Origin of the sequence: Nitrosomonas sp. (genome assembly GCF_021731985.1) — a bacterium.
Classification (GTDB): Bacteria; Pseudomonadota; Gammaproteobacteria; order Burkholderiales; family Nitrosomonadaceae; genus Nitrosomonas.
This window is the reverse complement of sequence record NZ_JAKFWH010000062.1, coordinates 57,672-114,572: the sequence shown is the minus strand read 5'-3', so window position 1 is coordinate 114,572 and position 56,901 is coordinate 57,672. Positions and strand designations below refer to the sequence as shown.

Genomic DNA, 56,901 nt, shown 5'->3' with positions numbered 1-56,901 from the left:
TTCTGCTTTAGCACATAACCTGACTATAGTACGACAACATGCTCCATACGCGCGGATCATGGCAGTTCTTAAGGCAAATGCCTATGGTCATGGGTTACTCCACACTGCCAGTGCTCTAAAAGATGTTGATGGATTTGCACTCCTGGAATTGGATGCCGCGATATGTTTACGTGACGCCGGTTATCGACAGCCTATCCTACTTCTGGAGGGCTTCTTCTCTACAGAAGAATTAGCACTATTTGAACAGTACCAACTCAGTGCCGTTATTCACCATACTGAGCAAATTGCTATGTTGTCAGATTCCAAACATCACAAGCTGGATCTATTCATAAAAATCAATACTGGCATGAATCGTTTGGGATTAGCGCTTGAACAATTTCCACAGACAATCAAGAAGCTGACCGGGAATCAACATGCGAATCGAATCACATTGATGACACATTTTGCCTGCGCTGATGATCCTGCGGAGGAAGAAAATGTGATGCAGCAGTTGGAATGCTTCGAGACAGTTACTAAAGGGTGCAGTTATCCGCGTTCGCTCGCAAACTCAGCAGCGATCATTCGCTACCCTGAAATCCATTCCGACTGGGTGCGCCCCGGTATCATGCTGTACGGTGCTTCGCCATTTCCGGACAAAACGGCATTAGAGCTTAATCTGCAACCAGCTATGACACTGTCAAGTAGAATTATTGCGGTACATGAATTAAAAACCGGGGATAGAGTCGGTTATCACGGTCTTTTCCAGGCTGATTATCCGATGCGCATCGGTATCGTTGCATGCGGCTATGCAGATGGGTATCCACGTCACGCGCCGACAAATACACCCGTGTTGGTAAATAATCAACGTAGCCGATTATTGGGTCGAGTATCGATGGACATGCTCGCCGTAGACTTGACGGGTATTGAAAATGCAGGGCTAAATAGCCCGGTTATTCTCTGGGGCGAGGAAATATCTGTTGATGAAGTAGCTCAAAACGCTGAAACAACCAGCTATGAGCTACTGTGTGCATTAGCACCACGAGTAGAAAGGATTGTTTCATTATAAAACAAAACTCTACAATCCGATCTAATCGAGTAGTAACGCAAAATGATAGAGTAGTTTTATTCTACTTTTGCTTTACTGCGTAAATCTTGCACAACCGTCGCGAATTCACGTTGTAATACCCGTTGCTGTATATTCTGTTTTACTTCCTCAAACGCGGGGACTTCCATTGCCCGTATATCCATTAATTGGATTACATGCCAGCCGAAAGAAGTCTGCACAGGTTGTTCTGTCAATCCACCTTTCGACAATTTCACCAGTGCTTCAGAAAAAGGTCTAACATAAGCTGCTGGTGGGCTCCAGTTAAGTTCACCGCCATTTTCCTTACTACCATCATCTATAGATTTTTCCTCAGCGATTTTAGCAAAATTAGCACCTTTCTTGAGACTAGCAATAATATCCCGGGCTACACTTTCGCTTTCCACTAGAATATGTCGCGCTTTATATTCTTTATCACCCATCTGCACTTTCAGAACTTCATATTCTTTACGTAAAGTATCATCATTAACTGCATTACTCTTTATGTAGTCCGCTTGGAATGCTCTGACTAAGACTGCTTGGCGAGATAATTCAAGTTGCGCGATCACTTCTGGATCCTTATCCAGTTTCTTTTTGGTCGCCTCTTGCGCGAGAATCTCTTCTGCAATTAGATTTTCACGCAAAGCCTTTCTCATTTCCGGACCATCTGGCTGGCCCTGCGCAACATTCGCTTTCACCATCAATTCCAGGCGCGATTGCGGGATCGCCACACCATTCACTTTAGCCACAACGCCTGTCGACTGAGCTTGAGCTGATAGGGCAGCCAAGCTCAGAATACTAACTACCATTACTTGTGAAAATTTCGTCAAACGCATGGAATTTCCTTTTTTGAGATTTGAATAAAATTTATATTCGCCAGAATATATTGCCGAAAGAAAGTATACGCCTTAACTGAATAGACGTGAATCTTTACATACCACCATTTACATTGAAACAACTTGAAACTATTGAGAGAAGTACAATTACAATCGTCCTATGCAGGCAATACCTTTTTAAAAGGTTTAACGGTCACTTTCCGATAAACGCCTGAGCTAACATAAGGATCTGCATCCGCCCAAGCCTGTGCTGCCTCCAGGGATTCAAACTCTGCCACAATCAGACTGCCTGAGAAACCTGCCGATCCCGGGTCTTGGCTATCGATAGACGGATAGGGACCTGCTAGAATTAAACGACCCACCTCTTGTAATACTTGAATTCTCTTTAAGTGCTCTGGACGGGCTGCCATTCTTTTTTCCAGGCTATTCGGTATATCCTCACCATTTATAACGTACAGCATCATCTCTCTTTACTCGCTTTATTTTCTATTTTTTCCAGGTTATCTTGCTCATTGACAGTTACATTTTCCACTACTGCTGGCGGCATATCCTTCAGATATTTCCCGAGCATCATCATTTGCACTATTATAAAAGCAAGCATTAATCCTGTAGCACCAAATAATTTGAATGTAACCCATGTATCTACCGAATAACTGAATGCGACATAAAGATTGATACAGCCCATTGTTAGAAAGAAACCGCTCCAACTCAGATTGAGTCTATTCCAAACAAACGATGGCACAACAATCTGTTTTTCTAGCATTGTCTGAATTAAGTTTTTTCTGAAAATTAGATTCGATAACAGCAAAACAGTTGCAATGAGCCAATACAGTACTGTCGGTTTCCATTTAATAAATGTTTCATCTTGGGATATTAATGTAGCGCCACCAAAAACTACGATAATAGCCAGATTTATCCACATCATTTTATCCACTTGACGACGGCGGAACCAAAGCCAGCCAATCTGCACAATAGCCGCTACTATAGCAACAGCGGTTGCAACAAAAATATCATACAGCTTAAAAGCCAAGAAAAATAAAATAACCGGGAAAAGATCAAATAAAAATTTCATCATTACAAATGCTCAGTATTTATACTAATAGCCAACTAAGAAATTGATTTTTTACATTAATACTGGAGGTAACTGGGCTATAAGGTTATTTTTTTCCTTAGTCGCTGCGCCCAATAAAGCATAGCCTAATAAGTTGCCGTCATCATCCTGATAAAGAGCTTTTACACCATCTATATCAGCATCAACATGCCACTCACCCTTGATACTAAAATCTGGTAGCGAAACCACTGTTGGACATGCCGGTGTTTTTACGATTACTGGCATCGCCGGGTAGAGAACCGGGGTTGGATTACCTGAGAGTGTTGCCGCTAAAGCCCGAGCTGCGTGCGTAATCGGCATCACAAAAGGTAATACTTTTCCTTCAACTTCCGCACAATCACCCAAAGCATAAATATTATTAAACTGAGTTTGTAGCAAGCGATTAACCAGAATACCCCGATTAACCGGAATACCCGCTGCGGTAGCAAGTTGAGTACGCGGACGCAATCCTACAGCTGACAACACAATATCGGTTTCGATCGAGGCACCGTTAGCAAACGTTACGCATAAATAATCTTGCACTTGATCAACCGACTGCGTGGTTGTATTTAAATGAAAAACCACACCCGATGCTTCCAGCCTCTGCTGTATAAAAGCACCGCCCGCAGACGGCAAAAGACGGCCCAGCGGCTGAGCGCTAATATCTATCACATCAACATGGTAACCAGTAGCTGCCAGATCATTGGCAAATTCACAACCTATCAAACCTGCACCAATAATGCTGACTCTTTTTTTCCCAGCCAGTGCATCACGAAACTTTTTATAATCATCGAGATCGTTGACAGTTAGTATTTTTGCCACACCATATCCCGATAATGGCAAACTCACTTGATCAGCACCTAATGCCAGAACCAGTTGATCATAGAATATCTTCTCACCACCAGCTAATATCACTGCACGCTCATGTTGATCAATAGCAGTCACACGGCAATGCGGGCGGATGGTAATTTTTAGTTGTGATGCCATCTGAACAGCATCGCTATTCAGAATAGATTCAGGGGTCTTACCGGATGATAAAGCATTTGACAACATGGGCTTGGAATAAAATCCGCCATGATCGGCAGATACCATAACAATAGGAATCTCGGTATTCAGTTTGCGTAGCTCACGCGCCACCGCATAACCGGCCAATCCACTTCCTACAATAACCACCGGATTTACCATTAGATCTCCACCATTTCAAAATCAGTTTTACTCACTCCGCACTCAGGACAGATCCAATCTTCCAGAATATCTCCCCATCATGTACCTTGCTTTAATACCGTGCTCTGGATCACCAGTTAATCCAGCCTAGACAAATCCGCATATATTACACTGGAATCTTTTCATCTATTCTCACTTTCTTTATCTGAATTGATAAAAAAATATGCACACTGATTTAGGAAAAATTTTCCATCAATCAATGTGCTTTATTTAATCGGCTAATAACAATTCCTACAATAAGGAAATGCTATGTCAGTTACTTCAAAAGTTAACAATAGTTGAAGACCAAAATAAACTTCCGTATTTTTTATTTAGCCTCACTACTGTTGTTCACTAAGCTAGTACGTCTTTGTAAATAGGCGTCACGCGTGAATTCGTACTTATCCAATGCAGCCTCTTCAAGAGTTTTATCGTCATCAAGAAACTGGGCCCGCGCATTGATCGTCCTTACAGTAGCAACCGGCAAACGTAGAGCCACCGCATTAATATAATCAACATCTTTCATAAAAACCCCTGTTACCCCTTGTGTAACCGGATCCATAAAGAAACTATCAACTGCGAGTCCAAACGTATCACGCGCGGAACTTGGTCCCAACAAAGGCAATACGATGTAGGGTCCACTGCCGATACCATAGTGTCCCAGTGTCTGACCAAAATCTTCATTTCGCTTATTCAGATTAATATCGCTTGCTGCACTGATATCACTGGCAATATCGATCAAGCCAAATATACCAAAAGTGGTATTAATCAATAATCGTGTACTGCTGGCAAGTGCGCTCTTGTAATTCAATTGAAGAACAGAGTTAGTTATCACCACCACATCGTTTAGATTAGAGAAAAAATTTCCAACCACCAATTCGATAGGATCGGGAGTAACCTTCTTATAACCTCTGGCAACCGGATCAAAAACATTGTCATACACCATTTCATTAAAATTAAAAACGGCGCGATTCATGGGTTCCAGAGGATCATAAGGGCCACTCTGGTTATTCGTTTTCGTTGAAGCACAACCGGTTAATAATAAACCTAATACCAGACAAGCAATAGCTTTGAAACGGATAATATTAATCATGTTCTTATTTATTCTAGTAAAAATTCAATGGATCTTGCCACATTTATAAAAATGGTTCAATACGCGCCATCACAAAGTGTCATTTGTTTAGAGCAGCTATAAATGATACTACACGCAAAAATTAAAAAGCCTTTAACAAATCAAATATCAAGTCTTGAATATACGACAAATACTCTTACTACTTTATAAGATTATTCAGCCAGCAACATCGCCATGAAGTTCTTTCCGTTCAGATTGCTTCCATCCCATTATGGCGCAGCAACGCATCTAACTCTGGCTCACGCCCCCGAAATGCGATAAACGACTCCAGTGCCGAACGACTCCCTCCGACTGCAAGAATTTCTTCAAGAAAATGCGAACCGGTCGCTGCATTGACAACACCATCGAAAGCGGTTTCTTCAAACATACTATAAGCATCTGCTGACAATACTTCTGCCCACTTATAACTGTAATAGCCTGCCGCATAGCCTCCCGCAAAAATATGCGCAAAACTATTTGGGAAACGATTAAAGTCGGGTGGAATAATTACAGCAACATCTCTGCGAATATCATTCAGTAACTGTAACACAGTCTTGCCACCATTTGGCTTAAAATCAAAATGCACATGCATATCAAAAAGCGCGAACTCAATCTGCCGTAGCATCTGCAACCCACTCTGAAAATTCTTGGCTCTCAGCATTTTATCAAATAAGGTTCTGGGTAGCGACTCGCCTGTATCAATATGTTGCGTCATTCCAATCAGCACATCCCATTCCCAGCAAAAATTCTCCATAAACTGGCTGGGCAGCTCTACTGCATCCCACTCAACACCATTAATGCCTGACACACCTAAGTCTTCAACTTGTGTCAGCAAATGATGCAAGCCATGACCAAATTCATGAAATAACACAATCACTTCATTATGCGTAAATAAAGCTGGGCGGTTCTGTTGATTAATAGTTACAGGTGCTGAGAAATTACAAGTGAGGTATGCAACAGGTATCTGTATGACATGATTTCCTGTTTGCTGATTTTCAATTCGCCGACGTGTAACGGCATCGTCCATCCAAGCACCACCCCGTTTAGTAGGGCGCGCATAGAGATCCAAATAAAATTGGCCAATTAATTGTCCATTGGCATCATGTATATCAAAAAACTTTACATCTGGGTCCCAGCACTGAATATTGCATGAAGCCGCCGCGGAAACGATACGAATGCCATATAGCTTTTCCACCAGCTTAAACATCCCGGCCAGCACTTTATCCTCTGGGAAATATTGTTTGATTTCTTGATCAGAAAAAGCATAGCGTTCTTCACGCAATTTTTCACTGACATAAGCTAAATCCCAAGCTTCAAGTTCTGCCTGATCGAGTTTCTCAGCTGCAAATTGCCGGAGCGCTTGTAGATCCCGCTCAGCGTATGGTTTTGCCTTAGCCGCTAACTTTCTTAGAAAATCCAAAACCTGCTGCGAGGAAGTCGCCATTTTTGTTGCCAATGAAACTTCAGCATAATTCTGATAGCCCAGCATCTGTGCCGCTTCTTGGCGCAGCGCCAATATCTTGTTAATGAGTGGCATATTATCCTTATTCGTCCCAGTCTGATCGTCAAACTCACTGGCACGCGTGGCATACGCACGGTACATCTTTTCGCGGAAATCGCGATTGTCGGCATATTGCAGCACCGGAAGATACGATGGCATATGCAGGGTAAATTTCCAGCCGACTTTGGAATCTGCTGCAGCCAATTCCTTGGCTGTCTGTAAGACATCAGCTGGAATACCCGCTACGGTTTCTGCATCCTCAATGAATAATGAATAAGCATTCGTGGCATCCAACAAATTATCATTGAATTTTGAAGATAAGCTCGAGAGTTCTTCTTGGATTTGCAAGAATCGCTGTTTTTTATCAGATGGCAATTCCGCACCACCTAAACGAAAATCTCTCAATTCATTTTCTATAATTTTTTTTCGCGTTGGAGTCAGTTGATCGAATTCCACGCTTCCACGTAACTGCTTAAATTTCTCAAATAACAGCAAATCTTGAGATAATTCGGCATAAAACTGAGTAATCAACGGAAGATTCTCATTATAGATTTCCCGTAGCTGCGGACTGTTCATCACCGCATTTAAATGCGACACCTGCCCCCAAGCACGTGACAATCGTTCATTCGCATCTACCATGGGTTGTACAAAATTTTGCCAAGTAGGTGGCTGATTATCTCCACGCACTTTTTCAACTACCACACGATTCTCTTTCAGCAACACATCGATGGCTGGCGTAATATGCTCATCCTTTATTTCTGCAAAACGCGGCAGTCCAGAAAAATCAAGTAATGGGTTTGACATGTTGCTCCAATTAATCAGTTAAAAACAAATTTCGTTGTGTTATTTCTATAGATAAACAAGATATTGCCGCGTTCAACGTTCATAAACAATATGACCATTTACCAAGGTATATTTAACGCCACCCGGTAACTCCATGCCCATAAAAGGCGTGTTTTTCCCTTGACTTAAAATGGCTGATGCTGTTACTTTCCAATAATAGTCCGGATCAAAAATACAGATATCCGCAGCACTCCCGACAGATAGATGCCCCGCATCAATTCCCAGTATTTCTGCCGGATCGGATGTAATTTTTGCCAAAACTTTAAGTAAAGGCAAGCGCATTTCATTACCCCATTTTAAAGTTAATGGCAGCAATAATTCCACGCCTGTTGCACCAATCTCAGACTGACCAAACGGCAGCAATTTGGCATCCTCATCTACTGGCGCATGATCCGAACAAATCGCATCAATCGTACCGTCCAATAAACCATTGCGCAGCGCATTCCGATCACTCAAACCACGCAGTGGCGGCATCAGATGACAATTCGAATCAAAAAAACCAATATCCATATCAGATAAATGCAGATGATTAATCGTCACATCACAAGTCATTGGCAAACCCTGCTGCTTAGCGGCGCGAACCATTGTTAACCCTTCCGCACTGGAAATCCGGCACAAATGCACTCTGACCCCTGTTTCTTTGGCCAACAAAATAATATTAGATATGGCTATTGTCTCCGCACACACAGGCACTGTGGGCAGACCCAGCCGTGTTGCCACCTCGCCATCATGTGCAACACCGTCATTGGTCAAGCTAATTTCTTGTGGACGTAGCCACACGCTAAAGCTGAAGGTAGAGGCATACCGCATCGCCTGCATGAGCACCCGCAAATTAGGTAACAAGCCATCCGGCTGGCCAAAAACAACACATCCCGCGTCGTTTAATTCGGCCATTTCGGTCAAACGTTCACCGCGTAATCCTTGGGTGAGCGCACCGATGGGGTAAACATGCGCCTGATTAAGATTCTTGGCACGATGTTTCAGCATTTCTACCAGACCCGGTTCATCTAACGGAGGGTCCGTATCCGGCGGGCAGGCAAAACTTGTTACCCCTCCAGCAACCGCCGCCTCCATTTCGGATTCAAGCGTCGCTTTATACTCCAGTCCAGGCTCACGCAAGCGTACGGATAAATCAACCAAACCCGGGCACACGATTAACGAGTTAGCATCAATAACACGACTGGGCTGAAATTCATTAGGAGCCGCACCTATTGCAATGATTTTACCTTTCGCAATAAAAATATCCTGAACAGAATCAATGCCCTGCTTTGAGTCAATCAGCCGTCCATTTTTAATATGAATTTTCATAATGACAGCCTTTAGACCTGATTGCCTGCCAGAATTGACATCACAGCCATCCGCACCGCTATACCGAATGTAACTTGAGGCAATATGACCGACTGTTTACCATCCGCGACCGCAGAGTCAATCTCTACACCACGATTCATCGGACCAGGATGCATAACGATCGCGTCACGCCGGGCGAGAGATAATTTCTCTGGAGTAAGGCCATAGTATTTAAAAAATTCCTCCGGGCTGGGTAAGTTCGCGCCTTTCATACGTTCATTTTGCAAACGCAGCATCATCACCACATCAACATCTTTCAGTCCCTTCGCCATATCGTGATAAACGTGCACACCCAGGCGTTCCACCATTCTTGGCAACAAAGTTTTAGGCGCAATCACGCGTACTTCCGGCACACCCAGTGTAGTCAATGCATGAATCTGGGAGCGTGCTACTCTGGAGTGCAGGATGTCGCCGACAATAGCCACACGCAAGTTATGAAAATCACGCTTATAGCGCCGGATTGTAAACATATCCAGCAAAGCTTGTGTCGGGTGTGCATGGCTCCCATCACCGGCATTAATCACATGAATATCAGACCGGACATGCTTAGCAATCAAATGAGCAGCGCCACTCTGGGCATGCCGCACAATAAACATATCCGCATTCATCGCGGAAAGATTGTTGACGGTATCCAGCAATGTTTCACCCTTGGATTGCGCAGAAACTGCAATATTGAGATTGATGACATCTGCCGACAAACGTTTGGCCGCAATTTCAAATGTCGTTCGTGTACGTGTACTGGGTTCAAAAAAAAGATTGAATATCGATTTTCCACGCAATAATGGGATTTTTTTGACATCACGTTCGGTGACACCCACAAATGATTCGGCGGTATCCAATATATGCAGCAAAATAGAAGCCGGCAATCCTTCCGTTGTCAGCAAATGCTGCAGCACACCATTTTCATCCAGTTGCGGATTCCTATTGATCATTCTGGAAGGCTCTTATCATACAAATTTAAACTTAACTTTCCGCTTTCTTCCCGTTTCAATTCCAGCATTTTATCAACTGGCAATTCAAGCGCTATGCCGGTATATTGCGCAGCAATCGGTAATTCCCTGCCACCCCGGTCAACCAAAGTGGCCAAACTAATTGAAGCAGGGCGGCCATAGTCAAATAACTCATTGATTGCCGCACGAATTGTTCTCCCGGTATACAGCACATCATCAACCAATATAATATGCGTTCCCGCCACTTCAAAAGGTATTTCTGATGGTTTAACCTGTGAATGTAAGCCGATTTTATCGAAATCATCGCGGTAAAAAGACACATCCAGTGTCCCTAGCGGCTGCGTAATCCCTAGTTCCTGATGCAGGCGTTCAGCCAGCCATACTCCACCTGTGTGAATACCCACAAGCGCAAAATCCTTACCGCCATCGGATCGTATTTTTTTTGCGAGACTTTTGAATAAAATCTCAGCGTCTGGTAATTGCATGCTGTTCGTCAAAAAATGATTGGAGTATTTGTTGTGCGGCAACTTGGTCCAGCACTGATTTTTGTTTTCTTCCGGCAATACCCGCTTCGCGTAACGCGGCACTAGCCGTTTGGCTAGTATAACGTTCATCTTGCAAGATGACTTTGATGCTAAAACGCCCCGCCAAACGTCGTGCAAAGCGTTGGCTTAGTTGTGTCAGCTCATGCGTCGTCCCATCACTACTCATGGGCAAGCCAACCACCAATAAAACCGGCTGCCAGGTTTCGATCAACTGAGCAATCATAGCAAATCGCCGTTCTGTCACTTCGCTATCAATCGTTATGAGGGGATTCGCAATACCCAGCGTATTATTGCCAATAGCCACGCCAATACGGCTCTTCCCAAAATCAAAAGCTAATACAACCCCCTGTGGAAGCTGCTCTAGTGACTGATACTCCGGCTGCACATCCAAGAAATTTTCTGTCATCCGCAATGATATCTATGCATGCCCAATTTCATTGGATAGATTCGCACAATTAGTAATGCCCAGTAATTGCATTGCAGCAGGTAGTCTTTCTTCGGACGGCATATCAAATAACACATTCGCCGATGCTGGCACTGTTAACCATGCATTCTGCCCTAATTCATGTTCAATTTGACCCGCAGCCCAGCCAGCATAACCCATCGCAATCAGCACTTGATCGGGTCCCTCGGCATTTGCTATGGCTTTTAAGATATCCAGTGACGTAGTTAGACCTACTTCTTGATTGACAATCAGTGTAGATTGCCATTTGCCGACCGGATGATGTAATACAAATCCGCAGTCTAGTTGTACAGGTCCACCAAAAAGCACAGGCGTTGATTCTGCGAGAGAGTCCGTTTGCGAGATACCAAGTTGTCTAAAAAGATTGAATAGCGTCAGATCAGTGGGTCGATTAATGACGATACCGAGCGCGCCTTGTTCATTGTGCTCACAAATATACGTCAAAGTCTTGGAAAATACAGAGTCCACCATTGTTGGCATAGCGATTAAAAAATGGTGTGTCAGATTAATATTTTTCATTGCAGAAGTTTTCTTCACTTATTGCTTGATCGCTTTGATTTCTTTTTATTGCCCAATAGATTATAAATATTATGTCTGTTACGCTCAAACCCAATATGCTGTTTGAGTCATTACTTTTGATCCAAGTTTCATCGTGAACTTTACCGGTAGCGGCAGTTCTGCGCCGCCATGTGACAATGCCATGGTCGCATGACTGGCTTCATCAATTTTCATTTGCGTCACAATGGCACGGCTTTTCTCGTCATTATGCGGCAAAAGCTGCAAATGACCGGCCAGATGCGTCCCTACTTGGTGTTCCGTCTCGGCCAGGAATCCTAAATTCCACTTATCTCCCAGCATTCCGGCCACAACACCAATGGCAAACGATCCGCCATACCAGAGTGGGTTGAGTAAGCTTTTACGTCCGCCCAGTTCAGCGATACGGCGCTCAGTCCACGCCAAATGCTCTGTTTCTTCACGTGCAGCCTGCATCAGTGTTTGCTGTACTGTCTCATTACGTGCCGTTAATCCCTGTCCTTGATACAACGCTTGCGCACAGACTTCACCCACGTGATTCACGCGCATTAATGCACACGATAGCCGTTTCTCTATATCCGTCAATTCAGCTTCTGGCAAATCACTACCCGGAACAGATCGCAAAGTTTGCGCTGGCGTCAGCAAGGTGCGTAAAGCACCGTCAAAGCTAATGATAAGCTTATCAATATTAATCATAGTCTTCACTTCGTAAACCGATAGAATTGAGTATCCATTATAGGCCGATATGCACATATTCAGGTACACTTAAATTTCATCCTGCCTACACCCAACAAAAACTGGTTTTTTCATTATAGTTCCAAACCCATTTGCCTTGCCAGTAATGTAACTGGGTGCAATACTTCTACATCTATTCCTCTCTCGTATAATCCATTGGCTATATGCATTGCGCAACCGATGTTTGAAGTCACTAGATATCGAGCACCACTTTCCATCACGGCAGATAGCTTGGATTCCAGCAGCCTGCTCGCAATTTCCGGCTGATCTATGAAATAAGTCCCCGCAGCACCGCAGCATTGATCATTCCCTGATAAAGACACTACTTGCGCACCAGGGATACGCGCAATCAATTTGCGCGGATATGCTTGATCTCTTAATACATTACGCAAGCTGCATGGATCATGCACCAAAATTTTTTGTGGTAATGACATTATTTCTACACTTTCCCATCCTTCAGCTGCAGTCAGAAACCGGCTGATATCTACGATCTGAGTATGTTCATCCGCCACTCCGCACTCAAGCAACTGCACACCACATCCTGATGCGGCACTAATAATTGTTTTTACCTTGAGTCCAGAAAAAACTGATGTATTTTGCTGCGCCAAAGATGCTGCTTGCTTCAACGCGCCACTATGCTGATGCAGGGCACCACAGCAAGTTTGATCCGGCGGAACATGAACGGTATAGCCCAAGCGATTCAACACATAAATACTCGAATTTAATGTTGCGACATCCGTTATCCGTGCCACACATCCCAAAAACAAACCGACCTCACCCCGCCTTTCGCCTTCCGCCGGATAAATCTCCTGCCAACGATTACCCGAAGCGCGCATCCCAGCCACAGACGCTGCAAGGGGAAACTTAACCAGTGGAAGCCGCACAATAAATTTAAATAATTTATTTTTCTCCAACTGACTCAGTTTTTGTAGCCATCGCAACCAACCGCTTCTCTGTATGAAATAGAACAATCGACGCAGGCGATCTAAGCGCACAGACCGGGTAAGCAATAGCCTTTCCAGCACACTACGTACAACTGACTTCTGAGTAACTACCAAAGATTCTGATTGATCCGCAATCAGCGCACGCGTTTCATCAATTAAATGACCATAGGGAACATCATTCGGACAAACAGCTTCGCAAACCCGGCACGTTAAACAGCGATCCATATGTAGAATAAATCGCGCATTCAAAGGGATACGTCCATTAACAACCCCACTCATCAAAGCGATACGCCCACGCGGAGAATCTGCTTCTGATTTCAGCAATCGATAAGTTGGACAATGCGGCAAGCATAAGCCGCATGAGACACACTGGTTTGATTCATGAATAATAAAATCTTTGGAAAACTTTGGGAGCAATTTATCAATTCCACTGTAGAAGCGTATATTTAACGCATTTGTTAATTTCCGCTAGTTAAAAGCTTGTAGCCGCAATGACCATGGTTATTTTATCACTTGTCAGAATTACAGAAACTACTGTAAAATTAAAAGTTATTTCAATTCAAGCTTCATAATTATAGACAGGCTTATAGGCAAAATATGGTTATTATCAGATTGGCAAGAGGTGGTGCAAAAAACCGTCCATTTTTTAATATGGTTGTCGCAAATTCCCGCTACGCACGCGATGGCCGGTTTATAGAGCGCGTTGGTTTCTATAACCCAAGAGCTACCGGTGGAGAAGAAGCATTGCGAGTTCAACTGGACCGGATCGCTTATTGGCAATCCCAAGGTGCGCAGCTATCAAGCACAGCAACCCGGCTGGTCAAACAGTTTTCTACCAGCAAAGCAGCGTCAGCAAATAGCTAAGACAGATAAATCAGTTATCCCGATGGCGATAATGGGTCATATTATCGGCCCTTTTGGAATTCATGGTTGGGTAAAAATCAATCCTTACACTGAGTACATTGACGGATTGCTGGAATATCCATCATGGTGGCTAAGAAAAGAAAATGATGAGTGGCAAGAAGTGCAAGTTGATACTGGACATATTAACGGTAACATATTAAACGCAAAATTCAAGGAATGCACTGACCGTACACAAGCTTTGAAACTCAAAGGAATGCAAATAGCAGTTCCGCGCAAACAATTGCCAGATTTACCAGAAGACGGAGACAGTGGCTACTATTGGTCAGATTTAGTCGGTACTGAAGTGGTCAATTTAAAAGGTGAGGAACTTGGTAAGGTGGTAGGTTTGTTTGAAACGGGTGCGAATGATGTATTACGCGTACAGCATATGGATCAAGAAGGAAAAGAGACGCTCATCCCTTTTATCGATAAAATTATCATAAAAGTTGATTTGAAGCTTGCTCGGATCATAGTTGACTGGGGTATAGACTATTAAGGTGACAAGCAATGGCGTTTGAATGCGATGTCATCACATTATTCCCAGAAATGTTCAATGCCATTACGCAATATGGCGTAACAGGAAAAGCGAATAGAAACGCTATCTTTCGACTGAACACTTGGAATCCGCGTGACTTTACCCACGACAATCATCGTACAGTAGATGACAGTCCTTATGGCGGAGGGCCTGGAATGGTTATGATGGCACAGCCATTAGAAGATGCCATCACTCAGGCTAAGGCAAGACAAAATGCATTGGGTATCGAAAAAACTCAGACAGCCTATCTGACACCTCAGGGAAAGCGGCTTGACCACGAAACGGTCAAACAGCTCAGCACGCTCCCGGGGTTAATACTGCTCTGCGGACGGTATGAAGGCATAGATGAACGCCTAATCATGCGTCAAGTAGATATGGAAATTTCTATTGGTGATTATGTTGTTTCAGGTGGTGAGTTGGCTGCAATGGTATTAATTGATTGTATCGTTAGACAAATTCCAGGTACATTGGGTGATCCGGAATCCGCAAATCAGGACTCGTTTGCTGATGGACTATTGGATTGTCCGCACTATACTCGCCCTGAGATATATAAAGGCAGCCATGTACCAGAAGTACTAATGTCAGGAAACCATGCATATATTCGTCGTTGGCGCTTACAACAAGCACTCGGCAAAACATGGTTAAAGCGGCCTGATTTATTTGAGTTAAAATTTGCACATGGCATGACAGTTGAAGAAGAAGAACTTTTGGAAGAATTCAAACAATCCTGTAAATCTAGGTAAGATCGGCAAATAGGGGAAGAAAATATGAACTTAATTGAACAATTGGAAGCAGAAGAAATAAAACGCCTTAACAAAGAAATACCTGATTTTTCTCCAGGAGATACAGTAATTGTTAATGTCAATGTTGTTGAAGGCGATCGTAAACGTGTACAGGCTTACGAAGGTGTTGTGATAGCCAAACGTAATCGTGGCCTTAATTCAGCATTTACAGTTCGTAAAATTTCAAGTGGAGAAGGCGTAGAACGTACTTTTCAAACATATTCGCCATTGATAGCGAGTATAGAAATCAAACGGAGAGGTGCAGTTTGCCGCGCAAAACTTTATTATCTTAGAGATCGCGCTGGAAAATCAGCACGTATCCGTGAAAAGCTACCTGCTCGCAGTAGCAACAATAAAAATCTAACTCTGCCAGAGCAGAATTCCACTTCATCGGATACACCGAAAGAGACTGCTGTATAGTCCACACAGTTCAGAGCAGGATTCCGTACATTTGTGGCTATTGCTATCACTGTACGGAATCTAATGTTTAAAGACACGGTTTTCTACACCTTCTTTTACTTGAGCAATTCCATGACATTCTCAGGTGGCCGACATAATCTGGCTTCACTACCGCGCACAACGATGGGACGTTGAATCAAATCTGGATTCTCCACCATCGCTTTGATAATTTCATCGTCCGTCGCCGCACTTAAGTTTCCCGCCGATGGCTCGTCTTTACGCAAGAGATCACGTACCGGCATATCGAGCTTCTGAATCAGTTCTCGCAATTTTTCAATTGTTAAAGGAGTCTCATAATAATTGATTGATTCAAATTCTTCACCACTCTCTTTAAGCAGAGATAATGTCGCTCTACATTTACTGCAGGTAGGCTTCTGATAAATAACTATCCTATCACTCATAGACTTTCCAGTTATTATTGACTCAAGGCAAATTCGAGATTCCGTACAAGCCCAATAAATAAATAAATTTATTTCACGCCACACTCAGATGAAATTGCTTTATGCGCTGCTGATGAGCCACTCAACCCGAAAGTATCGGTTGTCCCGGTACCGCGCGCTGATGCACCCTTGATTACCAATGAACTTCCACGCTTTATACCATCCGTTATTTTATTATCAGTTGCTTCATCAGAAGCCCAAGCTGAGTCATCCTGAGTAAAAAGACGAAAACTTTGATTATTTACTATGACTGTCGCTTCACTGCCAGGTTTGTATGCATAACCGGCAATATAACTAAAAACATTTTTACTTTTCTCAGCAGGACGGTGCGTAACTAAAGCAAACACATCGCCACGCTTTGAGTAATTCCCTTCTGATTTTTTGGGTTTACTCACCATATAGCAAACTTTGTTATTGTTTTCCATAAACATATAAGCCGTCCAGTCACCGTGCTCGCCAATCAATTTGGGCTCCGCGGCTTGAACCGAGTTACACAACGTAAAAACAGCACCGGCTATTATTAATTTTCTAAATTTATGCTTCATTTCGGAAACCTTGAGTATGGTGATCGATACAATTTCAGTGATTGGTCAGAGTCAAGATGCTGCATCTTCAATCTAAATTTCTTACAATCAACAAACAATAATTAACAACCTTCCATCTTGTAAATGTAGAAACCATTCTTGTTGATCTCATCAGTCACATTTGCAGGTGCGCTCTGGCTATGACAGAAGCTACATTCCTTACTGGTGACCGTTGCGCCCCCTTCGCCAATTGTAGAAAGCCATTGCTTTGCATATTCAACAGCTTTCTGATCATCCTTCACGGCTGTGAATACATCAAAATGCATCGTATGCCCATCTTTAGCTTTAACATAAGTATCATAAACATGAATTTGCATATTATTATTTCCTTGAAAAAATATGGATTACAACAACAAGCGCACTGTAGCAGCCCGCTCTATTACAAATGGGAGATATTAACTATACCAATTAATCCATTAAACTGCCATGAGAATTATACTGGCAGAAGATCCGAACAGCTCGTTCCCATTTCTTGAGTATGGCTCGTATTATTTCTTTCTCGCAACGATGACACCATCGCGCGTCGGATTAATAAATGTATCAAAATCCGGGTCAGAAAAAATCAGCCGATTATGTTCTACAATCGCTTCTGTTGAATCATACTCAACATTCTGGCAATTCTTCATGGCTACACGGCCATGCCACAAAACATTGTCAGCTATATAAAGCCCGCCGGGACGTATCCGATGCTTGGCCATTTGCCAGATCTCCGGATAATAGCCTTTATCCACATCGTTATAACAAATATCAAATAGACCGTCAGTCCGTGCAAAAACATCCTGCGCCCTATCCACACAAAATTCTATACGTTGCCATAAAGCAGCAGCGGAAAGATACTTTTCTGCACGTTCACGATTCGTTGCATCAGCATCACTGCAAATAACACACCCATCAGCACCAACAGCTCTTGCAAACCAATAAGCCGAATAACCGTAACCGCTGCCAAATTCAAATACCCGCTTTGCGTTAATCATTCTCGCTTGCGTTTCAAGAAAAACGCCAACTAAGCGATTAACAATTGGAAAGTTCCTCAGCCGTGCAAATTCTTCCATTTCTACGAGAATAGGATGGTCAGTTTGCGTTAATAAACTGCGCATATAGTCTTCAATCTCCGGATTAACAGGAATCAACTCAATTGAATCACCACTAACCGGAGTTTGAAAATCGTCCACACTTCTTAGCTATAACGAATCAAAACAAGACTGTTCACTTTGTTGCCATCAGCACGCATTCCTCACCAGAATTTTTATCGGCTCGAAAAACGAAGTACGCAGTCAATTGAAACCAGAACCCTCTTAATACATCACGAGTTGTAATAAACTGATATCCCTCTTTTTCTGCTTCCACTGAGGGTGGGCTGCCCTGACCAATTCCATACGCACCGATCGGCGTTGTCCAAGAATGCTGATGACTAAAACCAGACTTTTGAGCAAGCCGAATCAGTGTCTTACAGGTAAATAGATGAATATGCCGAGGCGATTCAAGACCACGCCAAGCCGAACCAAACTTACGATGGCCATAACTTGTCGCGTTCGGTGTCAACAATACTAATAAGCCATTCTCTTTGAGTTGGCGGTGACACATCATTAACAAAGCAACCGGATCATGCACATGTTCAATAACATGGCTCAGAATCACGACATCAAATCCTCCGGCGGTCTCCATGGTTTCAAGTGGCCCTAAATGTACAGGGATACCCTTCTTACGTACATACTCTGAGGCCACCGGATCAATCTCCTGCCCCGTGACATCCCAGCCCAGAGCCCGCATTCGCGCCAATCGTTTTCCGTTGCCACAGCCCACCTCCAATAAACGGCCTGGTACGGTTTGACTCAGATACATACATTTATAACGCCGGCGCTCGCTACGTAATCCCAGTAAACTAATGCTCAGGGTATGCAGAATGCTGCGAACAATACGAGCCAATCGTGTTTGTTGTGCATGATTAGTTTGATCATGTGTGTAATAATTTTGGTAAGCTTTGCCAACTTCATCAATCGTCGGCCTGGGATCTAACCAGACAACACCGCAATCGGCATCTGTGCATTTTTTGAATGTCCATTCCCCTGGCGCGCCAAAAATCCGGTCTACTAAATTACGATACACCATCTTTCCCTGTTTGCCGCACAGATAACAAGCAGAGTTTGTTTCAGTGCCAATCCGGTCTGGTTGCATAATATGCTTAAATCCTCTCTGGTTCTTGTCTGTGCCAGCTCATGGTAATCCCCGTGATCAACAGCAAAAGAACCGGCGTCCTGCTGAAAATAATAAAAGCATCGGTAAACCCTGCCAGAATAATATAACTGACCAGTCCCGCACCCAATATCGCCAAACGGCTTCTCTTAAATGCCTGGTACCAGCCCCAGTACAGAAACAATAAAGCCAGCATACCGGGAACACCGATATGCATGCCAATCTCAATCCAATCATTATGATAATGGGAGGTTTTCTGAAATTCCGGTAAATCCTTATAAATGCCATTTTTGTACGTCAAAATTGCATGGTCGAAATAGCGCTCAGGCGAACCTGTTCCATAACCCGACAGGGGGCGCTCAGCGATAGCGTGCAGTCCGACATCCCACATGGCAAGCCGGTATCCTAAACTAGAACTGTAATTACCTTGCTGTAGCAATTCGATGTCACTTTTAGCCTGAATCAGCCTATCCTGAAAAACAGGACTGCTATAAGCAAAAATCGCGGTGACTATCAACACAGAGATTAAAATACTTATAAATTTTCTGATTTCTATTTTGTAGCGTAAGAAAGCCATAAGCAATACAGCGATTAGCGTGGCGAGCAGAAGAATTCTTCCATTCTGATGAAATTGAATAAATATTAACGCAATCGCCACAATCCACAACAATATCCCTAGTTTCTTGGACTGATTCATGTCAGCAAAACCAACTGCTACAATTGCACCAACCCCAAGCATGGCTGAAAAACTTAGATAGGACATGCCTACGAGCGGAATACCCTGAACCCCCATGGCAAGCCACTGATAGATCCCCACAGACAGAACACCCAAATAGCCTATCGCCAGCCCACCTATCGCCCAGGGTAAGCGCTCTCTATTTAACAGCGAGTAGAATGGAATAAAAATCAATAAGATAAAGTACTTTAGCCATTTCATTCTTCCGTTTCCCAGCAGCTCGCTCCATAACAACCCTAAGAGCAAAAGCGTGCATAACAAAAGAATCGCTTGCACAAAAGGTTCTTTGATCACCTGATTCAATCGATACAAACCGCCGTCTAGTACCCAAACGATTCCAAGCAAAGGGAAAGAAACATAATTCACCTCGTTACGCCAGAATCCCAGGCAGAGGAGAACTAGCGCAAACCTGATCAACAATTCTTGACGCGTAATATTAGCTGGCATAAAACCAATAGAGGGCTGTTTTCAATAAACCGTTTTAAATCTGAATAGTTTGGACATTGCAATTATTCTGGATTCTGTTTAGAAAGCTCTGATTAAGTCCTTCGACAGGACGAACGGTAATATATTGATTACGTTCGTGGTGAGCTTGTCGAACCGTGAATGTAATCAACTTAATCAGAACTTCCTTTAGTAATCTCCTGCTTCAGAATGGGCTTCGCTGAAAAATTCTGCTGCGAGTCTATCAAACGTTCGGCAGATTCAAACTGCCCCGTTTCCCATTTCCGCATTTCCAATTTGCGCACACGCACAAAAAGTGCCAATAGAATCCGCAACAATACGGGTGTACCTGGCAAAATCCACACCGCAGATATGCGCCTATCCGCGCGAGACCGGCCACGCAGCATCAGTTTGATTGCCATTTTGATACTTGCTGGATTGTTACGCATCTGCAAACAAGATAACTGAGGCAATGGCGAGGGTGTCAGCCAATGAATGCCGCCACCTTGTCGCAATACCTGCTCAATCGAATCTGTTAGCTGCACAGATAAATCAGCCAATGTATAGGGGCCCGAAACCAACAGAATATTGCGGCGTGCTTCAGGATAACGCGAAAGATATAATGCACGGTTGCGCTTTGCCAATAACCGATACGATCGGCCACGTCCAAATGATGCGCCGCCAGCATGATGGATGCATGCATCCGGATGCACACCCATACGCCATCCGTGCCGAATCAATCGGCGTCCCAAGTCTGTATCCTCAAAATAACCTCGGCCAAATTGCGCATCAAATCCACCTATTGTGGTAAATAGAGTGCGCCGGATTAAAAAAGCATATCCCTGGAATCGATACGTAGCAACATAACCACCCGACTGCCGTTGATAGCGATCCAGTTTAGACGTGGAGAAATTGTCATGCGCTGGACTGATAACCGCCAGTTCCGGATCAGCTTCAAAAGCTTGGCACAATAGCGACAAGAAATTTTCGTGAATTTCGGTATCCGAATTAAGCACGAGCACCAGATCGGCATCCGAACGTGCCACCGCGTCATTGACAGATTTGCCAAACCCCTGATTTTCTGGCGCGTGATAAACATGAAGTTGCTGGTAGCACAAGTGATCGAGCATCGCACAAGTTTCTGTGTCTGATGCATCATCCTGAACATAAATAGTCCTAATTGACCGACTCAGATTAGTGACAACAGAATCAATACACCGCTTTGTCAACTCTGGCGCATTATAGACAGGTATGATGACATCAACGGATGGCGCAACGGGTGTATTCATAAATTGTAGGTAAACGTTCTTGCAACCATCCGATTACGTCAAAAACATGAAGAGATGCAAATAAGCACTGGCAGGTTAGATCCGTTCAAAGATCAGATACGCTTCCCCCCAGTTCCGGGTTGATCGCTGTTTCACTTCAAAACCGGCCTGTTTCATTAAAGCAATTGCTTTCGTCTGTTCCTCATCCGTACCTAACTCGATAATGACAGACCGCAACGCCGAGTGTGCCAATACAGACTCTGCGCCTTTAAGAATGGAAATCTCGATGCCATCGACATCGATCTTGATATAATTCGGATAGGGGAATCCCCACTTACTGCATAAATCATCTAACGTCACACCAAACATTCCTTGAATGTGCGTGGCAGACATTTTCAAGTTCTCAATGTCTTCTTCTTTTCCAAATTGCGATCGATTCCCACCCGGGATAAATTTAGGAATATACAATTTGGAAAATTCACTTTTCCCGGAAACCGCAACACAATACGATAAAATATTTTCTTTGAGGTTATTAAAAAAAATATTTTTGTTCAGTGCGTAGTAATTATTACTTTGTGGTTCAAACGCATAAACTTGAATTTTGTCGCCATATTTTTTGGCCGGATATAAAGAATATTGGCCGATATTGGCGCCAATATCAAAATAGCAGGAATTGGGTTCAAAGCTATCCAGCCAATCCAGCGTATCCGGCTCTTTGATCGAATATGTTTTTGCACGATTCAGTGTGCGCAAATGATCGACTGAAATTAGAATACGTTGATCTCTAACCTGTACATCTGCATACCCGCCTTTAAGTTTATATGCCGCCACAATCAACTCGTTTAATATATCTTTGGCCAGCATCATGATCACTTTTCGAAGTTAGTGGGGTAAGCCTTGATTCTTATAAGGCAGAGAAGAGAGCAGCTCAACTTGCTGATTGTTCAAGTAACGCGACATAACGGGGCAGTACGTCGGCATCCGGAAAATCCAGCATTTCCTTTAGAAAGCGCTGCCGGTGTTCTTCAATATAGAAAGAGTCACAACCATTAGTTAAAAAATAATTGATTTTCTCATACACATCATCGCGGCATCTCATCTCTGTCTCCGGCATGAAATAAGCCACAGCCGAGCGGGCTGCAATTAAATAATCCGCTGCCAATACCGGCTTTTTTGCCCTGACAGCTTCAAATACCACCGAAGTAGCCAAATCGATAATCACATCAGACCAATTCATCAAATGCACCGAATGCGCATCATCGCTCGCAACACGCACATTAGGCAATTGCTTGATCGAACTGTCTTTGGTCAGTGATTGTTTCCAGCCGCTCCGCGTATGCGGTTTGATAATCAATTCCACACCGGGAAATTCAGCAATCATATGAACCACTTCACCCACTTCTTCCCAAAATGTCGTAAAGTTGGATTTTCTGAGGAACAGGACAATTTTAAGGCGGCTATCCGAACGGACAAGTGGCGAAGGCGGCATCAATCCCGCAAGTATTTTTAGCCACTCTTCGCAATATCGCGGTGAGCCTAATACGGCAAGTTGATTGCCTTCCAGAAACGGACGGAAACGGATGGAGCATAACTCATTGGGCACCACCACCCGATCAAATATCTTAGCTGCCGAAAATGTAATATCGGGCTTCAAGTGTCTTTCACCCCGGCGAATCAATTGACTGGCATGCGGACTATCACCATGCGGCAAGGAAACCGTACCGAGGCCTCTTTCTTTCGCCATCGCTACCACTACTTCAACCCATTCCACACAAATCACCGAATTCCGCTCAATCCAGTCAAACGCCACAACCCCCTTGCCCGCATCACCAAAACATCTGTTCAACAGGAATTCAGCGGTATGCCGCCACAACGGTTCGCGCTGTTTTTCATCAAAACGATCGGCAAGTTTCTCTGCCAGCCGGCCTATCATTTTTATGCGCCGGACATTGCGCGTCAACATCAGCATTTGCAAGCGCCATTTTAAATACTCAGCCAGCGGAAACAGCTCCTTCATATGCGCGACACGCACGCCTTCGAGTTGGCTTAAATATTTAATGCGAAAATCACGACGGAATTGTGTTGAACCAATCAGTACTACATCACATTGGTGACCCGATCCAATCCACTTATAAATGACCGGGGTAACATGATCAATATCGTTATAATGTCGAAGAAAGAAAAGGGCTTTCATAGCCATGATAGGGTTTCAGAAATATTCAGGACAGGCAGCATCTCTATTATTTTCCCAGTTTAAACAGAAGACTCTGTAAAGCGCGCTCATTCTACTCTTGCAATTATTCAATTACCAGCAACGTGGCCATATCCGCTTCGGGATAAATCACAGCATGCAAGAAAACCGTTAAATTTAACAATAAGTATTGCCCAAGAAACAAGAAAAACCTGATAATCAGCAAGTAGCTTCTGAGTGTAGCTTTTTATACGCGTAAATATTAATCAACCACACGACAATTCAATGAGAACAATCGCTGTAATACCCGCCCGCATGGGTTCATCACGTTTCCCCGGCAAACCCATCGCAAAAATATTGGGCCGCCCGATGATTGAACATATCTATAAGCGCGTCGCCATGAGCAAGTCGCTCGATGCTACCTACATTGCTACCTGCGATGAAGAAATCCGGCAAATTGCGGAAGGTTTTGGCGCGCAGGTGATTATGACCGCCGATACGCACGAACGCGCCAGCGATCGCGTAGCCGAAGCCGTCACCCAACTGGATGCGGATTTAATCGTCATGGTGCAAGGCGATGAGCCGATGACACACCCGAACATGATTGATACTGCAGTGGCACCGTTTAAACATGATCCGCAGTTGGGTTGTGTCAATCTGGTGCGCAAAATTGATCACGAAGCCGATTATCTGGACGTCAACACCATCAAAGTAGTCATGAATCAGCAAGGCGACGCCCTGTACATGTCGCGCCGCCCGATCCCGACATTGGCCAAAACCGGCTTTGCCGATACCGCTGCGTATAAGCAAGTATGTATTATCCCATTTCGCCGTGCCACGCTGTTTCAATACACCAACTTAACACCTACGCCGCTTGAGCAATTGGAGTCGGTCGACATGTTGCGCCTGCTTGAGCATGGCTTCCAGGTTAAAATGGTGCACACCGAATATAATACCCAGGCGGTGGATACCCCGGCGGATCTCGCGCGTGTCGAGAAATTGATGGAATCAGATCCACTACTCACCCGCTACTAGGAATAATTATGTCACTAAAATCAAGATTGAGCCGGTCCGAATTAACCATTGGTTCATGGGTCACACTGGGGCATCCATCAATTGCCGAAATCATGGCGGCGGCGGGATTTGACTGGCTGGTGCTGGACATGGAACACAGCGTACTGGAACTCAGCGAAGTGCAGTCCATCATCCAGGTGCTGGATGGCAAACAATGCCCGGCCATCGTGCGCCTGACCTCAAACCACCCCGATCAGATCAAACGCGTCATGGATGCCGGGGCAACCGGCGTGATGGTTCCGATGATCAAATCCGCCGCTGACGCCAAAGCCGCAGTCGATGGCGTGTATTACCCGCCACGCGGACAACGCGGCGTCGGCCTTGCGCGCGCTCAGGGATATGGCAACAGTTTCCAGGCTTACCGGCAATGGCTGGATGAAAATGCGGTGATCGTCGTGATGATCGAACATGTCGATGCGGTCAAAGCCATTGATAGCATTCTGGCTGTGCCAGGTATCGATGCCTACATCATCGGCCCGTATGATTTATCCGGTTCGATGGGTCGCCCCGGCGATCTCAATCACCCGGATGTACAAACCGCCATCGCACAAGTTCTGGAAGCTGGCCGCCGCGCCAAAAAACCCGGCGGCATTCATGTCATCGAACCGGATCTGGAAGCACTGCAACAACGCATTCAAGCCGGTTTTAACTTTCTCGGCTATGGTCTGGATATTCGCATTCTGGATTCCATCTGCCGCACCCACTTGCAAAGTATCCGCGCAACACTTAAAACACCATGAACACATTTGTCATTTCCACTTCTTCCTTCGACATTGACAACAATCCGCATATCCAACAGTTGCTGCAGAGCGGTATGCGGGTCATCACCAATCCGCACCGGCGCAAACTCACCGAGGATGAGATTATTGAATTACTGCAGGAAGGCGCAACTGGCCTGATCGCCGGGATTGAGCCATTGACCGAGCGCGTATTTCAGTCTGCCAGCAATCTGAAAGTCATCTCGCGCTGTGGTGCCGGGATGGACAGTGTCGACTTGGCGGCGGCAAGAAAGCATGGCATTACGGTTTTCAACACGCCGGAAGCCCCCGCACAAGCGGTAGCTGAGCTGACAATGGGATTGATATTGACCCTGTTGCGGCAAATCCGCCAGATTGATCAATCGGTGCGTAACGGCGAATGGCCGCGCACGCAAGGCCGTCTGCTTGCTGCGCAAACCGTCGGCATCATCGGCATGGGGCATATCGGCCGGCGTGTTGCACGTCTGTGTCAGGCTTTTGAGGCCACAGTGATTGCGCACGACCCGTATGCAAGTCAAGTGCCTGCCGATGTCGCATTGATATCCCTGGAACAATTGCTGGCCACTGCGGACATTATCACGCTGCATCTGCCTTACGGACCGGATACGCATCATCTGCTGAATGCCAAGGCATTCGCGACTATGAAACCTGAGGCGATTGTCATCAATGCCGCGCGCGGCGGATTGGTCGACGAAGACGCGCTCTTGGCCGCATTACAAGCGGGCAAAGTCAGCGCCGCCGCCTTGGATGTGTTCGAGCAAGAGCCTTATCATGGCCCATTAATCGAAAGCGGCAACGTCATCCTGACGTCGCATGTCGGCTCTCTTGCCCGGGAATCACGCCAACTGATGGAAATTGAAGCGGCTGAGAACCTGCTGCAGGGTTTAATCAAAGCAGGTCTAATCAATAACGGATAACATTATGGTGAATGAAACGGTTGTTGTATTTGGCGCCAGTGGTTTTTTGGGCAGCCATGTTGCCGACGCATTATCGGCCGCAGGTTACCGGGTACGGTTATTTGACCGCAGCCCTTCGCCCTATCTTAAAAGTAATCAGGAAATGATCATTGGCGATATCATGAATCTCGACCAAGTGATCGAGGCTGCCAAGGGAACATCCATCGTGTATAACTTTGCCGCAATTGCTGATATTGATGAAGCCAACGACAAACCCATTCCCACTGCAACCATCAATGTGCTGGGCAATATGCATGCTTTGGAAGCCGCGCGCATTGCCGGAGCCCGTCGCTTTGTGTTCGCCAGCAGCATTTATGTCTATTCCGAATCCGGTTCTTTTTATCGCGCTAGCAAACAGGCGGCGGAACGTTTCACGGAAACCTACCATGAGCGCTACGGTCTGGACTACAGCATTCTGCGCTATGGCTCGCTGTATGGCCGGCGCTCTGATAAACGCAACGGCATCTATCGCATGCTGCACGAAGCCGTCGCCCATCACTCCATTACCTACAAAGGCAGTGGCGACGCCATGCGGGAATATATCCATGTGGAAGATGCGGCACGTATGAGCGTACAAATATTGGCGCCGGAATTTGCCAACCGTCACATGATTCTGACCGGTCAGGAAAGATTGCGCATCAAAGAGGTCATGACAATGATCTCGGAAATCCTGCCGTGGCCGGTTGAATTGCATTTTGACGAAGCCAACACCGTGCACCACTACGAAATCACGCCGTACGCGTTTCAACCCCGCGTTGGCCGCAAGCTGGTTCTGAATGAACATGTCGATCTGGGGCAGGGCATACTCGATTGCCTGCGGGAAATTCACCAAGACCTGCATCACGGCGATGAAAACGACGACGCCACCCCCGCCACCTCGGACAATCGTGCCTAATCATGAAAAATTTCGACTGGCAGGCGATCATTTTCGATTTTGACGGCGTCGTGGTGGAATCCGGAAAAATCAAAACCCAGGCATTCGCGGAACTCTATCGCTCTTACGGCGAAGAAATCGTCGCAGCAGTGGTGCAATTTCATACCCAGAACGGCGGCATGTCCCGCTACCGCAAATTCCGTTACTTTCAGGAACACTTCCTTTCAAAACCGCCACTAACGGAAGCAGAAGAAAAACAACTGGATATCCGCTTTTCCGAACTGGTCGTAGAAGCCGTCATTGCCGCAGAGGCTGTGCCCGGTGCAGTCGAACTCATCCGCCAGCAAGCCGGGAGAATTCCTTTATTCGTCGCCTCCGGCACACCAGAAACAGAACTCAAAGTCATCGTCGAACGTCGCGGGTTAACGCCTTATTTCACCGAAGTGCGTGGCGCCCCAGCGCTCAAGAAAACCATCATCGCGGAAATTTTATCCAAACACGCGCTAAAACCGGAATCGGTACTGATGATCGGCGATGCCATGGCGGATTTGGAAGGCGCGCAAGCCAACAGCACCGCTTTCCTGGGCCGCGTCTATCCCGGCGACCCCAATCCTTTTCCCGAACATGTCGAAATCGTTCCCGATTTACGCGGGTTAGTCGCGTAAGCGCATCAGCTTCCCGATGCAACGCCATGTCTTCCCGAATATCGAACAACTGAGTCAGGCCTTTGCCGACTTTGCCGCAACAACACTACAAAACACGCTAGCCCATAAACCCCAAGCCACACTGGTCGTCCCCGGCGGCAGCACGCCACGCTATTACCTGCCCGCACTGGCAAAATGTAAGCTGCCTTGGGATCGAATTACTGTCACGCTCAGCGACGAACGCTGGGTCGATGTTACTGATGAGCAATCGAACGAGCATTTGGTCAAGCAACACCTGATGAATCACCTCCCCACAAACACAAACACACGCTTTGTCGGACTTAAAACCCATCACGACAATCCTTTTGCCGCCATCGATGAAATTCATCAGCGCTTGGATAAGCTGCCGCTGCCATTGAGTTTGACAGTACTAGGTTTGGGAGAAGATGGGCATATTGCTTCGTTGTTTCCGGGGATGAATCCTGATCTATCCACTACGCATCACTGTGTCGCCGTTGCGCCGCCGGTTGCACCGTCGCCACGAGTGAGTCTTTCGTTGAAACTACTGGCGGAGAGTGAAAATATTGTGTTGGTAGTTACCGGAAAAACCAAACGCCGGTTGTTGAATCACTTGAACGAGTATCCTGATTCGAAGCTGCCAATTGTTTGGTTATTGCAACGCACTCATGCAACGATTACTGTTTTTGAGACAGAAGCACAATAAAATAGAATGTCCCAGTTACTCGCCTTCAGGCACTTAGGAAGAAATATGCATAATCCCGGTAATATCCAATTCATCAAGCTAGGCGAAAAGGGGAATTATGAGCATGAATGCCTCGAAGAAAAAGGAATTCTAAAACTAGGATATAAAGAGATAGACCATCAAAAGTGTCTGGATGGAGACTGGGATTGGGTTGAGCACCAAATTACTGATCTCTACAAGACTTGGCCTTCAGCCACCACAAGTCACAAGAATCAAATTCGGAAATTCTATGAAGAACCCGATTCAACAATGTGGATTACATTTTACAATGGGAAGCTTTGGTACTGTTACGCTGCCAGAGAACTCTCCCTGAACAGCGACGGTACAAAAGAACGTATGACTCTCAGTGGTTGGAAAGACACTGATTCGAAGGGGAATAGTCTTTTCATTCAGTACCTGAGCGGTCGACTGACCAAGGTACAAGGTTTTCGCGGAACCATTTGCGATATCAAAGAAAAAGAATATCTACTCCACAAAATCAACAACACACAGAGTAAAGAACTTGTGTCGGTGGAAAAGGATATCCAATCATTGAAAGGCAACCTTGAGCTCCTAATTAAAAAGCTTAATCCAAAAGATTTCGAATTATTCATCGATCTTCTGTTTCGTTCCGCAGGCTGGTCAAGGATTGGAGTTCTTGGAAATACCACGAAGACAATCGACATAGAATTTCTTGCTCCGGTCACGAATGAAAGAGCAATTGTTCAAGTCAAGTCAGAAAGCAATCTGGCCACTTTTCTGGAATACAAAAGCCGAATGGGCAGCATGGTGGAGTATGACAAATTCTTTTACGTGACACACACTCCCAGCAAAGATCTTCAGAACTACATCAATCAGAATACAGAGGGCGGCTTCCAAATTTGGGATTCAAAAAAACTGTCTGAGCTGTCAATCAATGCTGGATTGATTGAATGGATTGTCAGTGTTGCACCGTAGAAAAGCGCGGTAGGATGTGCCGATGAAGGGAGGCGCATCAATCGAGAAATAATCAAATCAAGATGGAACGTAATTTTTATTGCACCGAATGAAAATTCCGGTGCAATGCGCTTCGCTTATTGACACCCTACTACTCGCGGTAGAGACTAAACCACTGAACAGGTCATTCATACCTGTATCGAAAAAGCACACGATGTTTCCTGTCGTTTTCGCAGTGGCGCGGCTCAGTGTCTGTGTTAGCGGGCCTCCACAAGAATCTTTACCCGGCGCACAATCAGCCGCCTATCCGTGCCTGCATTCGCCGCCGAAATTTATCTCGATCAATCAACTTCGCGGTGCCCGCATCAATCTCAACAAGGCGGCGCAGAATTTCCTTATCCCAAGCCTCCAATACATCCGCATCATCGGGCGCATCCAGGCTTTTAACCAAAGCATGCGCCAACTCGGCACGCTCTGCTTCCGGTAACATGAGCGCTTCGGAATGAAGTTTGTTCAAAATTTCAGTTTTCATGAGTGCTCCGTAGAAATACAACCAGTCCCTATAATAGCTAACTTATCGGTCAATCAAAAATTCCGTCAAATCGTCCCACCACTCTCCAGCCATTCGCGGCAATCCGGAGTCAACGCACGCCCGCAAGCGGTGTCATAAAGCACCAATTCTTCGTCAGAGAGTACGTCGCGCCAGCGGTTATTGGTACCTTTGTGCATAAACGTCTCCGCGCCGCCCTTCCAGAACTGACCACCTCCCGGCGCATACAGCTCGCCCTGGCGTTTCATCTCTGTAAAGGAGATCGCTTTGATGATGCCGTCCCATGCCTGATCGGGCACATCGATCTCCAGAAATGCAGCGATGCGGCGAACCTCACGCTCGGTATCCGCGAGCATGTCGCTGTAGTGGAACAACTGAATGTTGGGCAGATGACGGAAATTCCACCAGGATTGAACATTAGAAAGATGGGACCAGTACGGCCAGCCGTCGGCTTCCCACGCAAACGAACCGCGCGTTATCCAATTCTGCCAGAAGGTATGGATATCATCCGGCGGCGGCGGGAGTTCGTCTCCCATGCGCCCAGGCAGCATGTTCAGGAGCATTAACATTTCTTCCTTCATGCCGGTATAGTGATTCCACAACGACATGAAGACATCACGGGTATCGCGGGCGATATAGAGGTATTTGATCTTTTCATTATAAGGCACGCCATCGAGCGGCAAGTGCGTCTTGATAAAGCGGCGATGCTGCTGCGCCTTCAAGTTGTTCAGAACTAATTCGAGCGGAATAATCCGCATGTCCAGCCACGGCGACATTTGCGATGGCGGCGCCGGAAAATTCCCGTCCGGAAAGAGCAGGTGCGCAACAATTGCTTGTGTCCACGTCGTGCCGGCTTTGTAGGATGTTGCGATGACAATATCATCAGCGCGCGATTCGAAATAATCCCAGCGCGTGCTGTCAAAATGGTGATTCTGGTAAATATGCGTGCGTTGGGGTAGATTCAGCATCTTTCTGACCTGTTATGAAATGACAGCTTGTTAACTTACAGGGACACTCTCGATTTAGCAAGCGATGCGGTGTGCGGGTAAAGAAATGGGTAGCACCAAGTCTGTACTCGGTTTAATAAGCGTCCAATTTGCTCTCACCGAATCCTATCATTCCTGTGGCATCACTTTTGACCATCGGCTGTTATTAGTCAGCACGGCTTCGATCAGTTGGATTCAGATTTCCTAACTGCTCCCCCACACAAATAGGTGACATTAGGCACACACCAATATAAACTATCTCTATGAAACCATTTCGTTGGAATCACGGCAAAAATGAGGTGTTAAAAAAAGATCGCGGCATTTCATTCGAGGAAATAGTGCTGGCTATCGAAGCCGACGGTTTGCTGGATGAGTTGCATCACTCCAATCCGGAGAAATATCCCAATCAGTCTATTCTCGTCGTGGCACTCGATGGTTATGTTTACTTGGTACCCTACGTTGAAGAAACAGATTACTTCTTTCTGAAAACCGTAATTCCGAGCAGAAAGGCTACCCGAGAATACTTGTTAAGGAACAATTCTGATGAAAAAACTTGATACCTATGAAGAAGATATTCTGGCTGCTTCTGAAAAAGGCGAACTCAAGTCAACTTCACCTTCGAAGGAAAATCTGGCCAAATTCAAAGCAGCGGCTAGCGCCACTTTCACTAAGGATAAGCGAATCAATATTCGTTTATCTTCACCCGATCTAATGGATATTCAGGCACGAGCGCTGGAAGAAGGCATTCCGTACCAAACGTTTATCGCCAGCGTGTTACACAAATACGCCTCCGGCCGCCTGATTGAAAAGCCTTCCAGCCTGACTTCACGCCCCAAGCGACGTACTGGTTAGGCTAGGAGACTGATGCTTTTCAGCACAGCTAAGCTTTCATCCAATCCAATTATTCCTGCGGCACCACTTTAGGCCGCCGGTTATCATCAATGGCAACGTAAGTCAGTACGGCCTCGGTGACTTTGATGCAGATCTCTTCCCCGCCTTCCCGCACGCCACGCTGAGCGTATACCGAGACATCGACGGTAATCGAAGTGTGACCCACTTTAATAATTTCGGCATAGAGGCTGACGATATCGCCGACAAACACGGGTTGTTTGAATACAAAGGAATTGACGGCCACCGTTGCAACTCGACCGCGTGCGCGCCGGATAGCCGGGATACTGCCAGCCATATCCACTTGCGACATGATCCAGCCACCAAAAATATCGCCGGCATAGTTAGTATCCGATGGCATCGGCACCACGCGCAATATGGGCTGACCTTCCGGCAACGGAACATGGAGTATCGTATCATTCGGTATGTTATGCATGGAGGAATTTAGCTGATGAATAGAGATACTGCAAGAATACAATAGTCTTCTCATCTAAGGTCAGTATCTGTCTTTTTAAACCTCGCAATCAGCATAGCAATCGGTTCATTCGCTTTTCGTTGGGAAACACAGGAGAATGAGGCCAGAAAATTATTCTACCTAAATCAGGCTTATGAAATCCTTATTTGAAACCGCCGAACACTGCCTGATCACCTGTGAAATCGAAGAAAAACTGCATTTGGCCGAGCAAACGGCACAAGCATGGCGTGACGGCTTATTGTCTTTAGATTGCAAAGACGGACCTGAACCGATTGGTGAGCCTGGACATCCGGCCAGACCTGTTCTGGTGGCACCCGATAAGGTACCCAAACGCGGCCTGGGCACCAAAGCGGGTCTTGCTGCCCTAGTCCATGCAATGGCGCATATCGAATTCAACGCTGTTAATCTCGCCTGGGACGCCGTATATCGTTTCCGTGATCTACCTGAACAGTTCTACAGCGATTGGATAAAAGTGGCGGAAGAGGAAGCCTATCATTTTCAGTTGTTGCGTACGCGCCTGAATGAGCTGGGTACCGACTATGGAGAATTCACGGCACATAATGGTTTGTGGGATATGGCTAAGCGCACAGCGTTTGATCCGATGGTGCGCATGGCGCTGGTGCCACGTGTGCTGGAAGCCAGAGGATTGGATGTAACACCCGGAATTATCAAACGATTGCGTCAGGTCGGTGACGAGAAAACGGTCGCAGTGTTAGAGATCATTTTGCATGATGAGGTCGAACATGTAGCGATCGGATCGCGCTGGTTTAAATATTTTTGTCAGCAACGCGAATTGGATTCAGAGCAGACTTTTCGAGAATTGATCAGCCAATACTTTACACGACGGATATCCGGTCCATTTGATTATGCAGCAAGACAAAAAGCAGGTTTTACGATAACCGAGCTAAAGGCGCTTGAATGCATGGAAATTTCCACAGCACATTCCGGAAAACTCGATTACTCTCGCCGCTCAAAGCGGTAAAACGCCAGCATCCCCATCAGATTCGGCAGGAAATTAACCGGATGATCACCGTTCATTACCCTGCGCTCGAGAATACGCGCGTCACATTGCTGGCACAGCGCTTCAAAATCACCCAACGTACATAAATGAATATTGGGCGTGTCATACCAATGATACGGCAGAGTTTTTGACACAGGCATATGCCCGGAAATAACCTGCATGCGGTTTTTCCAGTAGCCGAAATTGGGAAATGAGACGATCCCTTCCTTACCCACCCGCAGCATTTCTTGAATGATACCTTCGGTGTGTCGCATGGCCTGCAAAGTTTGGGACAGAATGACATAATCGAACGAGCCCGATTCAAAGCTGGACAACCCTGCTTCCAGGTCATTCTGGATCACATTAATGCCATTACGAAAGCAACTAAGCAGATTGTCGTCGTCGATTTCCACGCCATAGCCAAAAACATTCCGTGTGTCGCGCAAATAGCGTAGCAATGAACCGTCGCCGCAGCCTAAGTCCAGAATCTTTGCGCCGGGTTTAATCCATTCGGCAATGGCGGCAAAATCCGGGCGTAATGCGATGGTTAATGGTGCTGTTGTATCAGTCATGGTTAATTAATAGCTCTTTCACTCAGGTAGAAATATTGTCCATATACGCCCGCACCAGTTGATGGTAATACTGCGTTTCCATCAGAAACGAGTCATGGCCGTGGCTGGAGGTGATTTCTGCATAACTCACGTTAATCTTGTTATCCAGTAGCGCTTTGACAATCTCCCGGGAACGTTCCGGCGAGAAACGCCAATCGGATGTAAACGATAAAATCAGGTAATTCGCTTTGGCAACCTGGAAAGCCGCGCTTAAATCGCCCCCGTAGGCATTGGCCGGATCAAAATAATCTAGTGCTTTGGTCATCAGCAAATAGCTATTGGCATCAAACAAATCCGCAAATTTGTCGCCCTGATAACGTAAGTAGGATTCGATCTCAAACTCAACATCAAAACCAAAAGAAAGATCCCCATTACGCAAACTGCGCCCAAATTTTGCTGCCATCGAATCGTCAGACAGATAAGTGATATGTCCCAGCATGCGAGCCAGCCGCAAGCCGCGTCTAGGTAAAGTGTCGTAAGCGTAGTAATTCCCGCCGTAAAATTCCTGGTCGGTCATGATTGCCTGGCGGGCTACATCGTTAAACGCGATATTTTGTGCGGTCAGTTTGGCCGCTGCGGCAATCACCAGCACATGGCGTACCTTTTCCGGATAATTCAGCGTCCACTGCATTGCCTGCATCCCGCCCAGGCTGCCGCCGACTACTGCCGCAAACTGTTCAATCCCCAAATGATCGGCCAATTGCGCCTGGGTTTCCACCCAATCTTCCACGGTAACAATCGGAAAACTCGCGCCGTAGTGCTTTCCGGTTTTCGTATCAATACTGGCAGGACCGGTAGAACCGTGGCAACCGCCCAGATTATTCACACCCATCACAAAGAAGCGATTGGTATCAATCGGCTTGCCAGGACCCACCATGTTATCCCACCAGCCGTAGCTTTTCTCTTTATCCGCATACACACCGGCCACGTGGTGATTGCCTGAAAGCGCATGACAAATTAATACCGCGTTGGATCGGGCTGCATTCAGTTGTCCATAGGTTTCATACACCAGATGATAGCTATCCAGCATCAATCCGCTTTTCAATTGCAACGGCTTGTCAATGGTTACATATTGCGGTGTCACAACACCAACTGATTTTGAATCTTGCATTTATATAAGGAAAATCCTGAAGAAACGACTAACTATCTTGTTACCAATTATATCGTCAAAAAAACTGGCATACACTAGGGAAAACTCTGATAAACCCATCGGCTAGTTCACCCTGATCGCAATTAGTTCTTTCAGAGTTTTTCTAATCATTCAACTTAGCCAGTAATGCAGCCATCTTTTCCGGCTGATCCGTTTTCATAATCTTTTGTGTCAGCGGAATAATATCAGGCAAATGGCTTTTTAATATCTGGTTTTTCACTGTCAGTAATTGCGCCGGGTACATGGAGAATTGCTGCAGCCCGAAACCTAGAAGCAGCCGGGTAAACTGCTTATCACCGGCCATCTCACCACAAATCGATACAGGCACTTTGGCGTGATTGGCACTCTGAATAATATGCGAAACCAGCCACAATATGGCTGGGTGAAACGGATCATAAAGATGCGCCACCGCATCATCGATCCGGTCAACAGCCAAGGTATATTGAATCAGGTCATTGGTACCAATGGACAAAAAATCCAGCTTTCGCATAAAGAGATTCAGACTCAACGCAGCCGCCGGAATCTCAATCATCCCGCCGACTTTAATGTGCTCATCAAAATGAATCTTTTCATCGCGCAAGGTCTGTTTTGCGTATTCAATCAGATGTAGCGTTTGATCAATTTCCGCCACATGAGATAGCATCGGTACCAGGATACGAACATCGCCGTATTGAGATGCGCGCAAAATAGCGCGTAGTTGCGTATGAAACATTCTCGGCTCCGCCAGGCTCAACCGGATAGCACGTAACCCTAATGCCGGATTAGCCGCAACTTGCACGGCACCTTTCAGGCTTTTATCCGCCCCCAGATCAAAGGTACGAATGGTAACCGGCTGTTTATGCATTTTGACTGCAACAGTCCGGTAAGCCTCAAATTGTTCCTCTTCATTCGGCAAGTCATCCCGATTAAGAAACAAAAACTCGCTGCGGAACAAACCGATGCCTGTGGCACCGCTGGTTTTAACTTGCTCGATATCTTCCGGCAGTTCGATGTTGGCGTATAAATCGATCGGTGTGCCATCCAGTGTTACCGCGACAACGCTCTTAATACGCTGTAGCTTTTTTCTCTCCAGCTCCAGCTGGCCTTGCCGCAGGCGGTATTCGTCCAGAACATATTTATCCGGATTGACGATGACAATGCCATGCGTGCCGTCCACAATCAGACGATCATTTTCCAGAATTAACCGATGCGCCTGATGTAACGCCACGATAGATGGGATATTGAGACTACGCGCAACAATCGCAGTATGCGAGGTTTGACTGCCCAAATCGGTCAGGAAGGCAGTAAATTGATGCTGTTTGTACTGCATGACATCAGCAGGACTCAAATCATGCGCAACCAGAATACTATCGCCGGTAAGTCTCGATGCCACCGGCAAATAACCGGGGTGTCCCAGCATCGCTTTGAGCACACGCTCGACAACTTGCACCACATCGGCTTTGCGTTCGCGCAAATAAGCATCTTCGATTTCTTCAAACTGCGCCAGTAGCTCTTGCATCTGCTGCGTCAGCGCCCATTCCGCATTGCACTGGGTCTGCACAATCATGCTCCGGGTCGCTTCGGAAAGCATCGGATCATCCAAGATCATCAGATGCAGATCCAGGAATGCACTAAACTCCGCTCGCGCATGACCATCGGCGACAGATTTTTGCAGCGTCTCAAATTCTTCACGAACGACAGCAAAGGCACTATCCAGACGCGCAATCTCTTTGTCCATCTGATTTTTCGGAATCAGATAATGCATCACCTCTAAAGCTGCTGGCGCGCCTAAATGCGCATGCCCTATGGCAATGCCTTCCGATACGCCAATACCTTGCAGGATAAAGCTCATTCGCCTTCACCAAAATAATCTTCAACCAATGCCACCAATGCCGCCAGCGCTTCAACTTCATCGTCACCGGTCGTTTCGATCTGTATGCGCGACCCTTTATTGGCCGCCAGCGTCATAACCCCCATGATACTTTTTGCATTTACGCGGCGATTATTCTTTGTCGCCCAGACTTCACACTTGAATTGACTGGCCAGTTTCGTCAGTTTTGAAGATGCGCGCGCATGCAATCCCAGTTTGTTGACAATTTCCACTTCTTTAGTCTGCATGGCAAGGCTCCGCACCAATATGCATGACACCGCATTGGCCGCCACTCAGTCCTTTCTCGATCACGACAGGAAGCGGCTCATTACGATAAGTCAACACACGCACCAGCATCGGCAAATTGACACCCGCGATACATTCCACTTTACCGGGTTGCATTAACCGGCTGGCAATATTGCAGGGTGTTGCGCCACACATATCACTCAGTACCAACACCCCATCACCGCTATCCAGTTGCTTTATCAATGCGCGCGCCCGGGTGAATACGGCATCGGGATCATCCTGCGGAAAAACACTCAAATGCAGTAGTTGCGGCGGCTTCATGCCGACTACATGGCTTGCGCAACGAATCATATGATCCCCTAAATCTTCATGTGTGAGAACTAATATCCCAATCATCTCGCTTTTATCCTGCCCCGGTTTCGTAAACAACAATTGAAGAATTCTAGCATTGACCGTGCGTTAATGCCCTGTGTTGTTGCATATTCACATGAAAATACCTCTAACAGACCGTTGAAAAATTATCTACGTTGCCGCTGCGGCGTTAGAAACAGGCTCAAAATGCTCATTTATTATGCATAAACTGCGCTTCTTCGCCTGTTTTTGCCTTGCATCGGCTGCCTCGAAAAAGTTTTTAAACGGCCTGCTAAACGATTGTTCTGTCACTTTATTCAACCACTGTCGTGCTCAATGCGATATATTTATTCCTGTGAATCAATCATCTGAGGAATACTCAAAGCCTGATGAGGTGGCCAGCGTATACTGATAAGTGAATGTCTTGATTTAATGTGCAACATTATTTTCATCGGTGGCAAAGACATGAAAAAAAATGATCGAATCTCAGCCTTGTGTAAAGCAGCCGAAGCGATGGCACGCGGCGATTTCGCACCGGATATTCCGATCGGTGACGATGAAATTGGTCATTTGGGTAAATCCCTCAAGAAACTATCCGCTTATCTCAAGAAACAGTCAGAAAGAAGCCAATCTCTCTATCGGATTATGGTTGAATGCAACCTCAATCTACAGCTGATCGATGTACTGAACCACATTTATGAATCCTTTCAGGATCATTTACCCTATGACCGGATTAGCTTGGCTTTACTCGAGAATGAAGGCAACAAGCTTAAATTGCATTGGTCACGTGCCGATTATGACAAGCAAGAATTAATCACTGGCCTTGCAATCCCTATGTCGGACAGTGGCTTGCGAGCAATCATCGACATCAACGAAATGCTGATCATCGACGATTTAACCGCACATTTGGAAAAGCACTCGGAATCCAGGCTCACGCAAGCAATTATTAAAGAAGGCATTCGCTCCTGCCTCATTTGTCCTTTGGTTGCCGATGGGAAACCCATTGGTTTCGTTTTCTTTTCTTACCGCAAAAAAAGCATTTATAAAAACCTGCATAAGGATTTATCCCTGCAAATCGCCAGTCAAGTGGCGATCATCCTTGAGAAAACCCAGTTATACAAAGGAATAAAACTAAATAAACAACTCATCGCGCAGAAAAAATCATTGCAACAACGCGTCACACATGATGCCTTAACCGGTTTGTTCAACCGCCCCGCCATATTTGATATCCTGCATAAACAAATCTTGCGTGCCAGACGCGGTGGAATTGGAATTGCGGTGATCATGATCGATATTGATCACTTCAAAACCATTAATGATACCTGCGGCCATCTCACAGGTGATGCGGTGCTATGCGAAATTGCCAACCGTTTGACCCAATCAGCCCGTTCTCATGAATACATCGGACGTTATGGCGGTGAAGAGTTTCTGGCAATTATTTCACCCTATGATCAAATTGGCGCTTTAAAAGCCGCGGAAAGATTCCGTAATGCCATAGCCTGTCAGGAAATTAATGCCGATCAGACACTGGTCCCCGTCACAATCAGCTTGGGCGTGGCCATCGGCACAGAGCCAGAAACACTGGACGAAAATCTGTTATTACGGAGAGCCGATGAAGCGCTTTACATAGCCAAGCATAAAGGGCGAAACCGGGTTGAAATAGCGAGCTAATGACCATTTAAATTCAGTCCGGTCGGCAACCTATCCGAATCCAAGAATTGATACATGACGAGATTCCTCGCTTGCAGCGTATAATCCCTCCATTAATTTTATTCCCAATCCTTACACAACAAACCATAACATGAACCAGGAAAATCAATCGGCTGCTCCCCAGGATGAAAATCAAATTATTGCTGAACGTCGCGCCAAACTGACCGAATTGCGGCAAGCAGGCAACGCTTTCCCGAATACCTTCCGGCGCGAGCATCTGGCGGCAGCACTCCATCAGCAATTTGACGAATTCACAAAAGAACAGCTGGAAGAACAACCAACTGTTGCTAAAGTGGCAGGACGCATGGTGTTAAAGCGCGTCATGGGCAAGGCCAGCTTTGCTACGATTCAGGACATGAGCGGACGCATCCAATTGTATATTTCGGATGACCATACCGGCGAAGCGGTGCATGCTGCGTTCAAACACCATGACCTGGGCGATATCTTCGGCGCGCAAGGCACGTTATTTAAAACTAAGACCGGCGAACTCTCGATCCGCGTGACTGATCTGCAATTGCTGACAAAATCGCTGCGCCCGCTGCCGGAAAAATTTCATGGGTTGACCGATCAGGAACAGAAATACCGTATGCGTTACTTGGATCTGATCACGAATGAAGAAGCGCGTAAGGTGTTTACGATACGTTCCAAAGTGATACAGGCAATTCGTGAATTCTTTGTGGCACGCGATTATCTGGAAGTTGAAACCCCAATGATGCATCCGATTCCTGGCGGGGCCTCGGCACGCCCCTTCTCCACGCATCATAATGCATTGGACATGGCGCTCTATTTGCGTATCGCACCTGAGCTTTACTTGAAGCGGCTGGTTGTCGGCGGCATGGAAAAAGTTTTTGAAATAAACCGCAATTTCCGTAACGAAGGAATCTCCACGCGGCACAACCCGGAATTTACCATGGTGGAATTCTATGAAGCCTATCAGGATTATAGTTATCTCATGGATTTCACCGAAAAAATGTTCTCCAGTGTGGCTGAAAAAGTGCTCGGAACCACTCAGATTACCTACCAGGGAAAAGCAATCGATCTGGCGAAGCCGTTTATGCGTTTAACCATTACCCAGGCGATTCAGAAATTTCATCCGGAATATTCCGATGCGCAATTGCAGGATCGTGAATTTCTGATCAATAAATTACAAGCATTGGGCATACACTATAATTCGCACGATGGTATCGGCGGCTTACAGCTTTCATTGTTTGATGAGACCACAGAACATTTACTGTTTGAACCCACATTTATTATCGATTATCCGGCAGAAGTCTCACCGCTGGCACGTCGCAACGACAGTAACCCTGAAACCACCGATCGTTTTGAGCTGTATATCGCCGGACGTGAAATTGCCAATGGATTTTCGGAATTAAACGATTCGGAAGATCAAGCAGCGCGCTTTCAGGAGCAAGCCAATGCCAAAGATGCCGGTGATGCCGAGGCGATGCATTACGATGCGGACTATATCCGCGCACTGGAATATGGCCTGCCGCCCACGGCGGGCGAAGGCATCGGTATTGACCGTCTGGTCATGCTATTGACCGACAGTCCCAGTATCCGCGACGTGATTCTGTTTCCGCAACTAAGACGGGAAGATTAGGAAAGCGCTAAATAATTCGCCGATGATTATGCAAAGGATGAAAAATATCACCTTAAGTGCGGACGATAAACTGATTGAAGCCGCCCGCGAACGGGCTCGCGCTGAACAGACCACCCTCAACGAGCAATTCCGCGGCTGGCTGGCAGATTATGTGCGACAGGAGCATCAAACCGAGTCTGCAATGGTATTAATCGAGGAATTACGTGGACAAGTACGTACAGGCGGTCGCAAATTCACGCGAGACGAAATGAATGCGCGGTGAATTTATCGATACCCATGTTTTCATTTACCTGTTCGACGAAACCGATTAGCACAAACGTACTATTGCAGAACAACTGATCCAGAAAGCGCTGGAAACTCGCAGTACTTGCATCAGCCATCAAGTTGTCCAGGAGACGCTCAACGTTGTGACGCGCAAACTGCCATCTCCCATGAGCACAGAAAATGCCTAGCGATTTCTGGAACAGATCTTGATGCCCTTATGGCGAATCATGCCCAGCCCGGCACTTTACCGGCGCGGCCTTGAACTTCAATCGCGCTATGGCTTCAGTTTTTACTGATGCCTTGATTGTTGCTGCAGCTCTCGAATCCGGCTGCACGCGTTTATACACGGAAGACTTGCAGCACGGTCAGAAAATTGATGGATTGGTAATTGAGAATCCGTTTATTGATTGAGATTGGATTAGGACTGCGCAATGGCAGCAGGATCAATCGGGTTGACGCTATCGATCTATTGAATTCTTGATTCGCGACCTGTTTTTTGGTTGCAGTATACTGCTTGTGGACTGGCGCTCTCAATGACTTCGCGTTATCGCACTGGAGACCTACTGGCAGCAGCGGAGAGTACGCATGGCCGGGCACCCCATCTGCTCAATATGTCGAATGTTAAACTGACCGGAGCAGGTGGTACTGCTGAGCCGGTTTACCGCGTCAACAAAGGGCAGACGATAAAATTCGAGTTAACGTATGAAAATCTCGGCAAGACCAGCCCATTGACCGCAAAGATTGATTTTTACTTGTCAACTAACGATCCTTTCAGTACTACCGACCGATTCTTAGTCGAAGGCGCGGTCACTTTGCACTTTGTATCGTGGCTTTCCCAATACGACCTCGAATGCCTGGTTTACCATGCCAGCCGACTTGGGTCAGTGGACAAAATTATTGGATCAATGCCATTATTGATTACAACAATGTCCATGCGAACGCAGTAAAGCCAAGATCGCCACTTATATCGCCATTCGGGTGAATTAAAGCGGTAACGCACTTACTGCAGCATTACAAGTTTCTTTGCCTGCACAATAGCTCGGGTAAAGAAGCTCTAACCGCTTTCTGCTATGACTCTGTCTGGCAGCTTCTGATTTCCTCATGCAATTCGAAACTGACTCGGAAGCGAACCTAACACCCGGCTTTGTGTAACCGATAGGTATCAATGCCTTGCATATCGCTTTGCTAAGCGGACAGTCCCGACGGTTTTCTTAACCTCCTTCAGTGCTTTGATTAATTAATGCTGCCTGTGTGTTTTCTCACAGACTGATCTGACAAAAAACACTATCTTTGCGTGGCAGCTTTGATTTTTCCGGGCTTTCTGAAATCCGGCACAACAATGTAGCAACTAACCACGGAAGAGGAGATATATGATGAAAGTAAAAACACTAGCAGCAGCGATTTTAACTTTGAGTCTGGCGATTGCTATCCCGCAAACGCATGCATCACACGCGGACGACACCAACACTTCGGATCTGGTGCATAAGGCTGATCTGATTTTTGAAGGAAAGGTCGTCGATGTCGACTATCGCACATCGGATATTTTGCAGGCGGACGATGTCGCTATACCGCATACCTATGTGACCTACGAGATCACCCGGAACTTTAAAGGTCGTTCGAACCAGGACAAATTGATCACACTACGCTTCCGCGGCGGTCCTGATGATGCTGGCAATACCTTGATTATTCCAGGCGTGCCGCTGTTTCAAGTCGGCGATCAGGATATCGTGTTCGTGCGCGGTAACGGCGTGGAAATCTCACCGGTCGTCGGCGGTAATTTTGGCCGCTTCCGTATCAGCAAGGATGGCGTACACTCGGATGCCTGGCAAGAAATCTGGCTGCGCAGCAACGGCCAGCTCGATCAAGGAAATTTTAACGAAGACAAGAAAAGCGTAACGCTTCGCATCGGCATCAAAGAATTCACTTTTGAAACCGAAACCAAAGCCGAGTGGACTCCGCCAGCCGATGCTACCAAGCTGACCCCGGTGCAATTCCGTAAATTCCTCAGCGATAGCGTCAACCAGCACTACACACCGCAAGCGCTCGGTTCGCTCAAGCCCGTCCAAAGCATGCAAATGCATGAACAATTCGCAATAGGAAAAGCAAAACCAGTTGCCGCACCGGCGGTACCACCGGTTCTCAAAAAACTCGATCTGGAAGCGCCGAATCACGTGGAAATGACCATTCGCAGGGATTAAAGCGCGTTTTCACCCTGAATTTGCAATCGTCACTCAAGTTATGAACAATTTTTAGGAGACTTACAATGAAATTCTCGCGATTAAATCAATTGCTCGCCACGATGTTTCTGGCAACCGTCACGCAACATGCATTCGCTTACACCACCATCAAATGTGGCGGCAACGCAACCAAATGGAGCGGCAACAGCTACACAGCCCGCGCATCTTCCGTCGGTTTTCCGGTGGGTCCTTGGCGCGATGCGTTATCTTCCGTGATCACGCATTGGAACGGCAATCCCAGCAACTTAAGCTTTGGCGTCGTCTGGAACGAGCCCGGCGTTGCAGCCAATAACAACGAAAACGAGGTCTGGTGGGAAGCCAATGGCGGCGCGAATATCGGCACCTTTCCAGCCGTTGCGTATGTATGGTTTAAAGGTGATTGCACGTTAAAAGAAGCGGATGTCATTTTCAATAACAGCGTGTCGTATCACCACACCACCAACAAAGCCAGCTTATCGTCCTATGGCGGCGCATTCCGGCCATTCCAGACCACCGCCATGCACGAACTCGGCCATGCTGCCGGATTGGCGCACACTGCCAATGTTTATAACATCATGGGTTCAGATCCCACGCATATCCATGCCAATGGCGCAACAGCAACCGCCTACAGCGGCGAGGATGCTAACAACGGACTGGTTGCAGTGTACGGCTTGTGGGCTGGTGGCGCCAATGATCTTGCGGTATCCCATTGGCGGCATACCGGTAGCAGCGGCGAATACAGCACGCATGGCCGTACTCGCATTTTCAACACCTCGAATGTAGAACTGACCAAAGTAGCCGGCACTACCGAACCGGTATACCGCGTCAACAAAGGCCAAACCATTAAGCTCGAGATGACGTATGAGAATCTCGGCAATACCAGTCCGCTGACAGCTAAGGTTGGTTATTACCTATCGGCCAATGACACCATCAGTACCGGCGACCGGTTCCTCGGCGAAGGCACGGTTACGCTGTATCGCGGTTCTCCGGACACCACCAACAATACCTTCCTGGTGATTCCTTCCGATCTGGTCAGCGGCCAGAATTACTGGATCGGCGCGGTCATCGACTACAACGGCGCGTTTACCGAGCGTAGCGAAGCCAACAATGCTACTTACATCGGCATTCGCGTGAATTAAGTCTGTCACGATTCACCGCATCATCAGCAAACTTCTTCGTTCGCATCAACCAATGCGGAAGGAGAAGTTTGCGTTTGAAAGCTGATCATTTCTCTAATGGGTAATAATGGTTAAAAAAATAACAATCACGAAACTTGTGATCTGTTTTGCCAGGTAATATCGATTTTCGATGCAGGGAAACGCAACCTCTCTTAATCCCTAATTTTCTAATGGAAAATTAGGGATTACAGTAAGTTTCATTATTGAGCTTCCTCAAAAAATGGCAGTGCCTCAGTTTGATTTTTCTTCTAATGCTTTACATTTATATCACCCCAACTTTACATTTATTCTGCAACACCTTTCCAATTAAACTCAAATAGGTTTACAATTAATCAAAATAACCTTTACGTTTAAAATATCAAATGCTGATTAATGAACCCACTCGCATCCTGCTAAAGATTGTATCCAATGACCCGAAAAATGTTTCCGTCAGGCTTGCCAGTGCTTTAGGTATATCCCGTCAATCTGCTAGTGCAAGATTGAGAGCCGCGACATCTAATGGTTTGATTGTAAAGCACGGAGTTGTTGGGCGAGGTGTTGTGTATGTACTTTCTGAGTTGGATCGCGTTTATCAGGAATACGATAGAGCAGGTTTATCCGAAGATAGAGTTTGGATTTCTTTATTTGCGCCGATGGTGAAAGACTTGTCAGAGAATGTGCGAGATATTTGGCGCTATGGATTTACTGAGATGGTCAACAATGCGATTGATCATTCTGGCGCTAATAAGATTACCGTTTGGGGTGCGCGAACTGCCTTATATACGCAGGCTTGGGTTGCGGATGATGGTGAAGGCATATTCAATAAAATCCAGAAGGCGCTTGGCCTATTTGATCCGCGCGAAGCAATCTTGGAACTGGCAAAGGGAAAATTCACAACAGACCCGGCAAACCATTCCGGAGAAGAAATCTTCTTTTCCAGCAAAGTATTCGATCTTTTTGATATACGATCTGGAAGCCTGCATTTTATGCATGAAGACGGATTGGACGATATGTTGATTGAACGCCCAAAGGATGCGCCGGGTACGCTTGTAGTAATGCGCCTAATGAATGACAGCGCACGTACAACAAAAGAGATTTTCGACAAATTTGCGGTACCTGAAGAGTACACATTCGCCAAAACAATTGTACCTGTTCGATTGGCGCAATACGAAGGTGAAAAGCTTGTATCCAGATCACAGGCTAAAAGACTGATATTCCGTTTTGATAAATTTAAAACAGTAATTCTGGACTTCGATGGGGTTGAAGAAATTGGGCAGGCTTTCTCTGATGAAGTATTCCGGGTGTTCCAGAATGCCCATAAAGATACCAAGCTTGTGCCGGTTAACATGACTCCAGCGGTAAAAGTTATGGTGTCACGAGCGAAGGCGGGTTAGTGGTTTCTTGATTATTTTATGGGTAAAATATAAGTCATATGTCCACATTCAATCTGCAAGTGCATCACACACAGCAAAGTCACAAAACACAAATCATATTTAATTCATCGGCTATATTCTCAATTCGCGACCTGGCCCCATGCTTCTCCCCAGCCGCTGACCAGCATATTCAAAAATCAAGTGCACCACCGTATCCTAAGTATCATTAACTAACTGGATAACAGAGGTGCGACATGGTAATACATTACTTCCATTTGAATAAAACAGAAAGGACCCTAATCAAAGACTGGAAAAATCGAGGGGTATCACTGAGAGAAATTGGACGCCGCCTTAATCGTTCGCATACGACAATTAGTCGGGAACTTAGGCGCAATCTTTGGTGCGGCCGGCATTATTACATCAGGGGCGCCCAGGAGATTTATGAGCATCGGTTAAAACGACGCGCTCAGCGGTATCGTTTGAAGACGGAATCAATAAGACGCTTCGTGCATAAAAAGTTAGCTATCGGTTGGACACCTGAATTAATTGCTGGCCGATTAAAAGTTTCTGGTTCTGAGGAATACATATGTCATGAATCAATTTATCAATACATCTACATTCAGGCGCCTGATCTCATTGAGTGCTTAACCAGGAAACATAAAAAAAGACGGACCAAGAATCCTTATCGCAGTACTGCTGAACGTATTAAAAACCGGGTATCTATAGCGCTGCGGCCAGTGCAGGTCGACAAACGTGAAATAATTGGTCACTGGGAAAGTGATTCTGTAGTCGGGAGTGACAGGAAATCTGGATTGAACGTCATAATAGAAAGAGCTACTCGTTTGGTGAACATATCATTGATGAAGAATAAAACCGCAAGGGAAACAAAATCAGCAGTTATTCGTCGATTATCGAATCATCCTGAAGAACTGGTCAAGAGCATTACTTATGATAACGGCTCTGAAAATGTACTGCATCAGGAAATCAACGACAGACTGGGCATACAGTCTTTCTTCTGTGAACCCTACCATAGCTGGGAGAAAGGTTCTGTTGAACAAGTAAACGGTCTTATTAGACGCTATTTGCCTAAAGGCACTAATTTTAACAATATCACTGCTGCCGAAATTAATCGTATTGAAAAACGACTCAACAATCGCCCCAGAAAATGTTTAAATTACAAAACACCCTACGAGATGTTTAGGATAGCGCGTGGTGCACTTGCAGGTTGAATGTGGCGACCCCATGAGCCACATCCCCGTCCGTTTGCTATATTAAACTATGGTTCTGTGGCCTGTCATCCTGCAAAATATGATGGTAGACCCTATTTTTCCTCTACTATAAACAGTTTACTAAAAAACTCTTTACAGCTTGCTTCTTTATACCACTGTGAATACTTTATACCACTGTGAATACCAAGGTGTCTGTTGAAGCGATATAAACAAACGTATCATCGAGACCTGTACCGGTAATCGTCAGTTGATAATCATCTGCGGCGGCGTAAGCACCATCGCCATTCAAATCAATTTGAAGGGTCATGTTACCACCCGCTTCTGCTGCAGCAATATTCGAAGTAGCACTAAGTGTTGTACCATGAACATTGATGTTAGCACCAGTTGCCGACAACAACGTACTGCCGCTCTTCAACAGCGCTTCCAAGGCAGACGAGAAGTTAATCGTCACGGTATCACCTGCCGCAACACCCCTTAAAGCCAGTGTTGAAGAATTTCCTGCCTTAATATCACCTGCATTCAAAGCGGTTGCTGTGTAAATCAAGGTATGCGCATCAGTACCACCCCCATCAACTGTAACGGTATCCGAACCACCGCCTAAGTATAAGGTTGAAGTTACGGTCGCAGCATTATCAATATCGATGGTGTCATTTTTTCCTGTGCTTTTAACCAACAGTGAAGTAATTGCCGATGCATCGGTATCAATGGTCACTGCCGCATCATTGGTCAATCCGGAAGCATCAACTTCTGTTGGTTTGGTACCCGTAGCTGTTGCGAAACTCAGCGCTTCATCACCATTAATGACCACTTTCTCAACATCGGCTGCTGTCAGAATAACTGAGTTTTCTTCTGCGCCGCCTACTGTTTTGGTAGAAGAACCATCACCAATGGATTTCAAGTTGATAACGTCAGCATTTGCGAAAACCAGAGAAGTCACATCGATACCCGTACCACTCTTAGTTGTACTGTTGTCCAATGAAATGGTTGCCGTGTCACTAGTACCACCTGATACAAAGTCACTTGCAGTTAAGGTGAGGGTTGTTGGTGCTGCTCCGGTGATTGAGATATTACCGGTTGTAGCTGCATTAATATTTGAAACCGTTGCACGACCACCCGTTTCACTGATAACTAAACCAGTAAGGGTATTTTCCGCACCGATAATAGCCAGATTGTAGGTAGTCGCATCTGCACCGGCAACTTCAAAAGTTTCAAACTCAGTGAGGCCAATTACTTCAGCAGCGGTATCAACGGTATCGGCATCAGAAACGCTCAGTGTATCAGTCCCTGTACCACCTTTCAGCACATCTGAAGCAGTAATGGTTGCGCCCATCACAATCATATCATTGCCCGAGCCGCCAGTGAAGGCGAGATTGGAAGCGCCAATGCCGCTAATCAATACATTACCAGTTGCGGTCCCTGCGTTGATCGTTTTTACAGTCGTCAAAGCATGCTGAAGATCCAAAGTCTTGGCACCAGCAATATTGATGGTCTCAAGTTTAGCACCAGCGTTAGTCAACGTAATATAACTATCATTTCCAGAGGCAGTAACATCCAATTGTGTTAATGCAGTACCCGTTAAAGCAACCGTCGCGTCAACTGTTGCACTACCAGCTTTGTCCAGCGTTAACGCCAAGCTCGTTGGAGTATTACCTGCAAGGGTAGCTGTTGTACCACCAACTTGATTGGTTAATTTGACCACTTGTCCGTTGCCAGTAGCTAATGTCTGTGTGCCAAAACCATCTACCTCAATCGAGGTCACGTCGGATTTAGCTGACAAATCAAGAGCACCGCCCGGCGCATTGTAATAAAGTTGTTCAATACCAGAAATATTGGGAACAGTATTTGTACCAAATATTTTCAGCGTATCAGTACCTGATCCACCATTCAAGGTATCGCCAGCAGAAGTAGAAACGTTGTCACCAATGAAGATATCGCTCTTAGAAGTACCAGTGATATTATCTGTAGAATTTGTAAGCGTGAATGTAGAGCCTAAATCAGAATAAAGTATCAAGTCGCTGGTTGTTAGTGAACTTATTCCTGTTAAATTGACCGCAAACTCCGCAGCAATATCATTATCCGTATTGCCATAAAGAACACCATGCCAGAGCATCACTTGACCGGTAGTCCAGAAAATAAATGGTCTAGGTTCAAAAGCCGTTATAAGCGTGAAAGCATCATGTGAAGGAGTGGTTGCATTAGCATCCAGCGTTGAAAGATCTATCTTGTCCACGCCAGGAGAGAAGTCGATAATGGTATCGGCTGTGGATGTGGTTGAGCTCATCTCATTAAGTGCATTAAAGTCAAAAATGTCAGAATCTGGGCCGCCCACAAGTAAATCCTTACCTATCCCGCCGATGAGAGTGTCGTTGCCTGTGCCGCCGTTGAGAGTGTCGATACCTGCGCCGCCGATGAGAGTATCGATGCCAGATAAACCTTTAATTACATTAGAATATTCATTTCCATTTATTGTGTTATTCAGGGAATTTCCTGTTCCGTCCATTGCATACGGCGCCAAGATCAGATTTTCGATGTAGCTTGCGAGCGTCCAGCTTACCGAACTGATAACAGTATCGATTCCACCAGCGTCCTTTGAACTAGTTAGCGATGTGGTCTCCAGGACTATGTCTTCCAGACTTTGTACAACGTAGGTATCATCCCCTGCTCTACCGAGAAAAGTGTTGCTAGTACCCGCCAGACTTGATAAACCATCATTCCCCTTTCCGCCATATATTGTGTCGTTGCCGCCTAAAGGTCCGGAAAGTTCTAAACCGGGTGATGAATGATTTTCAAGAAAGTAGCTAGGATCGACGTATCCGCTGTTATATGGATCGGTATCTTTAGAAGGAGAGTAACCCGCTCCAGGAGAATCAATTGCGCCGAGGTAAACACCGAAATGTAAATGGGCCGCGTTAGGATAATAGTTATCTGCATTCCCCAAGGTGCCTATTACCATACCCTTAATCACCACATCACCTTCTGACACAGAGAACTCTTCCAGATGGGCGTAAATCGTGCTTACAATCTCTCCTGTCAGAAGCGTATGTTGGATTATGACTACATTTCCCCAATCATCACTTGGTTTTCCCCGGTAAACGACCACTCCATAGTCAGCTGCCCTGATCGAGTCCCCTATGTCACTGTCGCCAGTTCCGGAAGTCCAGTCCTCACCTATATGGTATTTATCACTAAAATCTGGATTTGGTTCATTGTAACCCTGACTTTTCCAATATTTCTCTAGGCCTGCTAAAGGATTTTGAAAATCACCTGCTGGGAAAGCACTCATTTTGTTACCCTCTATTATTGTTAGTGTCCATTATTTATAACATAAGCTTGTTGATAAGAAAAAATATTCTCATGACCTTAGACTAAAGCTAAATAACGCAATTTTTTATTTCTAAGTCTCGTTTCTGATAATAACTCAAAAATAACGAATCTCCTAAAATCAAAGCGTTATTTAGTTTTCTGACTGCTTTACCTGTTTGGGCGACAGAATCGCTTTGTCATGAGCGGGAACAAATTATATTTTCTTGCTCGCTCGGTAAAAAAATGGTTTCGGCATGTGCTTCCAATAATTTTTCAGCCAGCAGCGGTTATCTGCAGTATCGATTCGGGCAAAAAGATGCGCTTGAACTGGCATTACCGGATTTGACAGAACCAGCTACGGCTGCTCAATCATTCAAGCGCGAGCCCTGATGTTTGCAGGCGGCTGAGTTGGTTATCTGCGATTTATCAATGAGTTATGCAATTATATTGTGTATACCGCGATTGGTAAGGGTTGGGGCGTGAAAGCACGGTAGGTTGGGCTGACAAAGAAAGCCCAACATCAAACGGGGATGAAGCAAACCCGGCTCTTGTCAACCGATAGCCTTTCCCAGCGGTAAAACGAAGGTGTCTCTTTATCGCGAACTGTGAATGTTGGGCCTCCTTTGTCAGCCCAACCTACAACTTCTGAACATGGCATGGAGTCAGCCCAGAATATAAGGCAAATATAAGGGGTCAGGAATCAAGAAAATAAGCAAGTCACAGGGATCGCATCTTGACATCACACCACCCTCCTCTTATCAATCTGAAAAAAGACATTTCCCTGAACAGTCAATTGCCAATTACCTCATCAACGCAAACTAATAATCGGCCAGTTATTTCTTTCCGCGTGGCTTCTCAACGTAGCATCCGGGTCTACCGCGACCGGGTGCGTCACTTTGCTGAGTAATGGTAAATCGTTGAGGGAATCACTATAAAACCAGCTGCGCAGGAATGATAACCAGGTTAGATTATGCGCATCCAGCCAATCTTCCAGCCGTTCAATTTTTCCTTCCCTGAAAGAAGGTGTACCCGATACCTTGCCGGTAAATTCGCCATCTTTCTCTTCCGGTTCGGTCGCAATCAAATGATTGACCCCTAATGCCTGCGCAATGGGCGCTGTGACAAAACTGTTGGTTGCAGCAAGTAGCCCGGATAAGCAAGCATCATCCGGGATAGATTTATCAAATATCAATACCGGAATCCAACTCGTCATTCAATGATAAACTGCATGTTAATAAAGGTTTCGGAGAGTTTATCATGCCTGATAAGATGAAATGGATTCTGGAAAATATCAAGACATTGTCGTCCCATGAAAAAGCTACGCTTGCGCATTGCTTGATTTCAAGTTTGGATGATGCCAACGAGGAACATGTTGATGAGGCGTGGATTCAAGTCGCAGAACGCCGGTTCGCGCAACTTGAATCCGGTGCGGTGAAACCGGTTAGCTGGGAAGAAATAAAGCTGAAATTGAACCGTGAGTCGTGACAAACGTTTACTTTCATCCTGAAGTTGCGCGCGATATACGTGAATCGGTCGTCTGGTATGAATCGCAGGCAAAAGGATTGGGCGGTGATTTCATCAATGAGCTTGAAAGCGCTTATGAAGCCATTGCCGAACTTCCTGGCGTATGGCCCCAATTCAGAAAAGGGTTCCGGCGCTACATCCTTACCCGTTTTCCATTTGCAGTAATTTACAGACAATCAAACGAAAAAATCTATGTGATTGCTGTAATGCATCAAAGCAGAAAACCCGGTTACTGGCTCAATCGAATTGTAGAATAAAATCAAGCAAGCAGGCCGAGCAACAAAGGGATCACATCTTGACATTGCACTCCTTCCTCTGGGCAATCGGATAAAGAGGTCTTCCTGAATCGTCAATCCACCTGATCAACGCAAACTAATAATCGGCCAATTATTTCTTTCTGCATGGCTTCTCAGCGTAGCATCCGGGTCTACCGCGACCGGGTGCGTCACTTTGCTGAGCAAGGGCAGATCGTTGAGGGAATCACTATAAAACCAGCTGCGCAGAAAGGATAACCAAGTTAAATTATGCGCATCCAGCCAGTTTTCCAGCCGTTCAATTTTTCCTTCCCTGAAAGAAGGTGTACCCGACACCTTGCCGGTAAATTCACCATCTTTTTCTTCCGGTTCGGTCGCAATCAAATGATTGACCCCTAATGCCTGTGCAATGGGCGCTGTGACAAAACTGTTGGTTGCAGTAATAATAATGCACAGATCATTATCCAGCATATGCCGCTCTATCAACTGGCGCGTTCCCGGCGCAATCAGAGGCATAATCTTCTTGCACATGAATTCGCTGCGCCAGGCTTCCAGTTGAACGCGTGAATGACGCGCCAGCGGCTTTAATTGAAAATCCAGAAATTCGTGAATATCCAGCGTTCCCGCTTTATATTGCTCGTAAAATTCGATGTTCTTGGCTTCGTGCAGCTCACGATCCAATGCTTTTTTTTCAATCAAAAATTGCGCCCATTGGAAATCGCTATCACCGGCAATCAGTGTATTATCCAAATCAAATAATGCTAAATTCATGAAGCCACCTGTAATAATTCTCGTAATAGAGGTATGGTAATTTGACGCTGATTAACCAGAGAATACCGATCCAGTGCATCCAGTGTCATCATTAACGACGGCAAATCACGCCGTCCATGCCGTAACAAATAAAGACAAATTTCTTGTGATAAATCGAAGCCACAATCAACGGCATGACTTTTCATCGCCTGTATTTTTTCTTCTTCCGTTAATTCATGCACCTGATACACCAGCCCCCATCCCAAACGCGTCACCAAATCCTGCCGCATATTCAAGTACGCCGGTGCAGCCGCACCGCTGACCAGCAGAAATGCCTGACTTTCATCGCGCAACTGGTTATAGAGATTAAATAATCCGATCTGGGCTGCGGCATCCAGACAGTCAATATCGTCAACTGCGACACAATCTATATCGCTATCGACAGAAAATTCGCATGGTTTTTTAGCGGAGAAATATACCGCTTTTGAGTTTCTTTGTGTATAGGCTGCAACCGTTGCCTGTAATAAATGGCTTTTGCCACAACCCAGGCCGCCCCAGAGGTAAACAAAGCGTTCTTTTTCATGGTCGGACAGGATATTTGCCAGCATGTGCAGCAATTCAGCGTTTCGCCCTGGCAAAAAGTTTTCCAGTGTAGGCAACGGCAAAGGTTTAATGTCCAACAGCAACTGTTTCATTGTAATCGCTCAATACTCATAGCCCCGCTTCGCAGATGACCGCGACTATGAATTATAGAGATTGCTCCCCAGATAGCGCTGATGAAGATGCCGGAGCCAAACCAGCAGCACGGCACTGACCGGCAGCGCCAGCAAAATACCAAAGAAACCGAACAATTGGCCGAATGCCAATAACGCAAATATCACCATGACCGGATGCAACCCGATCCGATCACCCACCAGCCAAGGTGTAATCAACATACCCTCGAGTAATTGACCAACGCCAAACACAATCCACACCGGAATCAGCCCGCTCCAGCCCTGAAATTGCATCAATGCGGCAAAAGTCGCCAGCGTCAAACCAACGATCATGCCGAGATACGGTACAAATACCAGAATACCGGCTACCAATCCAATCGGTAATGCAAATTCCAATCCCACCAGCCACAGGCCTGTAATATAGCAAATACTCATCAGAATTATGACGGATAGTTGCCCGCGCAGAAATTCCGCCAGAATCCGATCCGTCTCACGCGCCAGCAGAGAAACCTGGTGATGCCAGTAGCGCGGAATCATTTCATCGGCCAGCTTGAGCAACATATCCCAATCACGCAGCATATAAAACAATACCACGGGCACCAGTAACAGATTCACCACAAATTCCACAATCGCCATCCCGCCGCTAGTCAAAGAAGGCAGCACTTTTGCGGCCACACCCCCTGCACTCTTCCAGTGTTCTGAAATGGCCTGCTTCAGCACATTCATATCCGGCTGCAAACTGATGTTGAATCTTGTCTCCAGCCAGGGAACCACATGATTCTTGAACATGTCCAGATAAACCGGCATCTTGTCCAGCACCCGTCTCGCTTCTTCCTCAAATAATGGCACCATGATCAAAATCAGCGCTGCAAAAACACCGAGCAACAAAAACATCACCAGTACCGTACCCACTGTGCGCGATAGCTTTTTCCCAGCCAAAAAAGTCACCATGGGATTACAGATATAGGCAATCACTGCGGCCAGCAGAAACGGGGTCAATATCGGACTCAGCAGGTAAATCAGCCCGCCCGTCACGCAAACCAGCATCAACCACCAGAGATAATGGATATCGTCGGAGCGTTCAGTATTCATACCGTGTTCTAACCCGCTTTTGCTTTTAACGCATGACCCGCAAGATTCTTACCCAGTTCCCAAATAGAACCCGGTACTTGATGCGTATCCGCAATTGTCTTGGTAAAAGCGCTAATGATGTGATTGATGTCTTTTTCAGTCAGTATCAGCGGCGGCAGTATCTTAACCACGTTCATGCCATGCCCTGCCACTTGGGTCAAGATTCTGTGCTCTTTAAATAGCGGGATGGTGATCATCTGGCAGAATAAACCCTTGTTGGCTGCTTCCAGCATCATCCAGGCAGCTTTGAGTGTCAGGCTATTCGGTGATTTGAACTCAACCGCAATCATTGAGCCTTTGCCGCGCGCTTCTTTCAGAAATTCAAATTGACCGGTTAGTGCATTTATTCTACTAATTATTTCGGCACCCATTTTCGCGCTGTTCTCGACCAGCTTTTCTGCTTTTATTACTTCCAGGCTGGCCAGACCCGCGGCCATCGCCATATTATTCTTGGAAAAGGTGGAACCATGCACAACCGCGCGATCCATACGATTAAACACGCTATCCATAATCTGCTGCGTCATGGCCACCGCGCCGACCGGAACAAAACCGCCGGAAAGCGCCTTTGCCATGCAAATCATGTCCGGCTTTACACCCCAATGTTCAATCGCCCAAAATTTACCCGTGCGCCCAAGGCCGGTTTGAATTTCATCCGCAACAAATAACGTGCCGTATTTCTTGCATAAGCGTTCGACTTCGGGAAGGTAGTTATCATCCGGGATATTCACGCCCTTGCCCTGAATCGGCTCCACCACAAACGCCGCCACATTGCGGCTACTGAGTGCTTGTTCCAAAGCGGCAAGATCATTGAATCGAACCGAACCGCAGTCTTGCAGTAATGGGCCAAAACCATCTTTGAAAATCTGCTCGCCGTTCAGCGATAAAGCCCCCATCGTCAAACCATGGTAAGCATGGTCACAACAAATAATCCGGTTGCGCTTGGTCACGTACCGTGCAAACTTTATCGCCGCCTCAACCGCTTCCGTGCCCGAATTACAAAAGAAAACCCGTTCCAGATTATCCGGTGTCGTAGTCAGGATCTCTTTGGCCAATAAACCGCTCAAAATCGACACATCCATCTGCACCAAATCGGGCATATCGAGCGATAAAACCTCTTTTAATGCATTGACGATAGTCGGATGGTTGCGGCCAAACGCATAAACACCGAAACCACTCAACAGATCCAGATATTCGTTACCCTGTTCGTCATACAGATACTGCCCAACTGCGCGTTCATAGTTCCGGTCATAGCCAATCGTTTTCAAGACCCTGACCATCTGAGCGTTCAGATACCGATCGTGCAAGTCAAATTTATCCGTGCGATGTTGTGACAACAGGTTGGCTATACTGAAAGACATGAACGACCTCTGCATTTGAAAAAATACCGCCAGTAAAACTGGAGGTTAAAGTCTACGGGTTCCCGGAAAGAAAAAATTAATACCATTCAATGGCGGTATCGCAGCAACAAAAATTAGGGTTGATCATACCCTCATCAGTTTTTTCTTGCTGTTAAAAATACGTACTGATTATGCGATTGATTATTGTCATTTGACCACTAAAACGACTCAGATGCATCGGCGGAATTCTGACGTAAAGGGATGGCAAACTCAATCGGTGAATCAGTACATTCGCTGAAAACAGACTTCATAAGATCTAGGGAATTCCAAGTTCTAACCAGCACAATGCGCTCAAGGTTTAGTCATTTTTTCTTCTTTTTCTAGTTTGCTAAATCCTAACCTCAATTTCGCTACTGCAGCCCGTTTGAAGGGGCATTGATAATGATCCAAATATTTTCAATAAATAATCACTCAATCGATTTTATACATATCCACAGCATGCTGATCGCTCATTTGCGGTAAAATCGCACTTTATGAGCAGCACTCATTCTGT

General features: G+C 45.9%; 62 protein-coding genes and 2 pseudogenes (1 of these 64 cut by a window edge). 27 read left to right on the top strand and 37 right to left on the bottom strand.

From position 1 onward, the window contains the following. Nucleotides 1-1,045, top strand: the 3' portion of a protein-coding gene (alr, locus tag QZ942_RS09115) for an alanine racemase (protein WP_292994850.1). 32 nt of this gene lie to the left of the window's left edge; only the last 1,045 of its 1,077 coding nucleotides appear in the window; its start codon lies off the left edge, out of view; the stop codon is at nt 1,043-1,045. A 56-nt stretch (nt 1,046-1,101) separates the two neighbouring features. Here alr and QZ942_RS09110 read toward each other — a convergent pair whose 3' ends face one another. The 14 genes and pseudogenes from QZ942_RS09110 to QZ942_RS09045 all read right to left on the bottom strand — a co-directional run bounded on the left by QZ942_RS09110 (nt 1,102) and on the right by QZ942_RS09045 (nt 13,579). After that, nucleotides 1,102-1,896, bottom strand: a complete 795-nt coding sequence (locus tag QZ942_RS09110; RefSeq protein WP_292994848.1) for a peptidylprolyl isomerase — start codon at nt 1,894-1,896, stop codon at nt 1,102-1,104. Between the two features lie 158 nt (nt 1,897-2,054). After that, on the bottom strand, nt 2,055-2,357 hold the full coding sequence (locus QZ942_RS09105) for a YciI family protein (RefSeq protein ID WP_292994866.1): 303 nt from the start codon (nt 2,355-2,357) through the stop codon (nt 2,055-2,057). Further along, complete coding sequence (locus QZ942_RS09100; protein WP_292994864.1) at nt 2,357-2,968, bottom strand: septation protein A; 612 nt, start codon at nt 2,966-2,968, stop codon at nt 2,357-2,359. The genes QZ942_RS09105 and QZ942_RS09100 overlap by 1 nt, the downstream gene beginning before the upstream one ends. A 51-nt stretch (nt 2,969-3,019) precedes the next feature. Next, entirely contained in the window at nt 3,020-4,171 is a 1,152-nt protein-coding gene (locus tag QZ942_RS09095) for an FAD-dependent oxidoreductase (protein ID WP_292994846.1), read from the bottom strand. Further along, nucleotides 4,171-4,336 (bottom strand): annotated as a pseudogene (locus QZ942_RS09090) (rubredoxin). Before QZ942_RS09090 ends, QZ942_RS09095 begins: the two are co-directional and overlap by 1 nt. A gap of 181 nt (nt 4,337-4,517) precedes the next feature. Continuing rightward, nucleotides 4,518-5,282 carry a VacJ family lipoprotein gene (locus QZ942_RS09085; RefSeq protein ID WP_292994844.1) on the bottom strand — a complete coding sequence of 255 codons (765 nt, stop codon included), beginning with the start codon at nt 5,280-5,282 and terminating at the stop codon, nt 4,518-4,520. A 229-nt stretch (nt 5,283-5,511) separates the two neighbouring features. Continuing rightward, a complete protein-coding gene (locus tag QZ942_RS09080) occupies nt 5,512-7,605 on the bottom strand; it encodes a M3 family metallopeptidase (RefSeq protein ID WP_292994842.1) in 2,094 nt (697 codons plus the stop codon). A 72-nt stretch (nt 7,606-7,677) separates the two neighbouring features. Continuing rightward, complete coding sequence (locus tag QZ942_RS09075) at nt 7,678-8,952, bottom strand: dihydroorotase (protein WP_292994840.1); 1,275 nt, start codon at nt 8,950-8,952, stop codon at nt 7,678-7,680. Nucleotides 8,953-8,963: 11 nt separating this feature from the next. Then, nucleotides 8,964-9,923: an aspartate carbamoyltransferase catalytic subunit gene (locus QZ942_RS09070; RefSeq protein ID WP_292994838.1), complete on the bottom strand. Its 960-nt coding sequence runs from the start codon at nt 9,921-9,923 to the stop codon at nt 8,964-8,966. Then, on the bottom strand, nt 9,920-10,426 hold the full coding sequence (pyrR, locus tag QZ942_RS09065) for a bifunctional pyr operon transcriptional regulator/uracil phosphoribosyltransferase PyrR (protein ID WP_292994836.1): 507 nt from the start codon (nt 10,424-10,426) through the stop codon (nt 9,920-9,922). The genes QZ942_RS09070 and pyrR overlap by 4 nt, the downstream gene beginning before the upstream one ends. Further along, complete coding sequence (gene ruvX, locus QZ942_RS09060) at nt 10,407-10,892, bottom strand: Holliday junction resolvase RuvX (protein ID WP_292994834.1); 486 nt, start codon at nt 10,890-10,892, stop codon at nt 10,407-10,409. The genes pyrR and ruvX overlap by 20 nt, the downstream gene beginning before the upstream one ends. A gap of 12 nt (nt 10,893-10,904) precedes the next feature. After that, complete coding sequence (locus tag QZ942_RS09055) at nt 10,905-11,468, bottom strand: YqgE/AlgH family protein (protein WP_292994832.1); 564 nt, start codon at nt 11,466-11,468, stop codon at nt 10,905-10,907. A gap of 84 nt (nt 11,469-11,552) precedes the next feature. Further along, nucleotides 11,553-12,179: a 2-polyprenyl-3-methyl-6-methoxy-1,4-benzoquinone monooxygenase gene (coq7, locus tag QZ942_RS09050; protein ID WP_292994830.1), complete on the bottom strand. Its 627-nt coding sequence runs from the start codon at nt 12,177-12,179 to the stop codon at nt 11,553-11,555. A gap of 113 nt (nt 12,180-12,292) precedes the next feature. Further along, nucleotides 12,293-13,579 (bottom strand): (Fe-S)-binding protein, encoded by a 1,287-nt coding sequence (locus QZ942_RS09045; RefSeq protein WP_292994828.1) that lies wholly within the window; start codon nt 13,577-13,579, stop codon nt 12,293-12,295. Nucleotides 13,580-13,759: 180 nt separating this feature from the next. Between QZ942_RS09045 and rpsP the strand changes: the two genes are divergently transcribed. From rpsP to rplS, 4 genes are read left to right on the top strand one after another with little or no spacing between them, the layout of a single operon-like run. Then, nucleotides 13,760-14,026 (top strand): 30S ribosomal protein S16, encoded by a 267-nt coding sequence (gene rpsP / locus QZ942_RS09040; RefSeq protein ID WP_292994826.1) that lies wholly within the window; start codon nt 13,760-13,762, stop codon nt 14,024-14,026. Between the two features lie 22 nt (nt 14,027-14,048). Next, nucleotides 14,049-14,561 carry a ribosome maturation factor RimM gene (gene rimM / locus QZ942_RS09035; protein WP_292994824.1) on the top strand — a complete coding sequence of 171 codons (513 nt, stop codon included), beginning with the start codon at nt 14,049-14,051 and terminating at the stop codon, nt 14,559-14,561. An 11-nt stretch (nt 14,562-14,572) separates the two neighbouring features. After that, nucleotides 14,573-15,343, top strand: a complete 771-nt coding sequence (gene trmD, locus QZ942_RS09030) for a tRNA (guanosine(37)-N1)-methyltransferase TrmD (RefSeq protein WP_292994822.1) — start codon at nt 14,573-14,575, stop codon at nt 15,341-15,343. A gap of 24 nt (nt 15,344-15,367) precedes the next feature. Next, a complete protein-coding gene (gene rplS, locus QZ942_RS09025; RefSeq protein ID WP_292994820.1) occupies nt 15,368-15,802 on the top strand; it encodes a 50S ribosomal protein L19 in 435 nt (144 codons plus the stop codon). A gap of 95 nt (nt 15,803-15,897) precedes the next feature. On the opposite strand, the gene QZ942_RS09020 is transcribed toward rplS, so the two are convergent. From QZ942_RS09020 to QZ942_RS08980, 9 genes are all read right to left on the bottom strand, one after another. After that, entirely contained in the window at nt 15,898-16,242 is a 345-nt protein-coding gene (locus QZ942_RS09020) for an arsenate reductase family protein (protein WP_292994818.1), read from the bottom strand. A 68-nt stretch (nt 16,243-16,310) separates the two neighbouring features. Further along, nucleotides 16,311-16,826: an invasion associated locus B family protein gene (locus QZ942_RS09015; protein ID WP_292994816.1), complete on the bottom strand. Its 516-nt coding sequence runs from the start codon at nt 16,824-16,826 to the stop codon at nt 16,311-16,313. Nucleotides 16,827-16,927: 101 nt separating this feature from the next. Then, the gene (locus QZ942_RS09010; RefSeq protein WP_292994814.1) at nt 16,928-17,182 is read right to left on the bottom strand and encodes a DUF2024 family protein; all 255 of its coding nucleotides are present in this window, start codon (nt 17,180-17,182) and stop codon (nt 16,928-16,930) included. Nucleotides 17,183-17,353: 171 nt separating this feature from the next. Next, the gene (locus tag QZ942_RS09005) at nt 17,354-18,037 is read right to left on the bottom strand and encodes an O-methyltransferase (RefSeq protein ID WP_292994812.1); all 684 of its coding nucleotides are present in this window, start codon (nt 18,035-18,037) and stop codon (nt 17,354-17,356) included. Nucleotides 18,038-18,071: 34 nt separating this feature from the next. Further along, nucleotides 18,072-19,040, bottom strand: coding sequence for a class I SAM-dependent methyltransferase (locus QZ942_RS09000; protein ID WP_292994810.1), 969 nt, complete (start codon nt 19,038-19,040; stop codon nt 18,072-18,074). Between the two features lie 7 nt (nt 19,041-19,047). After that, complete coding sequence (locus QZ942_RS08995) at nt 19,048-20,241, bottom strand: O-antigen ligase family protein (RefSeq protein ID WP_292994808.1); 1,194 nt, start codon at nt 20,239-20,241, stop codon at nt 19,048-19,050. Nucleotides 20,242-20,411: 170 nt separating this feature from the next. Next, the gene (locus QZ942_RS08990) at nt 20,412-21,527 is read right to left on the bottom strand and encodes a glycosyltransferase family 2 protein (RefSeq protein ID WP_292994806.1); all 1,116 of its coding nucleotides are present in this window, start codon (nt 21,525-21,527) and stop codon (nt 20,412-20,414) included. 75 nt (nt 21,528-21,602) lie between these two features. Continuing rightward, entirely contained in the window at nt 21,603-22,370 is a 768-nt protein-coding gene (locus QZ942_RS08985; RefSeq protein ID WP_292994804.1) for an FkbM family methyltransferase, read from the bottom strand. 64 nt (nt 22,371-22,434) lie between these two features. After that, entirely contained in the window at nt 22,435-23,700 is a 1,266-nt protein-coding gene (locus QZ942_RS08980; protein ID WP_292994862.1) for a hypothetical protein, read from the bottom strand. Between the two features lie 282 nt (nt 23,701-23,982). Here QZ942_RS08980 and QZ942_RS08975 point away from each other — a divergent pair, with 282 nt between their 5' ends. The 7 genes from QZ942_RS08975 to QZ942_RS08945 are packed head-to-tail and all read left to right on the top strand — an operon-like array spanning nt 23,983 to nt 29,702. Beyond that, on the top strand, nt 23,983-24,732 hold the full coding sequence (locus tag QZ942_RS08975) for a 3-deoxy-manno-octulosonate cytidylyltransferase (protein WP_292994802.1): 750 nt from the start codon (nt 23,983-23,985) through the stop codon (nt 24,730-24,732). A gap of 8 nt (nt 24,733-24,740) precedes the next feature. After that, on the top strand, nt 24,741-25,511 hold the full coding sequence (locus QZ942_RS08970) for an aldolase/citrate lyase family protein (RefSeq protein ID WP_292994800.1): 771 nt from the start codon (nt 24,741-24,743) through the stop codon (nt 25,509-25,511). Further along, nucleotides 25,508-26,446, top strand: coding sequence for a phosphoglycerate dehydrogenase (locus tag QZ942_RS08965; protein WP_292994798.1), 939 nt, complete (start codon nt 25,508-25,510; stop codon nt 26,444-26,446). The genes QZ942_RS08970 and QZ942_RS08965 overlap by 4 nt, the downstream gene beginning before the upstream one ends. Before the next feature lie 4 nt (nt 26,447-26,450). After that, complete coding sequence (locus tag QZ942_RS08960) at nt 26,451-27,380, top strand: NAD(P)-dependent oxidoreductase (RefSeq protein WP_013964728.1); 930 nt, start codon at nt 26,451-26,453, stop codon at nt 27,378-27,380. A 2-nt stretch (nt 27,381-27,382) separates the two neighbouring features. Further along, nucleotides 27,383-28,024, top strand: coding sequence for an HAD-IA family hydrolase (locus QZ942_RS08955; protein ID WP_292994794.1), 642 nt, complete (start codon nt 27,383-27,385; stop codon nt 28,022-28,024). Nucleotides 28,025-28,040: 16 nt separating this feature from the next. After that, the gene (gene pgl / locus QZ942_RS08950; protein WP_292994792.1) at nt 28,041-28,727 is read left to right on the top strand and encodes a 6-phosphogluconolactonase; all 687 of its coding nucleotides are present in this window, start codon (nt 28,041-28,043) and stop codon (nt 28,725-28,727) included. 45 nt (nt 28,728-28,772) lie between these two features. Further along, nucleotides 28,773-29,702: a hypothetical protein gene (locus tag QZ942_RS08945; protein ID WP_292994790.1), complete on the top strand. Its 930-nt coding sequence runs from the start codon at nt 28,773-28,775 to the stop codon at nt 29,700-29,702. A 274-nt stretch (nt 29,703-29,976) separates the two neighbouring features. On the opposite strand, the gene QZ942_RS08940 is transcribed toward QZ942_RS08945, so the two are convergent. Beyond that, nucleotides 29,977-30,213, bottom strand: a complete 237-nt coding sequence (locus tag QZ942_RS08940; RefSeq protein WP_292994788.1) for an addiction module protein — start codon at nt 30,211-30,213, stop codon at nt 29,977-29,979. Between the two features lie 65 nt (nt 30,214-30,278). After that, nucleotides 30,279-31,199 (bottom strand): sulfotransferase domain-containing protein, encoded by a 921-nt coding sequence (locus tag QZ942_RS08935; protein ID WP_292994786.1) that lies wholly within the window; start codon nt 31,197-31,199, stop codon nt 30,279-30,281. A gap of 281 nt (nt 31,200-31,480) precedes the next feature. Between QZ942_RS08935 and QZ942_RS08930 the strand changes: the two genes are divergently transcribed. Both QZ942_RS08930 and QZ942_RS08925 read left to right on the top strand, forming a co-directional pair. Next, on the top strand, nt 31,481-31,774 hold the full coding sequence (locus QZ942_RS08930) for a BrnT family toxin (RefSeq protein WP_292994784.1): 294 nt from the start codon (nt 31,481-31,483) through the stop codon (nt 31,772-31,774). Further along, nucleotides 31,761-32,069 (top strand): hypothetical protein, encoded by a 309-nt coding sequence (locus tag QZ942_RS08925; RefSeq protein WP_292994782.1) that lies wholly within the window; start codon nt 31,761-31,763, stop codon nt 32,067-32,069. Before QZ942_RS08930 ends, QZ942_RS08925 begins: the two co-directional genes overlap by 14 nt. Before the next feature lie 49 nt (nt 32,070-32,118). On the opposite strand, the gene QZ942_RS08920 is transcribed toward QZ942_RS08925, so the two are convergent. Next, nucleotides 32,119-32,541, bottom strand: a complete 423-nt coding sequence (locus QZ942_RS08920) for an acyl-CoA thioesterase (protein ID WP_292994781.1) — start codon at nt 32,539-32,541, stop codon at nt 32,119-32,121. A 172-nt stretch (nt 32,542-32,713) separates the two neighbouring features. Here QZ942_RS08920 and QZ942_RS08915 point away from each other — a divergent pair, with 172 nt between their 5' ends. Further along, a complete protein-coding gene (locus QZ942_RS08915) occupies nt 32,714-33,562 on the top strand; it encodes a ferritin-like domain-containing protein (RefSeq protein WP_292994780.1) in 849 nt (282 codons plus the stop codon). On the opposite strand, the gene metW is transcribed toward QZ942_RS08915, so the two are convergent. The 5 genes from metW to QZ942_RS08890 form a co-directional block, all read right to left on the bottom strand. Beyond that, nucleotides 33,538-34,152 carry a methionine biosynthesis protein MetW gene (gene metW / locus QZ942_RS08910; RefSeq protein ID WP_292994779.1) on the bottom strand — a complete coding sequence of 205 codons (615 nt, stop codon included), beginning with the start codon at nt 34,150-34,152 and terminating at the stop codon, nt 33,538-33,540. The two genes, QZ942_RS08915 and metW, sit on opposite strands and share 25 nt — an antisense overlap. 22 nt (nt 34,153-34,174) lie before the next feature. Continuing rightward, nucleotides 34,175-35,302, bottom strand: a complete 1,128-nt coding sequence (locus QZ942_RS08905) for a homoserine O-acetyltransferase (RefSeq protein WP_292994778.1) — start codon at nt 35,300-35,302, stop codon at nt 34,175-34,177. A 142-nt stretch (nt 35,303-35,444) separates the two neighbouring features. Next, nucleotides 35,445-37,172, bottom strand: a complete 1,728-nt coding sequence (ptsP, locus tag QZ942_RS08900) for a phosphoenolpyruvate--protein phosphotransferase (protein ID WP_292994777.1) — start codon at nt 37,170-37,172, stop codon at nt 35,445-35,447. Then, nucleotides 37,169-37,438 (bottom strand): HPr family phosphocarrier protein, encoded by a 270-nt coding sequence (locus QZ942_RS08895; protein ID WP_292994775.1) that lies wholly within the window; start codon nt 37,436-37,438, stop codon nt 37,169-37,171. The genes ptsP and QZ942_RS08895 overlap by 4 nt, the downstream gene beginning before the upstream one ends. Further along, entirely contained in the window at nt 37,428-37,832 is a 405-nt protein-coding gene (locus QZ942_RS08890; protein WP_292994773.1) for a PTS fructose transporter subunit IIA, read from the bottom strand. The genes QZ942_RS08895 and QZ942_RS08890 overlap by 11 nt, the downstream gene beginning before the upstream one ends. 420 nt (nt 37,833-38,252) lie before the next feature. Between QZ942_RS08890 and QZ942_RS08885 the strand changes: the two genes are divergently transcribed. From QZ942_RS08885 to QZ942_RS08845, 9 genes are all read left to right on the top strand, one after another. Beyond that, on the top strand, nt 38,253-39,458 hold the full coding sequence (locus QZ942_RS08885) for a diguanylate cyclase (protein WP_292994771.1): 1,206 nt from the start codon (nt 38,253-38,255) through the stop codon (nt 39,456-39,458). A gap of 130 nt (nt 39,459-39,588) precedes the next feature. Further along, complete coding sequence (gene lysS, locus QZ942_RS08880) at nt 39,589-41,097, top strand: lysine--tRNA ligase (protein ID WP_292994769.1); 1,509 nt, start codon at nt 39,589-39,591, stop codon at nt 41,095-41,097. 37 nt (nt 41,098-41,134) lie between these two features. Then, nucleotides 41,135-41,359, top strand: coding sequence for a hypothetical protein (locus QZ942_RS08875; protein ID WP_292994767.1), 225 nt, complete (start codon nt 41,135-41,137; stop codon nt 41,357-41,359). Nucleotides 41,360-41,637: 278 nt separating this feature from the next. Then, nucleotides 41,638-41,772, top strand: coding sequence for a hypothetical protein (locus QZ942_RS08870; RefSeq protein WP_292994765.1), 135 nt, complete (start codon nt 41,638-41,640; stop codon nt 41,770-41,772). Between the two features lie 122 nt (nt 41,773-41,894). After that, entirely contained in the window at nt 41,895-42,308 is a 414-nt protein-coding gene (locus QZ942_RS08865) for a hypothetical protein (protein ID WP_292994763.1), read from the top strand. Between the two features lie 423 nt (nt 42,309-42,731). Further along, complete coding sequence (locus QZ942_RS08860) at nt 42,732-43,559, top strand: hypothetical protein (protein ID WP_292994761.1); 828 nt, start codon at nt 42,732-42,734, stop codon at nt 43,557-43,559. Between the two features lie 65 nt (nt 43,560-43,624). Then, nucleotides 43,625-44,716 (top strand): hypothetical protein, encoded by a 1,092-nt coding sequence (locus tag QZ942_RS08855; RefSeq protein WP_292994759.1) that lies wholly within the window; start codon nt 43,625-43,627, stop codon nt 44,714-44,716. Nucleotides 44,717-45,117: 401 nt separating this feature from the next. Continuing rightward, nucleotides 45,118-46,128 carry an STAS-like domain-containing protein gene (locus QZ942_RS08850; RefSeq protein ID WP_292994757.1) on the top strand — a complete coding sequence of 337 codons (1,011 nt, stop codon included), beginning with the start codon at nt 45,118-45,120 and terminating at the stop codon, nt 46,126-46,128. A gap of 233 nt (nt 46,129-46,361) precedes the next feature. Beyond that, complete coding sequence (locus tag QZ942_RS08845; protein ID WP_292994755.1) at nt 46,362-47,336, top strand: IS30 family transposase; 975 nt, start codon at nt 46,362-46,364, stop codon at nt 47,334-47,336. Nucleotides 47,337-47,502: 166 nt separating this feature from the next. Here QZ942_RS08845 and QZ942_RS08840 read toward each other — a convergent pair whose 3' ends face one another. Then, a complete protein-coding gene (locus tag QZ942_RS08840; protein ID WP_292994753.1) occupies nt 47,503-50,619 on the bottom strand; it encodes a peptidoglycan DD-metalloendopeptidase family protein in 3,117 nt (1,038 codons plus the stop codon). A gap of 263 nt (nt 50,620-50,882) precedes the next feature. Here QZ942_RS08840 and QZ942_RS08835 point away from each other — a divergent pair, with 263 nt between their 5' ends. Then, entirely contained in the window at nt 50,883-51,029 is a 147-nt protein-coding gene (locus QZ942_RS08835; RefSeq protein WP_292994751.1) for a hypothetical protein, read from the top strand. Nucleotides 51,030-51,447: 418 nt separating this feature from the next. On the opposite strand, the pseudogene QZ942_RS08830 reads toward QZ942_RS08835, so the two are convergent. Beyond that, nucleotides 51,448-51,804: pseudogene (locus QZ942_RS08830) on the bottom strand (haloacid dehalogenase-like hydrolase); the annotation flags it as partial. 92 nt (nt 51,805-51,896) lie between these two features. On the opposite strand from QZ942_RS08830, the gene QZ942_RS08825 reads away from it, so the two are divergent. Further along, complete coding sequence (locus QZ942_RS08825) at nt 51,897-52,124, top strand: addiction module protein (RefSeq protein WP_292994749.1); 228 nt, start codon at nt 51,897-51,899, stop codon at nt 52,122-52,124. After that, nucleotides 52,121-52,420: a type II toxin-antitoxin system RelE/ParE family toxin gene (locus tag QZ942_RS08820; RefSeq protein ID WP_292994747.1), complete on the top strand. Its 300-nt coding sequence runs from the start codon at nt 52,121-52,123 to the stop codon at nt 52,418-52,420. Before QZ942_RS08825 ends, QZ942_RS08820 begins: the two co-directional genes overlap by 4 nt. Nucleotides 52,421-52,525: 105 nt before the next feature. Here QZ942_RS08820 and QZ942_RS08815 read toward each other — a convergent pair whose 3' ends face one another. The 4 genes from QZ942_RS08815 to QZ942_RS08800 are packed head-to-tail and all read right to left on the bottom strand — an operon-like array spanning nt 52,526 to nt 56,369. Further along, nucleotides 52,526-53,188 carry an HAD family hydrolase gene (locus tag QZ942_RS08815; protein ID WP_292994745.1) on the bottom strand — a complete coding sequence of 221 codons (663 nt, stop codon included), beginning with the start codon at nt 53,186-53,188 and terminating at the stop codon, nt 52,526-52,528. Further along, complete coding sequence (hda, locus tag QZ942_RS08810) at nt 53,185-53,862, bottom strand: DnaA regulatory inactivator Hda (protein ID WP_292994743.1); 678 nt, start codon at nt 53,860-53,862, stop codon at nt 53,185-53,187. Before hda ends, QZ942_RS08815 begins: the two co-directional genes overlap by 4 nt. 45 nt (nt 53,863-53,907) lie before the next feature. Beyond that, nucleotides 53,908-54,972 carry an AI-2E family transporter gene (locus tag QZ942_RS08805; protein WP_292994741.1) on the bottom strand — a complete coding sequence of 355 codons (1,065 nt, stop codon included), beginning with the start codon at nt 54,970-54,972 and terminating at the stop codon, nt 53,908-53,910. A gap of 8 nt (nt 54,973-54,980) precedes the next feature. Beyond that, nucleotides 54,981-56,369 carry an aspartate aminotransferase family protein gene (locus tag QZ942_RS08800; protein WP_292994739.1) on the bottom strand — a complete coding sequence of 463 codons (1,389 nt, stop codon included), beginning with the start codon at nt 56,367-56,369 and terminating at the stop codon, nt 54,981-54,983. Nucleotides 56,370-56,901 lie beyond the last annotated feature (532 nt).

Excerpts from the sequence above, each read along its gene's own strand:
- QZ942_RS09110 (WP_292994848.1), bottom strand. The coding sequence starts at position 1,896 with ATGCGTTTGACGAAATTTTCACAAGTAATGGTAGTTAGTATTCTGAGC.
- QZ942_RS09105 (WP_292994866.1), bottom strand. The coding sequence starts at position 2,357 with ATGCTGTACGTTATAAATGGTGAGGATATACCGAATAGCCTGGAAAAA.
- QZ942_RS09100 (WP_292994864.1), bottom strand. The coding sequence starts at position 2,968 with ATGAAATTTTTATTTGATCTTTTCCCGGTTATTTTATTTTTCTTGGCT.
- QZ942_RS09095 (WP_292994846.1), bottom strand. The coding sequence starts at position 4,171 with ATGGTAAATCCGGTGGTTATTGTAGGAAGTGGATTGGCCGGTTATGCG.
- QZ942_RS09085 (WP_292994844.1), bottom strand. The coding sequence starts at position 5,282 with ATGATTAATATTATCCGTTTCAAAGCTATTGCTTGTCTGGTATTAGGT.
- QZ942_RS09080 (WP_292994842.1), bottom strand. The coding sequence starts at position 7,605 with ATGTCAAACCCATTACTTGATTTTTCTGGACTGCCGCGTTTTGCAGAA.
- QZ942_RS09075 (WP_292994840.1), bottom strand. The coding sequence starts at position 8,952 with ATGAAAATTCATATTAAAAATGGACGGCTGATTGACTCAAAGCAGGGC.
- QZ942_RS09070 (WP_292994838.1), bottom strand. The coding sequence starts at position 9,923 with ATGATCAATAGGAATCCGCAACTGGATGAAAATGGTGTGCTGCAGCAT.
- pyrR (WP_292994836.1), bottom strand. The coding sequence starts at position 10,426 with ATGCAATTACCAGACGCTGAGATTTTATTCAAAAGTCTCGCAAAAAAA.
- ruvX (WP_292994834.1), bottom strand. The coding sequence starts at position 10,892 with ATGACAGAAAATTTCTTGGATGTGCAGCCGGAGTATCAGTCACTAGAG.
- QZ942_RS09055 (WP_292994832.1), bottom strand. The coding sequence starts at position 11,468 with ATGAAAAATATTAATCTGACACACCATTTTTTAATCGCTATGCCAACA.
- coq7 (WP_292994830.1), bottom strand. The coding sequence starts at position 12,179 with ATGATTAATATTGATAAGCTTATCATTAGCTTTGACGGTGCTTTACGC.
- rpsP (WP_292994826.1), top strand. The coding sequence starts at position 13,760 with ATGGTTATTATCAGATTGGCAAGAGGTGGTGCAAAAAACCGTCCATTT.
- rimM (WP_292994824.1), top strand. The coding sequence starts at position 14,049 with ATGGCGATAATGGGTCATATTATCGGCCCTTTTGGAATTCATGGTTGG.
- trmD (WP_292994822.1), top strand. The coding sequence starts at position 14,573 with ATGGCGTTTGAATGCGATGTCATCACATTATTCCCAGAAATGTTCAAT.
- rplS (WP_292994820.1), top strand. The coding sequence starts at position 15,368 with ATGAACTTAATTGAACAATTGGAAGCAGAAGAAATAAAACGCCTTAAC.
- QZ942_RS09020 (WP_292994818.1), bottom strand. The coding sequence starts at position 16,242 with ATGAGTGATAGGATAGTTATTTATCAGAAGCCTACCTGCAGTAAATGT.
- QZ942_RS09015 (WP_292994816.1), bottom strand. The coding sequence starts at position 16,826 with ATGAAGCATAAATTTAGAAAATTAATAATAGCCGGTGCTGTTTTTACG.
- QZ942_RS09010 (WP_292994814.1), bottom strand. The coding sequence starts at position 17,182 with ATGCAAATTCATGTTTATGATACTTATGTTAAAGCTAAAGATGGGCAT.
- QZ942_RS09000 (WP_292994810.1), bottom strand. The coding sequence starts at position 19,040 with ATGCAACCAGACCGGATTGGCACTGAAACAAACTCTGCTTGTTATCTG.
- QZ942_RS08995 (WP_292994808.1), bottom strand. The coding sequence starts at position 20,241 with ATGCCAGCTAATATTACGCGTCAAGAATTGTTGATCAGGTTTGCGCTA.
- QZ942_RS08990 (WP_292994806.1), bottom strand. The coding sequence starts at position 21,527 with ATGAATACACCCGTTGCGCCATCCGTTGATGTCATCATACCTGTCTAT.
- QZ942_RS08985 (WP_292994804.1), bottom strand. The coding sequence starts at position 22,370 with ATGCTGGCCAAAGATATATTAAACGAGTTGATTGTGGCGGCATATAAA.
- QZ942_RS08980 (WP_292994862.1), bottom strand. The coding sequence starts at position 23,700 with ATGAAAGCCCTTTTCTTTCTTCGACATTATAACGATATTGATCATGTT.
- QZ942_RS08975 (WP_292994802.1), top strand. The coding sequence starts at position 23,983 with ATGAGAACAATCGCTGTAATACCCGCCCGCATGGGTTCATCACGTTTC.
- QZ942_RS08970 (WP_292994800.1), top strand. The coding sequence starts at position 24,741 with ATGTCACTAAAATCAAGATTGAGCCGGTCCGAATTAACCATTGGTTCA.
- QZ942_RS08965 (WP_292994798.1), top strand. The coding sequence starts at position 25,508 with ATGAACACATTTGTCATTTCCACTTCTTCCTTCGACATTGACAACAAT.
- QZ942_RS08960 (WP_013964728.1), top strand. The coding sequence starts at position 26,451 with ATGGTGAATGAAACGGTTGTTGTATTTGGCGCCAGTGGTTTTTTGGGC.
- QZ942_RS08955 (WP_292994794.1), top strand. The coding sequence starts at position 27,383 with ATGAAAAATTTCGACTGGCAGGCGATCATTTTCGATTTTGACGGCGTC.
- pgl (WP_292994792.1), top strand. The coding sequence starts at position 28,041 with ATGCAACGCCATGTCTTCCCGAATATCGAACAACTGAGTCAGGCCTTT.
- QZ942_RS08945 (WP_292994790.1), top strand. The coding sequence starts at position 28,773 with ATGCATAATCCCGGTAATATCCAATTCATCAAGCTAGGCGAAAAGGGG.
- QZ942_RS08940 (WP_292994788.1), bottom strand. The coding sequence starts at position 30,213 with ATGAAAACTGAAATTTTGAACAAACTTCATTCCGAAGCGCTCATGTTA.
- QZ942_RS08935 (WP_292994786.1), bottom strand. The coding sequence starts at position 31,199 with ATGCTGAATCTACCCCAACGCACGCATATTTACCAGAATCACCATTTT.
- QZ942_RS08930 (WP_292994784.1), top strand. The coding sequence starts at position 31,481 with ATGAAACCATTTCGTTGGAATCACGGCAAAAATGAGGTGTTAAAAAAA.
- QZ942_RS08925 (WP_292994782.1), top strand. The coding sequence starts at position 31,761 with ATGAAAAAACTTGATACCTATGAAGAAGATATTCTGGCTGCTTCTGAA.
- QZ942_RS08920 (WP_292994781.1), bottom strand. The coding sequence starts at position 32,541 with ATGCATAACATACCGAATGATACGATACTCCATGTTCCGTTGCCGGAA.
- QZ942_RS08915 (WP_292994780.1), top strand. The coding sequence starts at position 32,714 with ATGAAATCCTTATTTGAAACCGCCGAACACTGCCTGATCACCTGTGAA.
- metW (WP_292994779.1), bottom strand. The coding sequence starts at position 34,152 with ATGACTGATACAACAGCACCATTAACCATCGCATTACGCCCGGATTTT.
- QZ942_RS08905 (WP_292994778.1), bottom strand. The coding sequence starts at position 35,302 with ATGCAAGATTCAAAATCAGTTGGTGTTGTGACACCGCAATATGTAACC.
- ptsP (WP_292994777.1), bottom strand. The coding sequence starts at position 37,172 with ATGAGCTTTATCCTGCAAGGTATTGGCGTATCGGAAGGCATTGCCATA.
- QZ942_RS08895 (WP_292994775.1), bottom strand. The coding sequence starts at position 37,438 with ATGCAGACTAAAGAAGTGGAAATTGTCAACAAACTGGGATTGCATGCG.
- QZ942_RS08890 (WP_292994773.1), bottom strand. The coding sequence starts at position 37,832 with ATGATTGGGATATTAGTTCTCACACATGAAGATTTAGGGGATCATATG.
- QZ942_RS08885 (WP_292994771.1), top strand. The coding sequence starts at position 38,253 with ATGAAAAAAAATGATCGAATCTCAGCCTTGTGTAAAGCAGCCGAAGCG.
- lysS (WP_292994769.1), top strand. The coding sequence starts at position 39,589 with ATGAACCAGGAAAATCAATCGGCTGCTCCCCAGGATGAAAATCAAATT.
- QZ942_RS08875 (WP_292994767.1), top strand. The coding sequence starts at position 41,135 with ATGAAAAATATCACCTTAAGTGCGGACGATAAACTGATTGAAGCCGCC.
- QZ942_RS08870 (WP_292994765.1), top strand. The coding sequence starts at position 41,638 with ATGGCTTCAGTTTTTACTGATGCCTTGATTGTTGCTGCAGCTCTCGAA.
- QZ942_RS08865 (WP_292994763.1), top strand. The coding sequence starts at position 41,895 with ATGACTTCGCGTTATCGCACTGGAGACCTACTGGCAGCAGCGGAGAGT.
- QZ942_RS08860 (WP_292994761.1), top strand. The coding sequence starts at position 42,732 with ATGATGAAAGTAAAAACACTAGCAGCAGCGATTTTAACTTTGAGTCTG.
- QZ942_RS08855 (WP_292994759.1), top strand. The coding sequence starts at position 43,625 with ATGAAATTCTCGCGATTAAATCAATTGCTCGCCACGATGTTTCTGGCA.
- QZ942_RS08850 (WP_292994757.1), top strand. The coding sequence starts at position 45,118 with ATGCTGATTAATGAACCCACTCGCATCCTGCTAAAGATTGTATCCAAT.
- QZ942_RS08845 (WP_292994755.1), top strand. The coding sequence starts at position 46,362 with ATGGTAATACATTACTTCCATTTGAATAAAACAGAAAGGACCCTAATC.
- QZ942_RS08840 (WP_292994753.1), bottom strand. The coding sequence starts at position 50,619 with ATGAGTGCTTTCCCAGCAGGTGATTTTCAAAATCCTTTAGCAGGCCTA.
- QZ942_RS08835 (WP_292994751.1), top strand. The coding sequence starts at position 50,883 with ATGGTTTCGGCATGTGCTTCCAATAATTTTTCAGCCAGCAGCGGTTAT.
- QZ942_RS08825 (WP_292994749.1), top strand. The coding sequence starts at position 51,897 with ATGCCTGATAAGATGAAATGGATTCTGGAAAATATCAAGACATTGTCG.
- QZ942_RS08815 (WP_292994745.1), bottom strand. The coding sequence starts at position 53,188 with ATGAATTTAGCATTATTTGATTTGGATAATACACTGATTGCCGGTGAT.
- hda (WP_292994743.1), bottom strand. The coding sequence starts at position 53,862 with ATGAAACAGTTGCTGTTGGACATTAAACCTTTGCCGTTGCCTACACTG.
- QZ942_RS08805 (WP_292994741.1), bottom strand. The coding sequence starts at position 54,972 with ATGAATACTGAACGCTCCGACGATATCCATTATCTCTGGTGGTTGATG.
- QZ942_RS08800 (WP_292994739.1), bottom strand. The coding sequence starts at position 56,369 with ATGTCTTTCAGTATAGCCAACCTGTTGTCACAACATCGCACGGATAAA.